Genomic DNA, 56,591 nt, shown 5'->3' on the forward strand with positions numbered 1-56,591 from the left:
GAAACCAGCTAAAAAAACCATCCACACCCACGGGGTGGGCAGGACAGCCAATTCAACCAATCAATAAATAATCGGTATCAATAAACTTGGCACACTATTGAGTTCTCAAACAACAGGCACATCCGGCACCGGGAGAGCTGTGATTCCGTGGAATCTTGTGCTCTCCGTCGCTCCGGAGCAACTTTTCTAGCTTAGTACCTCTCGGCAGTCGGTGTCAAACCGGCCGTTTTCGCGATACTCGCTGCGGATCTTGCGATCCTCCGCGCTTCCCGGTTCCCCGTTCTGCGCGGATATAAACTCTAGCACGGTTTTGGGGAGGCTGCGAACGCCTCCCCAAAGCCGCGGAAGAGGGGTACGTCCGCGCCTACTTCCGCGGCGTCAGGTACAGGATGCCCAGGGGCGGAAGCCGCAGCGCGGCAGATGCCGGCTGGCCTTCGAACCCGCCTTCTTCCGCGACCACCGCGCCCATGTTCCCCACCCCGGAGCCGCCGTACTCGGTGGCGTCGGTGTTCAGCCTCTCGACCCATTCCCCTGCCCAGGGCAGGCCCACCCGTATTCCCTCATGCGGGGCGCCGGAGAAATTGGCGATGCAGACCAGCGGATTGCCCTGGCTGTCCCAGCGGATGAAGGAGAGAACGTTGTGCGCGCCGTCGTTCTCGTTGATCCACTGGAATCCGGACGGATCGTTGTCCCGTGCGTAGAGCGCCGGGGTCTCCCGGTAGATATCGTTCAGCTCACGGACGAGCAGCTGCACACCGCTGTGCTGCGGGGTTTCCGTAAGGTACCAGTCCAGACCGTACTGTTCGGACCATTCGGCTTCCTGGCCGAACTCCGTGCCCATGAAGATCAGCTGCTTGCCCGGGTGCGCCCACTGGAACGCGAGGTACGCGCGGACGTTCGCCAGCTGCTGCCACCTGTCCCCGGGCATCTTGCGCAGGAGCGATCCCTTGCCGTGCACCACTTCGTCATGGGAAATCGGGAGCAGGAAATTCTCGGTGAAGGCGTACACCAGTGAGAACGTGAGCTTGGAGTGGTGGTACATCCGGTTGACCGGGTCTTCGGACATGTACTCGAGAGTGTCGTTCATCCAGCCCATGTTCCATTTCAGGCCGAATCCGAGCCCGCCGGAACTGGTGGGAGAAGTAACCCCCGGGAACGCCGTCGACTCTTCCGCAACCATGACGATTCCCGGGACCCGCCGGTATGCGGTGGCGTTGACTTCCTGCAGGAAGGATATGGCTTCCAGGTTCTCCCGGCCGCCGAACTGGTTTGGCCGCCACTGGCCCTCTGGGCGGGAGTAGTCCAGATAGAGCATGGAAGCGACGGCGTCGACCCGGAGCCCGTCGATGTGGAACTCCTCCAGCCAATAGATGGCGTTGGCCACCAGGAAGTTCCGTACCTCCCGCCTGCCGTAGTCGAAGATCAGGGTTCCCCAGTCGGGCTGTTCACCGCGCATCGGATCAGGGTGCTCATAGAGCGGCTGACCGTCGAAGTTCGCCAGCGCCCAGGAATCCTTCGGGAAGTGGCCCGGAACCCAGTCCAGGATGACGCCGATGCCGGCCTGGTGCAGGGTGTCCACCAGGTACCGGAAGTCATCCGGATGGCCGAACCGTGCGGTGGGAGCGTAGTAGCTGGTGATCTGGTAACCCCAGGAACCACCGAAAGGGTGCTCCGCAACAGGCATGAACTCAACGTGGGTGAAGCCCTGCCACGTCACGTATTCGGCCAGCTGTTTTGCCAGTTCCCGGTAGTCCAGGCCCAGCCGCCATGACCCAAGGTGGACTTCATAGACGCTCATCGGCGAATTGTGCGGGTCCCGTTCCGCACGGGCCGTCATCCAGTCCGCGTCTTCGAACCGGTAGGTGGATTCGACCACCCGGGAACCGGTCAGCGGCGGTGCTTCAGTTCCCTTGGCCAGCGGGTCGGCCTTCTCCCGCCACACCCCGTCCTGCCCAAGGATCTCAAACTTGTAGCGGGAGCCGGGCTCGACGTCGGGGATGAAGATTTCCCAGACCCCGGAGCTTCCCAGGGACCGCATCGCGTGGATGCGTCCGTCCCAGGCGTTGAAATCGCCCTCGACCCGGACGGCCTGCGCATTCGGCGCCCACACCGCGAAGCTGACTCCATCCACTTCGCCGAGAACCGAGTTGTAGTGGTGCGGATTGGCACCGAGCACCGTCCAGAGCTTTTCATGCCGGCCTTCACCGATCAGGTGCAGGTCCATTTCGCCCAGGCTGGGCAGGAACCGATAGGGATCATCAAATGTTGCCGGCGGAACGCCGTCGTACGAAACTTCCAGCCGGTAGTCCGGCACCTGTCCGGCCGTCTGGGCAGGGAGGGTGCCCACCCAGATTCCGTTGTGCTCGTGGTGAAGCGGCACCCGGCCCTCAGTCGTAACCGCAGTAACCTCCCGTGCCAGCGGGCGGAGCGTGCGGATGGTGACCGTCCCGTGGTCGTCCAGGTGCGCGCCCAGGACGGCATGGGGCTGGTAATAGCTGCCGTTTGAGACAGCATCCAGGACGTCCTGCGCCACCGGGAGCGGGTTGCCTCCTGCCGGAGCCGGGGCCGAGGCCGGTGAGGAGTCTGCGCCGGAAGCATCCGGCACAACAGTGGCAGTACCCGACGCCGCGGCGGCCGCATGCCGGGGGTTTGCCGCTGGATCCGTCCTGGCGTCCTTGGGCTGGTTTGATTTGGAATTCGGGGTCTTGTTCACGGGGCTCACTTCCTGGCCATTCGGCGGATCCTGCTGCAGGCTGAGTTCTTCAAGTACCTGCCGGGCGGCTGTTGCGGGCACTTCAATCCAGGCCGGTCGATTACGGATCTCGTAGACAACTTCGTACAGGGCCTTGTCCAGCCACAGGGCGATGTAAAGCGGGTCGGCGCGGTTGATGTGCGTCCCGGTTTCCTTCTCATAGCCGCGCAGGAAGGCATCGGCGGCGCTCTGTGCCCAGGCCATGGCCCGCGCCTTGCGCCCGGCGTTTTCCACCAGGTCTTCGGGGCCGGCACCGGAAGAGCCGATAATCGCCACGGCGGCGGCATAGTCAATGGAGCGCAGCATGCCCACCACGTCCCGCAGCGCGACGTCAGGAACGCTTCGTTCGGCCGCGGGGCGAAGCGGTTCACCTTCAAAGTCCAGCACAGTCCATCCCCGGGACGGCGAGTGCAGCACCTGTCCCAGATGGTAGTCGGCGTGGATGCGCTGCAGGTTCGGCAGGGCCGGGAGCTCCTCGACTGTGGCCAGCAGCTGGTCAACTACCTGGTCGTATGGCCCAACATAGCTTCGGGCTTCCTCCCATTCCCACTTCAGCCGGCGGACCAGAGAGGACAGGAACTCTGCCTGTTCAGCGGGCGTGGGCTGGTGTGCCCCAAAAGCTGCTTCCAGCTGGGAATGGATCCGCCCGGTGACGGCGCCCAGTTCCTCGGCTTCCGCGGTGAAGTCCCGGCCGGAGACAGCAGCAGAGGAGGCGGTGCGCCAGGCGTCCTCGCTGTTGGGGACGAACTCGCGCAGCACGCTGACGTCACCGCTCACCCAGGTGCCGGAACCGGCGTCGTCATAGACGTCCTGCCAGCTGCCGGTGACCCAGCCGAACGTGGCAGGCACGTCCTGGGACCCGCCTTCGGTCAGTTTGGCGCTGACCAGGACGTCCGGGCTTTCCCCGGCCGCCAGCACACGGTAGAACTTCACGATCACCGGCGCCCGCTCGGTGGCGGCAATTACCGAGGTGTTGGACTGTTCGCCCTTCAGGACACGGATCGGAAGGATCTCCTCGAAGGGATCCCAGTCGGCGAATCCGTCCAGGGCATAGCCGTGCGTGCGTCCGTCCAGGGAACTGGCCTGCGCGCGCATGGTCTCAAGCCACGCAGTGACGAACACCGGGTCGGCGGTCGCGTCGTAAAACCACTGCCGGCCCTTTTCTTCGTGCTCCACCACACCCATCAGCGCGCCGTCGAGTTCTTCAACCGGCGCAGGTCGAGCGCTGACCGGAACGCTGATGATGTCCACCCGCCGCCCGGATTCAACCGAGACGAAGTGCACGTTCATCTGCACGGCACCGCGTGGATCAGCGAGCTCTATCCCCCCGACCCGGCGAAGGACCACATCCTTTCCCTTGGCCGGAAACCATCGCTGCCGGGGCAGCCAGGCAGTGAAAATTTCGGGCAGGGTCGGGATGGTGTCTGTCATTTCGACGTGGCCTCCGAGGCGAGTATCAGCGGGATTGCTTCGGTCTGTGGAGAGCTTGGGTTGGATCTCGCCGAGCGCAGCCGCAGCCAGTAGAAGTCGTGGCTGCCCAGGGTCAGGGTGAGCGAACCGTCCTCACTGAACGTGGGGAACGGCGTGCCTCCGAAGGCATCCCTGAGACCGCGGCTGGCGAACTCGGGCAGGTTCACCGTGGCTGCGACCGGGTGCTGGGAGAGGTTGAAAATGCAGAACATGGTCTCCCCGACCTCCCCTTCCGGGTTGTCCTCCGGCAGCTCGCGCAGGAATGCCAGCACCGCTTCGCTGTCCGTGGGGACATTGCGGTAGGAGCCCAGTCCAAACGCCGGATGGGTCCGGCGGACCATGATCATCTGGCGCATCCAGTGCAGGAGCGAGCTTGAGCTCGCCAGCTGCGCTTCAACATTCACGTGGTTGTAGTGGTACACCAGCGACTGGACCACGGGCAGGTAGACCTTGCCCGGATCAGCGGTGGAGAAACCGGCGTTGCGGTCCGGGTTCCACTGCATGGGTGTGCGGGAGGAGTCACGGTCCTCAAGCCAGATGTTGTCGCCCATCCCGATCTCATCCCCGTAATAGAGGAACGGGCTGCCGGGGAGGGAGAGCAGGAGCGCGTGGATCAACTCAATCTCGGACCTGGAGTTGTCCAGCAGCGGCGCCAGCCGGCGCCGGATGCCGATGTTGGCCCGCATCCGGGAATCCGGTGCGTACCAGCCCAGCATCGCCTGGCGCTCTTCGTTGGTGACCATCTCCAGCGTCAGCTCATCGTGGTTGCGCAGGAACGTGCCCCACTGGCTGCCCGCCGGGATATCCGGTGTTTCCTCCATGGTCTGGATGATGGGAGCGGCTTTTTGGTCCCGCAGCGCATAGAAGAGCCGGGGCATGATCGGGAAGTGGAAGCACATATGGCATTCCGGCCCGGTTTCGTCGCCGAAGTACTCAACGACTTCATGCGGCATCTGGTTGGCTTCCGCGACGATCACGCGTCCGGGGTAGTTCTCGTCCACCATGGTCCGCAGGTCCTTCAGGAACCAGTGGGTGGCAGGCAGGTTCTCGCAGTTGGTGCCGTCCTCTTCGAAGAGGTAGGGGATGGCATCCGCACGGAACCCGTCAATCCCCTGGTCCAGCCAGAAGCGGACGACGTCGAACACCGCCTCGACGACCTTGGGATTCTCGAAGTTCAGGTCCGGCTGGTGGCTGAAGAACCGGTGCCAGTAGAACTGGCGCCGCACCGGGTCGAAGGCCCAGTTCGATTCCTCGGTGTCCACGAAGATGATCCGGGCGTCTTCGTACTTCTGGTCAGTGTCGGACCAGACGTAGAAGTCCCCGTATGGACCGTCGGGATCATTGCGGGATTCCTCGAACCAGGGATGCTTATCCGATGTGTGGTTCAGCGGCAGGTCGATGATGACGCGGAGGCCGCGGGCGTGGGCCTCGGCAACCAGCCGCTTGAAGTCGCTGATCGTTCCGAACTCGCTGAGCACGTCGTAGTAATCGGAGATGTCATACCCGCCGTCACGCAGCGGTGACTTGAAGAACGGCGGCAGCCAGAGGCAGTCAACGCCGAGCCACTGCAGGTAATCCAGCTGGGAGATCAGGCCCGTGAAATCGCCGTTGCCGTCGCCGTTGGAGTCACGGAATCCGCGGACCAGCACCTCGTAGAAAACAGCCTTTCGGTACCAGTTCGGGTCGTTCGTCAGTCCCGGTGCGTGCAGCTGAAAAGGATTTACCACTGGGTTCCCCTCCGTACTGCGAGAACATGCGCCGGTTCATAGTGCGCGTCCAGGCGTACGTAGTTGTACTGGCCCCAGCGGTAGCTGGCACCGCTGATCAGGTCGTCAACCCAGAACGTTCCGTCCTCGTTGAAGTCCTGCGGCGCAAGGTGCAGGGCGTCCAGGTCCAGTGTCACGGTGCACTCGCGTGCACTGTGCGGGTCAGTGTTCACCACAATGATGAGCGTGTCCTTACTGCTTGCATCGGTTAGGTCGATTTGCTTGTGCTTGGAATAGACGACCGTTGCCTCATCCGTGCTGGAATGCACGGTGAGGTTCTGCAGGTCCCCCAGTGCCGGGTGGTCGTGGCGGATCTTGTTCAGCCGGGTGATGTACGGAGCCAGGCTGCGGTTTTCCGCTTCAGCTGCGGCAAAGTCGCGCTGCTTGTACTCGAACTTCTCGTTGTCGATGTATTCCTCGGCCCCGGGGCGGGCAACGTGCTCATAGAGTTCGTAGCCGGCGTACATGCCCCACAGCGGGCTGGCGGTTGACGCCAGGACCGCACGGATCTTGAAGGCGGGCGGACCGCCGTACTGCAGGAATTCGGTGAGGATGTCCGGAGTGTTGACGAAGAAATTGGGACGGAAGAACGCGGCGGTTTCCTTCGAGACCTCGGTGAAGTACTCCTCGATTTCCTGCCGCGTGTTCCGCCAGGTGAAGTAGGTGTAGGACTGCTGGAACCCGGCCATGCCCAGGGCATGCATCATCGGGGGACGGGTGAAGGCTTCGGCGAGGAAGACTACGTCCGGGTGCTCCCGGTTCACCGTGGTGATCAGCCATTCCCAGAACCGCAGCGGCTTGGTGTGCGGGTTGTCCACGCGGAAGATCTTCACGCCGTGGCTGATCCACATCAGCACAATCCGCAGGATCTCCTGCGACAGGCCCTCGTAGTCGTTGTCGAAGTTCAGGGGATAGATGTCCTGGTACTTCTTCGGCGGGTTCTCAGCGTAGGCAATAGTGCCGTCTACCCGGGTGGTGAACCACTCGGGATGCTCGGTGACCCAGGGGTGGTCCGGGGATGCCTGCAGGGCAAGGTCGATGGCCACTTCCAGCCCAAACCCCTCCGCTGCCTGGACAAAGAAATCAAAGTCGTCGAAGGTTCCGAGGTCCGGATGGATCGCGTCGTGGCCACCCTCAGCGGAGCCGATCGCCCACGGAGAACCCGGATCCTGCGGACCCGCAACCAGTGTGTTGTTCGGCCCCTTGCGGAACGTGGTGCCAATGGGATGTATCGGCGGAAGGTAAATGACGTCAAAACCCATCGCGGCCACCCGGTCCAGGCTGCGTGCAGCGCTCCGGAACGTTCCGGAAGTCCAGGATGCTGTTGCCGGGTCGAAGGAAGCCCCTTCAGAACGGGGGAAGAACTCGTACCATGCTCCGCGTCCGGCGCGGTCCCTTTCCACCTTCACCGGGAACCGCTGGGACGGGGTCACAAGGTCGCGGATGGGTTCCCGCTCCAGGACTTCGGCAAGTTCGGGGCGGCCGGCCGCAGCGAACCGCATTCCCGGATCAAGTGCTGTGTCCTCCAGGACACGGGCCGTTTCGCGCAGAACGGCGGCGTCCGCTTCGTTCCGCCCGGCTGCAGCAGCACTGAAAAGCGCGGCGCCTTCTGCGAGCATCAGCTCGACGTCGATTCCGGCCGCTATCTTCACGTCGGCATTGTGGTGCCAGGTACCGAAGAGATCGGCCCAGCCTTCAACCGTAAATGTGTAGTCGCCGGTCGTTTCAGGACGCAGCTGGCCCTCCCAGCGGTCCAGGCCCTGGCCAACCGGGTGCATGCGCCGGCGCTGGACTTCCTGGCCCTGGGGGTCATAGAGCACGGCAGAGACCCCCACCAGGTCATGGCCTTCGCGGAAGACCGTCGCCCCGATTACTAGGTCTTCACCGGGGACCGCCTTGGCGGCAAAACGGCCGCACTGGATCACCGGAGACACGTTGAGAACAGGAATCCGGCCGAACCGGAGTTCCGTGGCGGGCTGGACATTAGATGGCAACGCGCTGGATGAGGTCACAGACTAGACGTTAGCGACAATCAGGGCAGATTGCTAAGGGCACGTACTTTTTGCAGTATCGATACTGGTCAGAGCACCCTCCGGAGAAATCACCGCAGGTGGGAGCGGGGTGGAAAGAATCCCGGTTAAATCCCTGTTGCTTTTGCGTGACACACACCACCTCCCGGAGGAACTGCGCTAGCCTAACGGGGGTGAAGGCAATCCGAAGGTTTACCGTCCGCACCGTCCTTCCCGGCAGCATTGCGCCGCTTGCCAGGCTGGCCGGCAACCTGCGCTGGAGCTGGCATCAGCCCACCCGGGACCTCTTCAAGGACCTGGACCCCCGGATCTGGGCCGAGAGCGGCCACGACCCCATCCGGGCCCTGGGCATGGTCAGCCGCCAGACCCTGGAACGAATCTCGGGCGATCCCGCTCTGGTGGAGCAGATCCGCTCCCTGGACGAGAACCTGGAGCACTACCTCACCGCCCCTCGCTGGTATCAGTCGCTCGGCGAAGACGCTCCGCGTTCGATCGCCTATTTCTCCCCCGAGTACGGCATTTCCGCCGTACTCCCGCAATACTCAGGCGGCCTGGGCATCCTGGCCGGCGACCACCTCAAGTCGGCGTCCGACCTGGGCGTGCCGCTGGTCGGCGTTGGTCTGCTCTACCAGGCGGGCTATTTCAAGCAGTCCCTTTCCCGTGACGGGTGGCAGCAGGAGACCTACCCGGTCCTTGACCCCAACGGCCTGCCGCTGACCCTGCTGCGCGAAGAAGACGGAACTCCCGCCCGCATCAGCCTGCCGCTGCCGAACGGGCGGCACCTGATGGCGCAGATCTGGCGCGCCGACGTCGGGCGCGTTCCCCTGCTGCTGCTGGATGCGGATGTACGCGGCAACGACGACGCCGCCCGCGGCATTACGGACCGTCTTTACGGCGGCAGCGGGGACCACCGGCTGCAGCAGGAGCTTCTGCTGGGCATGGGCGGGGTGAAGGCACTGCGTGTCTTCGAACGTCTCACCGGTGCTCCTGCCCCGGAGGTCTTCCATACGAATGAGGGCCATGCGGGCTTCCTTGGCGTGGAGCGCATCCGGGAGCTGATGGACACGGGCATGCACTGGGAAGAGGCACTGACCGCTGCCCGTGCCTCCACGATCTTCACCACGCACACTCCCGTGCCGGCCGGAATCGACCGCTTCGACGTCGGCGAAGTGCGGCACTTCCTTAATGCCGGACTGGCCCAGTCGGTTCCAACCAACAAGGTGCTTGCCCTGGGTGCCGAGGATTACGAGGGCGGGGATCCGAACGTCTTCAACATGGCGGTCATGGGCCTGCGCCTGGCCCAGCGCGCCAACGGTGTCGCAAAGCTGCACGGGCAGGTCTCCCGTGAGATGTTCTCCGGTCTCTGGCCGGGCTTTGACGTCTCAGAAATCCCCATCACCTCCGTCACGAACGGAGTACACGTTCCTACCTGGGTGGATCCGGAACTGACCGCCCTCGCCCAGGACCAGTTCGGAGTGGCCACCGTCCACGACCGCGACTGGACACGGGCGTACGAAGTCGACGACGAGGTCCTGTGGGACCTGCGGCGCAGGCTGCGCATGAAGCTGATCGAGGACGTCCGGCACCGGGTACGGTCAGCCTGGCGCAAGCGCGGCGCCCCGGACGCTTCGCTGGGCTGGACCGACGACGTACTGGACCCCGACATCCTGACCATAGGCTTCGCCCGCCGGGTGCCGACGTACAAGCGGCTGACGCTCATGCTCAGGGACCCGGCCAGGCTCAAGGCCCTGCTGCTCCATCCGGACCATCCGGTGCAGCTCGTGGTGGCAGGCAAGTCCCACCCTGCTGACGAGCAGGGAAAGCGGATGATCCAGGATCTGGTCCAGTTCACCGACGACCCGGAGGTCCGGCACCGGATCGTCTTCCTGCCGAACTACGACATCGCCATGGCGCGCACCCTGTTCCCGGGCTGTGACGTCTGGCTGAACAATCCCATCCGTCCGCTTGAGGCTTCGGGCACGTCGGGCATGAAGTCCGCCATCAACGGCGGGCTAAACCTGTCCGTGCTGGATGGCTGGTGGGACGAAATGTACGACGGCGAGAACGGCTGGGCGATCCCGTCCGCCAACCCGCGCGAAGGAACCCATACCCGGGAGCTCTACACCGCCGACCAGCGGGACGACATTGAAGCTGCCGCGCTGTATGACCTGCTGGAGAACACTGTGGCTCCGATGTTCTACGGCCAGGAACCCTCGGCAGACGCTGGTGCGGCCGGCCCCTCGGAGGCTCCCGCCGATTCCCTGCCCCACGAATGGCTGGAGATGGTCAAGCACACGCTGGCTGAGCTTGGCCCGAAGGTCTCCGCCAACCGAATGCTGCGTGACTACGTCAATAACCTTTACCGGCCCGCCTGCCAGTCCGGCCGGGCGGCTGCAGCCGACCAGTACCAGGCGGCACGGGAACTGGCTGCCTGGATTATGCGGGTCCGCGATGCCTGGGGCGGAGTCAACGTTGAGCACGTGGATTCGATTGGCATCTCGGACGCCCCTCAAATCGGGGACACTCTCACAGTCCAGGCTTACGTGAGCCTGGGTTCGCTGAAACCGGCAGACGTAGTGGTGGAAGCCGCCTACGGGAAGGTCTCCGGCGCTGACAAGCTCAGCGACCACCAGCTTCTTGACCTCTCCGTCGCCGAAGACCTCGGCTCCGGCAGGTTCCTGTACTCGGGAGAAATGCCAATCGAGCTGGCCGGACCGTTCGGATACACCGTGCGGGTGCTCCCGTACCATTCCGGGCTGGCGTCCAAGGCAGAACTGGGGCTGGTCGCGAACGCCTAAGCACCCCCACACAGCAGCACGCCTGCACCCGTGACGGGTGCCGGCGTGCTGCTTTTCCGGTCTGGGTGCGCCGGTGGCGCGGGCGGCTAGATACGGTAGACGCTGATCGAGTTTCCTTCGATGTGGTCTTTTTCCCCGGGCGCAAGGCGTGCGCCGGTGCGGCGTTCTTCCGGATCAGCTGTGGCGAACACGAGTTCGTAAAAATGGCCTTCGTTTGCCGTGACTCCTGCATCGTCCAGGGTGGCACGGCTCGGCAGCACAATCTGTTCTGTTTCCTGTCCGCCGTTGATTACCATAAGCCCGGCACGCTCGCCCTGGCCGGAGCCGATGAGCAGCTGAAGCACACGGCAGCCAGGATCGTGCCACGCAGCGTCAGTCATGGGCTGTCCGGAAGCATCAAACCAGAGCAGGAACGCGTCCCGCGGATCAGCGGGGAAGGCATAGGGCTGGCGTGCAAGGAACTCCCTTCGCAGGCGGACCAGCGCCGCGGTGGCAGCAAACATGCGCCGCGCGTCGTCGTCGTCCTGCCAGGACAGCCAGGCAGTCTTGTTGTCCTGGCAGTAGGCGTTGTTGTTCCCGTGCTGGGTGCGGCCGACTTCATCACCGGACGTGATCATGGGAACGCCCACGGAGAGCAGCAGGGTAGCCATGAGGTTTCGCGCCGTCTGCCGGCGGTGCGGAAGGATCCGCGGGTTGTCAGTCGGGCCTTCAATGCCGTGGTTCCAGCTGCGGTTGTGGCTTGAACCGTCCCGGTTGTCTTCGCCGTTGGCCTGGTTGTGCTTGTGGTTGTAGGTGGTGAGGTCCGCCAGCGTAAAGCCGTCATGCGCTGTCACCAGGTTTACGGAGGAAAGCGGGGTCCGTTCCGAACGGGCAAAGAGTTCTGCCGATCCTGCCAGAGCAGTGCCAAGACGGGCCAGGGACCCTGCCGGCTCTCCAGCTGCCAGGGCAGCCTGGTCAGCCAGCCAAAAGTCCCGGACCGTGTCCCGGAAATGGTCGTTCCAGTCTGCCCAGCCCGGCGGGAAATTGCCGGTCTGCCAGCCGTCCGGGCCCAGGTCCCACGGCTCCGCAATCAGCTTGATCCCGTGCATGACCGGGTCCGTGGCCAGCGCCACCAGCAGCGGATGCCGCCGGTCGAAGCGGTTCTCCGCATCCCTGGCCATGGTCGGTGCCAGGTCGAAGCGGAAGCCGTCCACGTGGTACTCGCGCACCCAGTAGCGCAGCGAATCAAGCGTCATCTGGATGACGCGGGGTTCGCTGAAGTCCAGGCTGTTGCCGCAGCCGGTGGTGTCGATGTACCGGCCGTCTGAGTCATGCCGGTAGTAGGTCTCTTCCCCCAGGCCCCGCCAGGACAGAGCAGGCAGGTCCTTCCCGCCTTCGGCAGTGTGGTTGTACACGACGTCGAGGATCACCTCGATGCCCGCGGCATGGAGGTTCTTCACCATGGTCTTGAACTCATCCTGTACCGCCTGCGGGCCGGCGGCCTGGGCGGTGGGGGTGGCATAGTCCGTGTGCGGGGCAAAGTAGCCCAGGGTGTTGTAGCCCCAGTAGTTGGAGAGCCCGAGTTCCTGGAGGTGCGGCTCGTCGATGTGGAAGTGGACCGGAAGCAGTTCCACGGCCGTGATCCCCAGGTCCTGCAGGTACCCGATGGTGGCCGGGTGGCCCATCCCCGCGTAGGTGCCCCGAAGGTCTTCCGGCAGCGCCGGGTTGAGCTTGGTCATACCCCGGACATGGGCTTCATAGATGACGGAATCGCGCCACCGTGTGTGCGGGGGTTCATCGTTCCCCCAGTCAAAGTCCGGGGTGGTGGCCACTGAGAACCACAACGGTTCCCTGTCCTCACGCTGGACCGTGTCGATTCCCCGCCCGTACGGGTCAAGGAGCAGCTGGAAAGAACCCGGTTCGGCCGGCAGGTGCGCGCCGTGGCCCCAGAATCCGTAGCGGATCCCCGGGCGCAGGCCTTCCACCCGGCCGTGGTGCACGCCTGCCGAACGCCGCTCGAGCAGGGCCGAAGCCCATTGCCCGGGCCGCGGTTCGAACCAGACATCCACAGCTTCGAGACCGGGGGCAAAAACGGACACGTTGACGGCGCCCGGAACATCCGGGACGCCCGCCACGCTGCGGTGGACTCCCAGGGGGAAAGCCCGGGAGATTCGCTGTGTCTGCCTATCTCCAGTTACGACGTGTGCCATGAATGCCTCTCCGGCGCTCCGCGAAGGTCAGGCTGAGCGCTGACGCGAAACTTCGTAAAGGGTGATCCCGACGGCCATGGAGGCGTTGAGGGATTCCATGGCGGAGTCGATCGGGATTGAAACAATCTGGTCGCAGTTTTCCCGGACCAGGCGGGACAGGCCCTTGCCCTCGGAACCCACCACAATGCAGACCGGGTCCTTGGCCAGGGCGAGGTCCGGAAGGGAAACGTCGCCGTCGCCGTCCAGGCCCAGCACGAAGATTCCCATCTTCTTGAAGGTCTTCAGCGTGTTGTTCAGGTTGCCGGCGCGTGCCACCGGAACGCGGACGGCAGCACCCGCGCTGGTCTTCCATGCTGAGGCGGTGACGCCGACCGAGCGGCGTTCGGGGACTACAACACCGTGGGCGCTGAAAGCTGACGCCGAGCGGATAATCGCACCAAGGTTGCGGGGATCGGTGATTCCGTCCAGGGCAACGAAGAGCGGCGCGTTGGCGATGTGGCCCTTCTTCCAGGACGCGATTGTCTCCTCGGCGAGGTCGATCGGGTCTGCGTACTCATAGGGCGGGATCTGCAGCACCAGGCCCTGGTGGACGGCCTCGTTGGTCATCCGGTCCAGCTCGGGCTTGTGCGTTTCCATCACAGGCAGGCCGCGCTCGGCTGCCATCTTCAGGGATTCGCGGACGCGGTCGTCCATGTCGATGCGGACGGCAACGTGCAGCGCCTTCGCCGGAATGCCGGCGCGCAGGGCTTCCACCACCGAGTTCCGGCCGGTAACGACTTCTTCAGCCACTTTGCCGCGGGCAGGGGCGTTGCGGCCGCCGGGGCGCTGGCCGCCGTGCTTGGCGGCAGAGCGCTCGGAGAGCTGCTTGCTCTTATATGCCTTGTGGTAGGGGCGGTCTTCAGCCTTGGGCGTCGGTCCTTTGCCTTCGAGGGCCTTGCGCCCGAGGCCGCCGGTCCCCTGGCTGGGGCCCTTTTTGGCTTTGCGCACTGCGCCGGGTCGTCCGTGATTGGCCATGGGTATATACACCTTAAGTAGAAGAAAGCACTACTCCTAGTTTACGCAGGCTGTCCCAAACCCGTGAGCCGCAGCCAAACCAGTTAGCCCAGAGCTAACGCCTACCCTTGTTCCAGGGACCAAAGTGCCCCGTCGGCAGTGTCTTCCACGACCACCCCGGCGGCTGCGAGCGAGTCCCGGATCGCGTCGGCCCGGGCCCAGTCCTTCGCTGCGCGGGCTTCGCTGCGCTCCCGGAGCCGGTCCTGGATCAGGCTGTCCAGCGCTGTGTGTTCAGGACCTGCCGCAGCACCGGATGACTGGACGGCGTCCAGTCCCAGGACTGTTGTCATGGCCCGGACCTGCGCCAGGGCGGTCCGCACGGTATCCAGGTCCGACGCCGCGAGGGCGGTGTTGCCGGTTCGCACGGTTTCGTGCAGCACGGCAAGGGCCTGCGGGACGTTGAGGTCGTCATCCATGGCGGCGCCGAATGCTTCCGGGACATCCGCCGGGTTTGGCGCCTCGTTCTCTCCCACCTTGGCGGCGGCCTTGGCGATGAAACCGTCGATCCGCTCTACTGCCGCCGCGGCTTCCTGCAGGGAGGTGGGCCGGTAGTCCAGCACGGAGCGGTAGTGTGCCTGGCCGAGGTAGTACCGGACGACGCGCGGGGACGCCTCAGCGAGCATCTGCGAGGGGCTGATGGTGTTGCCGATGGACTTGGACATCTTCTCGCCCTCGAAGGTGACCATGCCGTTGTGCATCCAGAAGTTGGCAAACCCGTCTCCGGCAGCCTGGGACTGTGCCATTTCGTTTTCGTGGTGCGGGAACCGCAGATCCAGTCCCCCGCCGTGGATGTCGAAGCGCGGACCGAGGTACTTGGTGACCATGGCGGAGCATTCCAGGTGCCAGCCGGGCCGGCCGCGGCCCCACGGGCTGTCCCAGGCTGCCGTTTCGGGATCCGTGTCCTTGTGCCCCTTCCACAGCGCGAAGTCCCGCGGATCGCGCTTGCCCCGCGGATCGGCGTCGGGGGCTGCCTGCATGTCATCAATGTTCTGCCGGGTGAGCGAGCCGTAGGCGGGCCAGGACCGGACGTCGAAGTACACGTCTCCCGAGTCGTCCAGGGCGGGATAGGCATGTCCGGCCTCGATCAGGCGCTGGATGAGCGCGTGCATTTCCGGAATGTGGCCGGTTGCGCGGGGTTCGTAGGTGGGCCGCTGCACGCCCAGTGCGTCGTAGGCGCGGGAGAATTCCTGCTCGAAGCGGTAGGCCAGCGCCCACCACTCTTCGTCGGGCACGACGCCGTCCGCCGGCTCTGCGCCAACGGATGCGGCAGCCTTGGCCAGGATCTTGTCATCAATGTCAGTGACGTTGCGGACGGTGGTAACCCTGAAGCCGCGGGCCTGGAGCCAGCGGGTGAGCTGATCGAACGCGATGGCCGAGCGGATGTGCCCCACGTGCGGCAGCCCCTGCACCGTGGCACCGCAGTAGTACAGACTGACCTGCCCGGGGATCAGGGGCTCGAAGTCCCGGATGCTGGCTGTCGCTGTGTCATAGAATCTCAGGCTCACTGCTCTAGGCTACCGCGTGGCACCTGCCCCGCCCGCAGGCAGGTTACGCCTCTACCCGGCGACGACGACGGCGGTGGCCACGGCGGCGATTCCCTCGCCGCGGCCGGTGAAGCCCAGGCCGTCAGTCGTGGTGGCTGAGACACTCACGGGTGCACCCGCTGCCTTGGTGAGGACAGCTTCGGCTTCGGCGCGCCGGGGGCTGAACTTGGGGCGGTTGCCGATCAGCTGCACGGACACGTTCCCGATGCGGAAACCGGCCTCGCGGACCAGCCGTGCCGCTTCCGCCAGGAGAACGGTGCCCGCGGCTCCGGCGTACTCCGGCCGGTCGGTGCCGAAGTGCGATCCAAGATCTCCGATACCGGCAGCAGAGAACAGCGCGTCCGCAGCGGCGTGTGCCACGACGTCGCCGTCGGAATGCCCGGCGAGGCCACGCTCTCCCTCCCAGAGAAGGCCCGCGACCCACAGCGGGCGCGGAACGTCGTCGGGAGCGAAAGCGTGTACGTCCGTACCGATTCCGGTGCGGGGCAGGTTCTCCATGCGGCCTAGTCCTCCTGCATGCTTGAGCCGCCGCCAAGGACTGCTTCGGCCAGAAGCAGGTCAAGCGGCGTGGTGATTTTCAGGGACATGGCGGAGCCTTCAACGACGTGGACCGTCTCCCCCAGGCTTTCGGCCAGCATCGCGTCGTCTGTGATCGCTGCGGCCCGCTGCTCATCGAAGTCCGACGCCGCGGCGTGGGCGCGGCGCAGGAGGCCTGCGTCGAACCCCTGCGGTGTCTGAACCGCCCGGAGGCTTGCCCGGTCCGGTGTCCCGGTGACGCGGGCGGGGGCGGGATCATTCTCCGCGCCTGCTGCCAATTCAACGGCTTTGACGGTGTCCACCACAGGTACTGCCGGAATCACCGCGCCGGCACCTGCAGCCAGGGCCGCCGTGACCCGGTGAAAGACCTGGACCGGCGTCAGCGCGCGTGCCGCGTCGTGGACCAGGACGGCGTCGAGGTCCTCCGGCAGGGCCCTGAGCGCAGCACGGACCGAGTCGGAACGGGTCGCTCCGCCGTCCACTACCTCGATCGGGCAGCTAAGGGGGGTGGCAGCACAGAGTGCGCGGAGTGCCGTGTCCGCGGCCGGGACTGCTACTGCGATGTACGAGGCAACACCCGAGGCCTCAACACCCCTCAGCGCGTGGGACAGGAGCATTTCCCCGGCGAGGGGAACCTGGGCTTTCGGCATTCCGTAGCCAAGGCGCTGGCCGGACCCGCCGGCCACAAGGATGACGCCCACACGGAAGGGGCCGGGAGTGGATTCAGACACAGACCAAGCCTAGTGCCATGACGCCGCGGCGGCCGTCGAGGGGGTAAAACCGGTGCTTAAACCAGTGCTGCCGGCCCGCTAAGCGGACCGGCAGCTGGAATCAGGGCCTAGCTGGAAAGGACTTCGTCCAGTACAGCGGCAGCCTGGTCCTCGTCTGTCTTTTCGGCCAGGGCAAGCTCCGAAATGAGGATCTGGCGTGCCTTTGCGAGCATGCGCTTCTCGCCCGCGGAAAGACCGCGGTCGTGGTCGCGGCGCCACAGGTCGCGGACGACCTCAGCAACCTTGACTACGTCGCCCGAAGCGAGCTTCTCCAGATTTGCCTTGTAACGGCGGGACCAGTTGGTGGGTTCCTCAGTCAGTTCTGCACGGAGGACATCGAAGACGTGCTCGAGGCCTTCCTTGCCAACGACGTCGCGAACCCCAACAAGGTCAACGTTTTCAGCCGGTACTTCAATGGTCAGATCACCCTGTGCCACCTTAAGCTTGAGATACATTTTCTCTTCGCCCTTGATGGTCCGCATCTTGATTTCTTCAATCTTCGCGGCACCGTGGTGAGGGTAAACTACTGTCTCGCCAACCTCAAAAACCATGTGGACTTTCCCCTTTCCCGACCCCTAGTCTAACATGCTGGCGACACGCCGAGAAGAGTTTGCGCAGGTCAGGGGCCTGAGCCCAAAAACTGAGTATGATTCAGCCCTTCGCCCGCAGCCTGCTGAGTAGTTTTAACAGGCTCCCTGACGTAGCGAAATCCATGTTTTCGGGGGTTTGCCGATAGGCTAGGTGCAAACATCCCTCGGTCCTTGGACCGCCACCCTTCAGGAGTTTGTGCTGTGATTTTCACATCCAGGAACCGGGCGCGGAACGCTGCCGCCGCCGGTGTTATTGCGCTGTCGCTGCTGGGCGCCACCGGTTGCAGTGCCGTGAACGATCAGGCAACCACCATGGAGTACTCCCCGTCCGACGGCATCGTCCAGGACCTGGGCGACCTGCAGCTGCGCAACATCCTGGTGGTCAGCGAGGGTGACGGTGAGCCCGGACGCCTGATGGGCACCGTGATCAACGACTCTGCCGACCCGATCAACTTTGAACTCTCCGTTGGCGGTTCCAACCTGTCCTGGAACATCCCCGGCGGCGGCAAGGTTGTCTACGACGACGCCCCGCAGGCTGAGGTCCTTGTAGAGGCCGTCAACGTCCTTCCGGGCACCGGCATCCGTGCCGAAGCCAAGGACGGCTCTGAAACGGCAACCCTGAACCTCCCCGTCGTGGACGGCCAGGTTTCCTACTACGAGGATTACCTGCCCACCCCGGAGCCCACTCCTTCCGAAGAGCCTGCAGCCGAGGCCACGGAGACCCCTGCCCCGTAGCGGCAGCCGCGCCTTCGGCGCCGGAGCTCCACACCTAAAACATAAAGAAGGTCCGCCCGGTTCTACCGGGCGGACCTTCTTTATGTGCGCTCTGCCCGGGCGTCAGGCTTCGAATTTGTAGCCGAGACCGCGCACAGTGACAAGGTGCGCCGGCGCCGAGGGGTCCGGCTCGATCTTGGCGCGAAGCCGCTTCACGTGCACGTCCAGGGTTTTTGTGTCCCCGACATAGTCCGCTCCCCAGACCCGTTCGATCAGCTGGCCCCGGGTCATGACCCGCCCGGCGTTCCGCAGCAGCATTTCCAGCAGCTCGAATTCCTTTAGGGGCATGGGTATGTTTTGCCCGCTGACGCTCACCACATGCCGGTCTACGTCCATGCGCACCGGCCCCGCCTGGACCGTGGCTCCGCCCAGGTCTCCGGAGTCGCTGCGGCGCCGCAGCACAGCCCGAACCCGCGCCAGCAGCTCCCTTGAGGAGTACGGCTTGGTGACGTAGTCATCTGCGCCGAGTTCCAGACCCACCACCTTGTCGATTTCGGCGTCCCGGGCGGTGAGCATAATGACGGGAACGTCCGAGCGCTGACGAAGCTGCCGGCAGACCTCGGTCCCGGATTGCCCGGGGAGCATCACGTCAAGCAGCACCAGGTCCGCCCCGGACCGGTCAAACTCGGCAACGGCGTCCAGACCGTTGTCCACCACTGCGACCTCGAAGCCTTCACGTTCAAGAAGGTAGGACAACGGGTCGCTGAAGGACTCTTCGTCCTCCACAATCAGGATCCTGCTCAACTCACTCCTTGCCGGCCGGCGCAGCAGCGCCGTCTGTCCGCGGCGGGGAATCCGCCATTTCCTCTGAATCCGCGGCATCCATTTCGGGGAGCCGCACGGTGAAAGTGGAACCCTGCCCCGGCTGGGACCAGAGATTCACCTCTCCGCCGTGGTTTGAAACCACATGCTTGACGATGCTCAGGCCCAGGCCGGTGCCGCCGGTATTGCGTGACCGTGCCGAGTCGATCCGGTAGAACCTTTCGAAGACACGTTCCTGGTCGTCCGGGGCGATCCCGGGCCCGCGGTCGGTAACCGTGACCTGTGCCAGGCCGTCGCGTGAGCGGATGCCCACACCCACCTGGCTGCCTTCGGGCGAATAGCGGATGGCATTGTCGATCAGGTTGCGGAAGGCCGTGGTGAGCATCGGTCCGTCGGCATACACCGGGTTATCAGCACTGCCGCCCATCACCACCGTGATATTCCGCTTTTCCGCCGGAAGCCGGTTGGCCTCGACGGCGTCGGCCACCAGCTCGTTGATGTCCACAGGCTCCGCGTGGTCCACCATGTCGGTGCCCTGGAGGCGGGAAAGCTCAATGATGTCCTGTACCAGCGCGGAAAGACGCACTGTTTCCTTGTGCATCCGCTTCGCGAACCGGCGCACCGCTTCTTCGTCAGCCGCGGCGTCGTCGATGGCTTCCGCAAGGAGCGAGATTGCCCCCACCGGGGTCTTCAGTTCGTGGGAGACGTTGGCAACGAAGTCGTTGCGCATTTCCTCGGTCCTGGTTGCCTCAGTACGGTCATCGGCCAGGATGAGGATGTACTCCTCGGCAATCGGGGCGACGCGCAGCTGCAGGATCAGGCTGGCTTCCCCCAGCAGGCCGCGGTTCAGTTCCACGTTCCGTTCCTCGATCACGCCGTCCCTGCGGACCCTCGCAGTCAGCGCCAGGACTTCTTCCTGCATCAGCGTGTGCCCGCGCACCAGCCCAAAGGCGTACGCACCGGGACTGGCCCGGACAACGCCGTCGATCCCGTCAACAACGATGTAGGCGCGGCCAAGGACGCCAAGGATCTCCGCGGCACCCTCGGAGAGCGCCGGTTCATCCACTTCCGCCAGATTGCGGCGGTGCCGCTGGCTGGAGACATAGGCGACGACGCCGAAGACACCAACGGCCAGGCCGAGGATGCCTGAGAGCAGGCCCAGCAGTACAGGATTCACAGTCCTAGCTTAGGCTGAGCGACTCATACCGGTTGGCTCTCCAGTGGCATTCGACCAACCGTTAAACTAACGTTCACTTCAAGAGGGTCGAGAGTTAACCGGATGCTGGCAGCATGATTGGAGCCGCAGGGCCGGTTGCCGGCCCTGTAAGAGTTGATCGAAAGGACGCATTAAGTGCGCAAGGTTTTCCAGGCCGAGCTTCACCAGATCGGTGAGGAGCTGACCCAGATTTCCCAGCTCGTCACCGAAGCGATGAAGAAGGCGACGCAGGCGTTCGAGACGGCCGACACCGAACTGGCACAGGACGTCATCGCCGCGGACGCCCGCATCGACTTCCTGCAGAACGACCTCGACGAGCGTGCCATCGACATCCTGGCCCTCCAGGGCCCGGTAGCCAGTGACCTCCGCATGATCGTCGGCTCGCTGCGAATGAGCGCCTCGCTTGAGCGGATGGGCGATCTGGCACGGCACATCGCCCAGCTGGCCCGCCTGCGCTACCCGGCCAACGTTGTGCCGGAGAACATGGTGGAGACGTTCAAGGAAATGGCACGCCTGGACATCGCCATTTCCGAGCTCCTCACCGAGCTGCTTGAGACCCGCAACCTGGATCTCAGCAAGGAGATTTACGCGCACAACACGCGGATCAACGAACTGCATGCCGGTGTGTTCAAGGCCGTTGCTTCCACCGACTGGAACAACTCCCCCGTGACCACCGTGGACCTGACCCTGGCAAGCCGGTACTTCGAACGGTTCGCCGACCACGGAGTTTCCGTCACCCGGAAGGTCAACTACCTCGTGACCGGTGAGTGGCAGCCCATCTCCGAGAGCGCCGTCTAGGACGCCCGGACCACACCAGACAAAGAAGGTGCCCTTCCCTGCGGGGAAGGGCACCTTCTTTGCAGCCCGGGACTACTTCTTCTGCTTGCCCTGGTTGGCAACGGCCTGGATGGATGCCGCGGCGGCTTCCGGATCCAGGTAGGTGCCGCCGGCCTTGACCGGCTTGAGGTCTTCGTCGAGTTCGTACACCAGCGGGATACCCGTGGGAATGTTGACGGCCGCGATGTCGGCGTCGGAAATCCCGTCAAGGTGCTTGACCAGGGCGCGCAGCGAGTTGCCGTGCGCAGCGATCATCACCGTCTTGCCGGAGCGGATGTCCTGGGAGATGTCGCTTTCCCAGTACGGGAGGAAGCGCTCCAGCACGTCCTTCAGGCACTCGGTGCGCGGCTTTTCCTCGTCGCTGAGGTCGGCGTAGCGTGCGTCGTGCGCCTGGGAGAAGTCGCTGTCGTCCGGCAGGGGCGGCGGCGGGGTGTCGTAGGAACGGCGCCAGAGCATGAACTGCTCCTCGCCGTATTCGGCCAGCGTCTGGGCCTTGTCCTTGCCCTGAAGCGCCCCGTAGTGGCGTTCGTTCAACCGCCAGCTGCGCTTGACATCGATCCAGATGCGGTCGGCTTCGCCAAGCGCGATGTTGGCCGTGTTGATGGCCCGCTGCAGCCGCGACGTGTAGAGGATATCCGGGAGGATGTTGTTCTCCACCAGCAGTTCACCGGCTCGGAGAGCCTCGGCCCGGCCCAGGTCCGTGAGATCCACATCCACCCAGCCGGTGAAGAGGTTCTTTTCATTCCATTCACTCTGCCCGTGGCGCAGAAGGATCACTTTGTAGGTCATAAAAGCATCGTAGCGGCACAGTGACGGCGCTGGCAGGGCGGTCCGTAACCAACGTGCCTTGTTGGAGTGCATTGGGGTACGGGGTTCCGCGGCGGCGCCGTCCGGTCATGAGCATCCACCGCCGGCCGGTAACATTGTTTGGTGAAAATCCCTTCAAAACCCGTGGGAAATGTGACCCGGGGCACTACAAACCCGAATCGACTGCGAAGGGTGGACCGCTGGCTCTCCGGTCCTGAAGGGTGGCGGCTGCGCCGTGCGGCGGACCCCCTGGTCATCGATCTGGGCTACGGCGCCGCACCGGTAACAGCCGTGGAACTGCATTCGCGGATCAGCGGAGTGCGGGCAGACGTCAGCGTGGTCGGGATTGAGATCGATCCGGAGCGCGTCCGTGCCGCCAAACCGCTTGAGCGGGACGGACTTCGGTTCGTCCAGGGCGGGTTCGAGCTGCCGCTGAACGGACGCCGGCCGGTAATGGTCCGGGCATTCAACGTGCTGCGGCAGTACAGCGAGGATGAGTATTCCGCACACTGGGATATGGTGTGCAGCCGGCTGGCTGACGGCGGCATCTTCATTGACGGAACCTGCGACGAGATTGGGCGCCGTTCAACCTGGGTTGTCCTGGAGCAGGCAGGCCCGGTGTCGCTGAGCATCTCGCTGCGGTTCGGAGCCTTCAGCCTGCCCTCCGATGTAGCGGAACGGCTGCCCAAAGCCCTGATCCACCGGAACGTACCGGGCGAGAAGGTGCATGCCTTCCTGCAGGCCATGGACAAGGCCTGGACTGAGGCTGCCCCCATGGCGTCCTACGGGAACCGGCAGCGCTGGATTGCCATGTGCCGTTCGCTGCGGGCGGCAGGCTGGCCGCTGCTTACCGGGCCGAGCCGGTGGAGGCTGGGGGAAATAACCGTGGCGTGGGACGCCGTAGCGCCCGCTGCGGACCAGGTCTGAGGACCGCTACCAGGAGCCGTAGGCTCCGCCGCGGCCCTTGGACTCGTTGAGGGCCGGCCGGACATCCGCGAGGTAGACGGATGCGGCCACCACGGCGGCCAGCTCAAAGAGCAGCAGCGCCAGCGGACCGAACAGCAGAACGGACAGCAGTCCGACTGCGGCGGCACCGCCGGTCAGGCCCATCCAGAAGCCCTTGGTGCGCTTGTAGGCGCGCTCAAAATCGGCAGGCTTGCGCCGGGCGCAGTCGGCGAACGCCCACAGCTCGATGACGAGCGCAACGATGCCCAGGACCAGGTAGATGAGGTTCTGCAGTATAAGAACGAGTGCCACGGGTCCACCCTACCGTGGAAGAGCCTGATCGAGGTCGTTCCAGAGGTCCTCAACGTTTTCGATTCCTACGGACAGCCTGAGCAGGTTCTCCGGAACGGAGACGGGTTCCTCGGGTTGCCGGCGGCGGCGTTCAATCAGCGACTCGACGCCTCCGAGCGACGTGGCCGGAAGCCAGAGTTCCACCTTCTCCGTTACGGCGTCAGCGGCTTCGGCACCGCCGGCAACCTCGATGCAGAGAATCGAGCCGAATCCGTCCATCTGGGCGGCTGCCCGGCTATGGCCGGGGTCCTGGGGCAGCCCGGGATAGCGCACGGCTTCCACACCGGGATGAGTTGCCAGCCTGCCGGCCAGTTCCATGGCCGTTTCCATCGAGCGCTGCACCCGAAGGGCGAGGGTACGCAGGCCCCGCAGCGCCAGCCACACCTCGAACGGGCCGCCCACGGCTCCGTGCAGCGACCGGTAGGTGAGCAGCCGCGAGCGCAGCTCGGGATCGGAGGTTACGGTGGCGCCCAGCACGACGTCGGAATGCCCGGATAGGTACTTCGTCACCGAGTGCACAACGACGTCGGCCCCGAGGTCCAGCGGCCTGGTCACCAGGGGTGTGGAGAACGTGTTGTCCACAACCACCAGGGCACCGGCGGCGTGGGCCGCGTCGGCCAGCACAGCCAGGTCGGCGACCTCAAGCATCGGGTTCGTGGGGCTCTCAAGCCAAAGCATGGCCGCGCCATCGAGGGCGGCGATGACTTCCTCAGTGTTCGCAATGTCCACGGTGCGCACGGTGATACGGCCGTCGCGGGCGTCCCCCGCGGCCAGCAGCAATGATCCCTGGTAACTGTGGCGGGGCATCACCAGCGTGCCGCCCGCGGGGATCAGGGACATTGCCGCAATGACTGCAGCGAGCCCGGAAGAGTAGACCAGGGCGGGAAGTTCGGCGTTTTCAAGGGTTCCGAGGGCTTCTTCGAACGGGTCCCACGTGGGGTTTGAATACCGGCCGTAAATCCGGTCCCCCTCCCGGGTGGCCCGCGTGCCGTGGAACGTGGAGCTGAGGACGATCGGAGGGTTCACGGCGGAATCCGCGGTCCGCTCCGGACGGCCGGCTGCGACGACTGTGGTTTCCGGTGAAAGCTGTGCGGCGGTGTGCCCGTGCCCGGTTGCTGTGCTCATGGGATTTAGCGTAGACCGCACGTCTGCGCCGGTGCTTCAAGGGCACCGGCGCAGACGTCATGTTCCGACACGCGGCTACGCGGCTAGACGAACTGTCCTCCGGGAGTGGGATCCGGATCTGACGGCTGCCGCAGCGCGGTGATGGCCATCGCCAGGCTGAGGACGGCCGCATCAGCTCTCGACGCCTGTTGAACCACACGGCACAGCTCGGCGAGATCCTGCGGCTGCTCGCCGGACAGCGGGGGCACGCCGCCGACAGCTCATTCCCAGCCTGACTGGGTAGGCTAGGCGGGTGAGTATTTCTGAATCCCGTGCCGGTCTTTTCATCGCCTTCGAAGGCGGGGACGGCGCGGGCAAGTCGACACAGGCGTCGCTGCTCACCCAGGCACTGCAGGACGCCGGACGGAGCGTGGTCCGCACCCGCGAACCCGGGGGCACGCCGGTGGGCGAGAAACTGCGCTCGCTGGTCCTGGAACACGGCCACGGCCAGATCGATGCCCGCACTGAAGCCCTCATTTTCGCCGCCTCGCGCGCTGCCCATGTGGACCAGGTGATCCGGCCCGCCCTGGACCGCGGCGACGTCGTAGTCTGTGACCGCTACATCGATTCCTCCGTGGCCTACCAGGGCGCCGGGCGGAATCTGGGTACGGACGCCGTCCGCTCCATCAACGAATGGGCCACCGAAGGCCTGGTTCCGGACCTCACTGTCCTGCTTGACGTGGATCCCGAATCCGGCCGCAGCCGCCGCACGGCCTCCGATGCAGCCGAAGACCGGCTGGAATCGGAACCGGACAGTTTCCACGGCAGTATCCGCCAGGCGTTCCTTGCCCTGGCTGAAGCATCCCCCGGCAGGTACCTGGTCCTGGATGCATCGGCACCCGTGGCGGATCTGGCACAGAAAATCCTGGCGCGGATCGGAGGCCTGCTGCCGTGAGCGTCTGGGATGACCTGCAGGGCCAGGCACCGGTAGTGGAGCAGCTGCGCCGCGCGGCTGCCGAAGAACGCCCGACCCACGCCTGGCTGTTCACCGGTCCGCCCGGTTCCGGCCGTTCCAACGCTGCCCGTGCCTTCGCCGCTGCCCTGTTGTGCGAGGAGCCTGACCCTGCCCTCCGCGGGTGCGGGACGTGCCACTCCTGCCGGACAGCGATGGCCGGTTCCCACGCGGACGTTTCATCCGTGACCACGGAAAAGGTCACCATCAGCATCGAAGAGGCCCGGGAACTGGTGAAGAAGGCCCAGGACAAGCCTTCCACCGGACGCTGGCGTGTGCTGATTGTCGAAGACGCCGACCGTATGCAGGAACGCAGCACAAACGTATTGCTCAAGGCCATCGAAGAACCGCCGCCGCGCACCATCTGGCTGCTGTGTGCCCCCAGCCCCGGGGATGTGCTGGTCACTATCCGGTCCCGCTGCCGCCCGGTGGGGCTGCGCCTTCCGCCGGTTGCCGACGTCGCCGAGCTTCTGGTGCGCCGGGACGGGATTGATCCCCAGGTGGCACAGGACGCTGCCCGTTCGGCGCAGAGCCATGTAGGAGTTGCCAAACGCCTCGCCACCGACGAAGGGGCACGGCAGCGCCGGGAGAAGATCGTCCGGCTCCCGCTTTCCCTGCGCAGTGTTTCGGGCGCCATGAAGGCCGCGGCGGATTTGGTGGCGCTGGCCGAGGCGGAAGCCGCCAGCTCCTTCGAAGCGCGCGACGCCGAGGAGAAGGCCGCGCTGCTGGCCTCCCTGGGCGCCCCTGAATCAGGAACGCTGCCTCCCTCCATGCGCAGCCAGGTCAAACGCCTGGAAGAGGACCAGGTGCGGCGGGCCAAGCGGTCCAAGAATGACTACTTCGACCGCGCCCTCACTGACCTTCTCTCCTTCTACCGCGACGCCCTGGTGCTCGCGATGGACTCCGGCACCGACCTGGTCAATGAATCCCTTCGGCCGGAGCTCGAAGCCTTCGCCGGGCAGACCACTCCCGAAGCGATCCTGGGCCGGATGGAAGAGATCAACGCGGTGCGACGCCGGCTGGTCACCACCAACGTCGCCCCGCTGCTGGCCATCGAGGCCATGGCCGTCAGCCTTTTGTGAAGCACCGCACCACCAAGACCACCACCCCGGATCCAGGAGCCGCCGCAATGACCCATGAACGACGCCCTCCCCGGGGCCTGTCCCGCACGCTGCGCCGTGCAGCGGCGGCCGGCACAGCCGCCGTCGTACTGGCTGGCCTGGTGGCCTGCACCCCCGGCGAGTCGGAGGCACCCCGGGAGGGCACACAGTCCGCTGCCCCCGAAATAGTCGGTGAGGTGCCCGAAGACCTCCAGGACTTTTACTCCCAGGAAGTGGTGTGGGAGTCCTGCGAGGACGATTCATTCCTGTGCGCCACGGTGGAAGTACCGCTTGATTACGAAGATCCCGGCAGGCAAAGCATTGAACTCAGCGTGATTCTGGCCGAAGCCGGGGGCACCCCCGAGGGAACAGTACTGGTAAACCCGGGCGGCCCCGGCGGATCCGGCTACGCCACGGTCCGCGATTCGCTGGAAGGAATCACCACCGCCCGGCTGCGCGGCGAGTTCAACATCATGGGCTTCGATCCCCGCGGGGTCGGCAGGTCCACTCCCGTGGACTGCCTCAGCGACAAGGAGGTGGATGAGGCACGCGCCGAAATGACAGACCCGTCCACTCCCGCCGGACTTGAAGAAGCCCGGGCCAGCGCCGCTGAATACGCCGGTGCCTGCGCCGAAACGTCCGGGGAACTCCTCGGCTTCGTGGACACCGAGAGTGCTGCCAGGGACATGGATATCCTGCGCGCCGTGGCCGGGGACCCCAAGCTGAACTACCTCGGTTTCTCCTACGGCACGTACCTCGGAGCCACCTACGCTGAGCTGTTCCCGGAGAAGGTGGGGCGGCTGGTGCTCGACGGCGCCGTTGACCCCGCTGCGAGCAACGAAGAGATCACCCTTGGACAGGCGCGTGCGTTTGAACAGGCAATCCGGGCCTACGTGGAAGACTGCCAGACTTCCTCCAACTGCCCGCTGGACGGCACCGTGGACGACGGCGTGCAAACCATCCGTGACCTCATCGCCTCAGTGGAGGCCAGCCCCCTCAGTGCTGCCGACGGCCGCCTGGTCACCGCTGCCACCTTCGTCAGCGGATTCATCCTGCCGCTGTATAACGATGCCAACTGGCCCGCCCTGACGCAGGCGCTCGGATCCGCTCTGCGCGGGGACCCGACTACCATGCTGATGCTGGCGGATCTGGGCGCCGAACGGAACCCCGACGGCACCTACGAGTCCAACTCCTATGAGGTTTTCAGCGCAGTGAACTGCCTGGATTACCCGATGGAAAGCGACCCGGAGCAGATGGCTGCTGACGCCGCCGAACTCGAGGCCGCTTCCCCCACCCTGGGACGGTTCCTCGCCTACGGCGGGCTGACCTGCGAAGCGTGGGCCTACGAGCCGGTGAATGAGCCCCGCCCGCTGACAGCTGAGGGCGCGGCGCCGATCCTCGTGATCGGCACCACCGGAGACCCTGCCACACCGTACGAATGGTCGCAGGCGCTGGCCGGCCAGCTGGACTCCGCTGTCCTGGTCACCTGGGAAGCCGAGGGGCACACCGCCTACGGCCGCGGCAACCAGTGCATTGCCGACGCCGTCGAGGACTACTTCATAGACGGCACCGTCCCCGAGGACGGGCTGATTTGTTCCTAGGAAGTACAGCCGCGGTGCGGCACCCGGTGCATGCCCGGGTGCCGCAGCTTTGCCTCGCTTTTGACCCGGCTGCCTGCGCCGTATAAAGTTATTCCTTGTGGATTCTGGCCGTTACCGGTTAGAGGAAGCCCGCCTCCTTAGCTCAGTTGGTAGAGCGTCTCACTCGTAATGAGAAGGTCGCCAGTTCGATTCTGGCAGGAGGCTCCACCGCAAAGCCCCCGGCACCACCACTGGTCCCGGGGGCTTTGCTGCAGCAGAACCAAGAACTTCCGGGAGCCAAAATCACTACCTTTCGCAAAGCGCTCCGGAAGCACTCCCCCGCCATGCAGACGGCCGGCTACGCCCTCCACGTATTCTTCGGCGTCTGCATTTTCGCCTTCGTTGACGATCCCGTGGCACGCATCATTGCCATCATGCCCATCGTCTTCGGGCTAATGGGACTCATTCGTGCACTGCGCTGGTTCCTGCTGCGGCGTCGCCCCCGCTGAATGTTCCTCGGGAATTGGGTCCTGCCCCTTCCGGGAACGGCATAAAAGACGAAAAGAGCGGCAGTTGCCCGAGGGCGGCTGCCGCTCTTTCCATTACCAAAGACAGGCCCGCGAAGCTCAAGATTGGCTCAACTAATTCTTCAGGAAACATTGCGCGTCATGCGGGCCGAACTTGAGCGTTTGTTTTGGAGAGCAGCTATATCGTCATACCCATCAGCAAAACAGCAAGCCGCGCGGGACATCAGGACCGCAAACTTTTGGGGGTAGAACGTGAACGCATGGAACGCCGGTACCGATGTGTTGGTCAAGCGCTACACGGATGCCCAGCGGGACAGCCACGTTGCAGCCCTCTGCGCTGAATGCGGCCGCCGTCTGGTTCCGGACTGGGCCGATGACAAGCGTCCCTCGGACAAGACCGGTTACTGGGTAATCCGCGGCTACCGCTACCCCGGAGTGCGCTGCTCCACTCACGAGCGCCGGGTCCTTCAGGACTACTACGGCACCCGCTCCGACAAAGGCCAGGTCGTCCGCCAGGTCGCCGGCTCCCGCACGCGGATGTCCGCACCCGCCCGCCGCACCATTCGTCTCTTCGGCACCAAGGTACGGTCCGGAAGCTAGAACTTTCCCCAAGAAAGAAACCGCAGTATCCCCAAGTAATTACTGCACCCAATCGAGCCGCACAGTTGCATGTGTCCGCTCTGACCGCCCGTCCGCGGAAAGAGCCTGGCTCGCCGCCCCGGCTGCCACCCCAATGGTTGCCGGGCTCGGCTTTTAACGGACGGCAGCCACCGGCTGGAGTTACGGATGGGCGGGACACGTTGTCCCGGAGGAAGAAGGCTTGCTAGTCGGCCTGCGGCCGGCGCAGTTCCAGGAGCGCTTTGATTCGCTCTTCGCCGTCGGGGGAAGGCGTGGCTGCCGCAACGTTGGCTTCTTCGACAGCGCGGACAACTTCATTGCGCTGGATTTTCATTCCGCGGGGTGCATCAATGCCAATTCGGACACCGTCGCCCCGCGAATCGAGCACGGTAATGACAATGTCATCACCGATCAGGATCTGCTCTCCTGATTTCCGCGTTAGCACGAGCATTTAGTCACTCTATCGCAAGCATGCACGGCATTATCGATGCGGCACAGATACTGCACCCGGGATGTCACAGGATTGGCGCGGGCGCAGCGGCGCCGTCGAGCCAGCCAACAGGCAGGCCCAGCGTATTTACCGTCTGCGGCGTCGAAGTACCTTCCAGCCCTTCGACAGCGACTGCGTGGACGAGAGCCGCCGCCCGGACCGCACCTACCCAGGCCGCGGTGTCCTCAGTCTTGCGCCCGGCGTCAACTGCGACCCACAGCTGGTCTGGAGACAACGCCGAGATCAGGGTGGTGTGGCGTGCGATTTCGCTGACGCCGCGGCCGATGCCGTACGCAAGGAAAATGGGGTGGCCGGCCAGCACCCCGGCCGCGCGGGCAGTGGCCACGGAGCGGCGGTCACCGGCCCGCCCCACACCGCCGCCGCCCACTGCACCGGCCGCGCGAAGCGCCTGGGCACTGAATCCGGCAGCCGCGGCCATGGACTCGCAGACCAGCATGGGGTCCTGCCCCAGCCCTACTACGATCACCAGGTCGCCCGCACCCGCCAGGGGCGAAGGGACCTCCTGCCGCTGGACGGCGTCCCCGGGACCGGGGGAGGAAATTTGCGGGAACTCCACCGGTTCAAGAATCCGGGCCGGTTCAGGTGCGCGGGCAGGTTCAGGTGCGCGGGCAGGCGCGCCGGTGTTCTGTGACAGGTCGGCGATGAGGTCCGCGAAGGCGCTGGTGGCGGTGGAAACGTCCGGCAACGGCGGCGTCCTGGGACTGAGTTTGCTTTCGGCCTCTTCCGCGCTGGCCAGCAGCGCCCCGATGCCGGCCCGGCTGGGCAGGTCCGCCTCCACAGGTGCAGCGCGGCGGCCGCGGGGCGGCAGCTCTACCGTCACCTCGTAGTGGTGGCGGGCGAGGAACCCTCCGATACCTCCGACGGTGACCTTCTCTGCCCCGATGATCCGCGCCCGGGGTCCGTGTTCTGCGAGGACCTTGGCTTTCAGGGCGTCAATGGACGGACCCTCAAGCTGAAATCGTCTCGGTTCCACGGAGCACTCCTACTGTCTCAATGTTCACGTTTGCAGCGGTGGCCTCCTGGTAGGAGAGCACGGGCAGCCCGTTGGTCTGCGCTGCCACGAGGCGCCGGATGGCCGGCCGGAGCGCGGGTGCGCAGACGAGCACCGCCGTGTGGCCCGCGTTCTCCACTGTGGCCACAGTGGACTTAAGTGATCCTATGATGCTTTCGATCCGGGTCGGGTCAAGCAGGATCTGGGTGCCTTGGTCTGAGGGACGCAGGTTCTCGAGCATGGACTGCTCCAGCGAGGGATCGATCATGATCACCCTCAGCACTCCGGAGTTGACGTACTGGGCGGCCAGCGCCGGCCCAAGGGCCTGCCTGGCGGCTTCAACGAGCCCTTCCGGGTCCGGCGAGGCCTTCGCCTTGAGCAGCAGGGATTCGTAGATCCGGGGAAGGTCATTAATTGGAATCTGCTCCGCCAGCAGGCCCTGGAGAACCCGCTGGACCTCAGCCAGCGAGAGCACACCGGGGATGAGTTCATCCACGGCGGAGGGGCTGACCTGTTTGACGCCTTCGGTCAGCACCCGCACGTCCTCACGGGTGAGCAGCCGTGCGGCGTTGGCCGTGATGATTGCCGAAAGGTGGGTGACGAGCACCGAGACGCGGTCGATCACGGTGGCGCCGGCCATTTCCGCGGCATGCCGCATTTCGGTGGGCACCCACTTGCCGGCGAGTCCGAAGACCGGTTCGACGGTCGCGGTGCCGGGCAGGCCGTCCAGGAAGTCGCCCAGTGCCAGGACTTTCCCCGCGGGGGCTTCGCCGCGGCCGGCTTCCACCCCGGCAATACGGATCACGTAGGTGGAGGCCGGAAGGTCAACACTGTCCCGGGTCCGCACCGGGGGTACGACGATGCCCAGTTCCAGTGCGATCTTCCGCCGCAGGGCCCGGACCCGGGCCAGGAGATCGTCCGACCCGCCGGTGACAATGTCCACGAGGTCCGGGGAGAGCATCACCTCCAGTGCGTGCACGCGCATCTGTTCGATCAGGTCTTCCGTGGTGTCTGCCGCCGGGGCCGCGGTGAGCAGGGCAACGGGGTCCGCAGCAGCGGCCTCCTCGGCGGCCTGGCGTGCCTTGACGCGCTGGCTGGCGAAGATCAGCAGTGCGCCGATCACGATGAACGGGATCTTCGGCATACCCGGGATCAGTGCCATGACAATCGCTGCTGCGCCGGCGATCATCAGCGCGTTGCGGGACTGGCTCAGCTCGGCGGAAGCAGTGGATGCCATGTCCGATTCGGCATTGGACCGGGTAACGATCATGCCCGTGGAGACTGCCATCAGCAGAGCAGGAATCTGCGTGACCAGACCGTCGCCGATGGTCAGCAGGGTGTAGGTGTTGATCGCTTCCCCGGCGGACATCCCGCGCTGCAGCATGCCGATCGCGATGCCGCCGATGACGTTGATGATGATGATGATCAGGCCGGCGATCGCGTCGCCCTTGACGAACTTTGAGGCGCCGTCCATGGCCCCGTAGAAGTCTGCTTCAGCGGAGACCTCGGCGCGGCGTTCACGGGCCTGGATGTCCGTGATCAGTCCGGCGTTCAGATCCGCGTCAATGGCCATCTGCTTACCCGGCATGGCATCCAGGGTGAACCGTGCCCCGACTTCGGCGACGCGTTCTGCACCCTTGGTGACAACCACGAACTGGATGACAACCAGGATCAGGAAGATTACGGCACCGATGATCAGGGAGCCGCCCACTGCAACGTGTCCAAAGGCCTCGATGACCTGGCCTGCATACCCTTCGCCGAGCACCAGGCGGGTGGACGCGACGTTCAGGCCAAGCCGGAACAGGGTCGCTACCAGCAGCATGGACGGGAAGACGGAGAAGTCCAGGGGCTTCTTCACGAACATGGTGGTCAGCAGGATCACCAGCGCGAGCAGGATGTTGATGATGATCAGCACGTCCAGCATGCCCGCGGGGATGGGGACCACCAGCAGCAGGATAATGCCGATCACGCCCACGGGAATGGTGAGCTTCAGGAGGTTGCGGTTCACAGCGGGGCCTTACGGTGTTGTGGGGCGGGGACAGTGGAAGCGGGGTCGGGTGCCATGGTGTGCACCCCGGCGGCGGCGCCGCGGTTCTTCAGGGCCATGACGAAGGCCAGGACCCGGGCGACTGCGTTGTACAGCTCGACCGGTATTTCCTGGCCCAGCTCGCAGGCCGAATGCAGGGCCCGCGCCAGGGGGATGTCGCGGACCATGGGCACGCCCTTGGTCTCGGCTTCTTCACGGATGCGCGCGGCGATCGTGCCGGCACCTTTCGCCGTGACACGCGGTGCGGACTTTCCGGGTTCGTACTTCAGCGCCACGGCCACGTGGGTCGGGTTGAGGAGCACGACGTCGGCGTCCGCTACCGCAGCCATCATGCGGTTTCGGCTCATCGCCAGCTGGCGGGAACGGCGCTGTGACTTGATCAGCGGATCGCCGTCGGTGTTCTTGTTCTCATCCTTGACCTCATTTTTGGTCATCCGGGTCCTTTTACGGTTCCGGCGCATCACCATCAGGATGTCCGCGCCGGCCAGGGCCAGTCCCGCAGCGACGGCGAACTGAAGCAGCGTGGCTACTCCCCCGCCCGCCTCGGCGATCAGCGCGCTGATGGACATGCCGCCGGCCGTCATCAGCACCGGCATCAGGTTCTGGATGACTGCGTACAGAACGAGCCCGACGACGGCAGTCTTCAGCAGGGCCTTCACGCCGTTCCAGATGGCCTGCCCGCCGAAGACCCGTTTCATGCCCTTGACCACGTCAAACTGTTCGTACTTGCCCTTGAACTTCTTGAAGTGGATGCCGCCCTGCAGTGCTGCAGTGGCCAGCACGGCAACCACCACCACCGAGAGCATGGGCCCAAGGACGTAGGTCAGGCCGCCCAGTCCGTCCTGGAACATCCGCAGTGCGGCCTGCGGGCTGGGGTCAGCCATCAGCGAGTCGACCCGCATGAGGCTTTCAGCGCCTTTGTCTGCACCGCGGCCAATGGTCGTCGGCATCATGGCTGCCGCCGCACCCACGCCTACCCAGGCGGTGAGGTCATCGGAGCGGGAAAGCTGGCCCTTTTCCCGGACTTCCTTCATCCGTTTTGGGGTGGCGGCTTCTGACCGCTCTCCGGAGTCCTGTTCCGGCATTTATCCCACCCCCGCCAGCGTGCGCACAATCTGGTCCACAAGCACCGAAACCACGCGGGGCAGGGCAACGAACACCACGGATACCAGGGTCAGGGTCAGCAAGATCTTCAGCGGGAAGCCCAGGGCAAAGGCGTTCAACGCCGGCGCAACACGGGTCAGCAGGCCAAGCCCTGCATCCGCCAGGAAGAGCACCACCAGCAGCGGTCCGGCGATCTGCACTGCGGCGATGAACATCTGGGTCACTGCGGTGATCATCGCCTGCGCCGGGTCGGAGAGGTCTATTCCGCCGGCCAGCGGCAGGGCTGAGAAGCTGCGGGCCAGTCCGGAGATGATCATCTGGTAGCCGTCAGAGGCGAAGAGCAGGGCCAGCGCCGTGATCTGGAACAGGCGGGTGAACTGGGCACCGTTGACCATTGACTGCGGGTCGAATCCCTGGGCCAGGGAAAAGCCGCCAAAGAGGTCGATCAGCTGACCGGCCGACTGCACTGCCGAAAACACGATGAGGACCAGGAAGCCCAGCACTGCACCAACAACGAATTCAAGGACAAGCCCGGTGATAAAAGCCGCCGTCCCGAGGTTCGAGTAGCCCTCGGAGACCTGCGGGGCCACGGCCAGCGCCAGCCCGATGGCGAGCATCGCCTTTACCCTGCCCGGAAAAGCGTTGTAGGAGAACGGCGGGGCGATGACCAGGAACGCAACCATCCGCACACCGGCCAGCATTACCGCTTCCAGCCAGGCCTGGTCGATGGTGATGGACATGTCATCCTCCGCCGAGCAGCGACGGGATCTTCTCGAACAGCTGCTGCGTGAAGGTGATCATTTCCGTGATCATCCAGTGGCCGCAGACCAGCAGTGCGATGCACACCGCGATCGCCTTCGGCACGAAGGAGAGCGTGATTTCCTGGATCTGCGTGATGGACTGCAGCAGGGAGATCGAGAAACCGACCACCAGGGCGGTCAGCAGCACCGGTGCGGCCAGCTTCGCCGCTACCCAGAGTCCCTGGAGGCCAATGTCCAGGACAGCACTGGTATCCATCAGCCACCGCCCTGGTAGCTGTTCACCAGCGACGTGATGATCAGGCCCCAGCCGTCAACGAGCACAAAAAGCAGGATCTTGAACGGCAGGGAGATCATGACCGGCGGGAGCATCATCATGCCCATGGACATCAGCGCTGCGGAAACCACCAGGTCGATGACCAGGAACGGGATGAAGATAACGAAACCGATAATGAACGCTGCCCGCAGCTCCGAGATCATGAATGCCGGAATCAGTGTCAGCAGCGGCACGGTCTCCGGGCTCTCCGGGTTTGGCTGGCCCGCAGCACGGGTCATCAGCGCAATGTCCTCTTCCCGTGTGTGGGCCAGCATGAACTGCTGCAGCGGCCCGGAACCGGCCCCGAGCGCGTCATTGAAGGTGAACTCGCCGTTGAGGTAGGGCTGGACTGCCAGGTTGTTAATCTCCGTGAGCACCGGCGACATGATGAACAGGGAAAGGAACAGTGCCAGCCCGGCCAGCACCTGGTTCGGCGGAATGGAGGGCAGGGACAGCGCATTGCGGGTCATGGCCAGTACCACGAAGATCTTCGTGAAGGAGGTCATCATCAGCAGCAGGGCCGGAGCGACCGAAAGCAGTGTGATGCCGATGAGGGTGACAACGGCAGTGGACGGGGTCCCGTCAACGCCGTTGATGTCTACCGAGAATCCACCGGTCTCCTCCGGATCCCCGGGCTGTGTCGGAGCAGCGGGATCAGCCGGCGCTACCGGATCGAAAGTCGTGGCGTGTCCGGCGGCAGCGCCGGCGAGAAGCAGCACCAGCGTGGCTGCAAGCACGAACAGTGCCGTGAGCAGGTAACGGCGGGGACCGCCGGACGCCTTAGTGGCTGCAGAGCCGCAAAAGAGCTCGGTGATAGAGGGAACTGTCGCGGGCATTACTCGGTCCGTCCGCGGCGGAGGAAGGCTGCGCCCTGCCGCCAGGTATCAGGAGAGAGAATCGAACCGTTCAGCATGGAGGCTGCGCCCTCCGGGGCGGCGCGCCGCGTATCGCGGCGGCGCGGCAGCCCGCCGTCGTCCGTTCCCGGAACAGGCACGCCGGAGGCGTCCTGGAGCGAGGCGGCAAACCCGGCGTCGGGCGCAGGCGGAGCCTCGGAGGTGTGGAGAACGTTCACGTTGGCCTCGGTGACACCGAGGAGGAAGCGCTGGCCGCCGGTTTCCAGAACCACGACTGAAGCCTTGGGACTGATGGCCTGCCGGCTCAGCACCCGGACGGGCGCTTCGACACCGGAGGAGGCACGTCCCCGGACCAGCCGGCGCTGGAGCCACCACAGGAGCCCCAGGACCACACCGAGCGATACCAGGACCCGCAGCGCCATGACTGCGGAATCATCCATTTAGCCCAGGCCCTCAGCTACATCCAGGATCTTGGTGATGCGGACGGCGTAGTCCTGGTCGACGACGACGATCTCGCCGTTGGCGATCAGCCGGCCGTTGAGCAGGATGTCTGCCGGAGCGCCGGCGGAACGGTCAAGTTCCACTACGCGGCCCGGTTCGAGGTTCAGGACGTCACGCACCGCCATGCGGGTGCGGCCGATTTCGACGGTCAGCGCCATTTCGACGTTGTTGATACGGCCAAGCTTGCCGACCACGGACTGGGCGGCCGTGCTGCCGTTTTCACCGGAGCGCACGCGCACCGCGAACCAGCCGGCGGTGCCTTCGGGCCCGCGCAGCTCAAATACGGAGGCGTCCATGTGGCTGAACAGGGCAGAGGCGTCCTCCGTCCGGGCGTCACCGAGCACACCGGCGCCCAAAGTGGCGCTGGCTGCTTCCAGTGCAGGGCGCAGCACGTCGGCTGCGGAAACCACGGGGGAATCGGTTCCGGCGACGTCAGAGACGCTGCCCGCTGCGGACAGCAGTACAACGGCCAGGTCAGCGGAGACAGATCCGACGAAGGAGGCAGTGACGGCCTGCGTCATCGCTTCCAGCGGAAGACCCAGCGAAGAGTGCGGGGCGGGCTGGAGCGGAGCCGGGGTGGGCAGCAGGCCAACCAGGGCTGCTGCGGCTTCGGCGTGCTGGGCCAGGGTGGTGCTCATTAGATGTTCTCCTCGGTGCTTACGATCACTCCGGCCAGACGGGAGCCGCTGGCCCCCACCGCGGCTTGGGCCAGCGTCTGGCCGTCGACTGTGACATTCAGGGGTCGGTGCTGCGGATGTTCAAGGCTTAGGACGTCCCCCACGGAGAGCTCCAGCACCTTGCTGGGCTTCACCATTACGGGGTTCAGCTGCAGGGAGACGTCCACCGGCAGGTTGGCCAGCTGCTCGGTAATGAGTTCGGCCGGGGTCGCGTCCGAAAGGTTCGGACGGACAGGACCCAGCTGGGGCAGGATCGCTTCGGCGGGCAGGGCGACGGTGGCGGGAGCGACGGCGTCGCCCACCACCATCTCGAAACGGGCCACGATCATCGGCACTGTGGAGCCTGCTGCCTGGGCAAACTGCGAGTTGTACTGGATCGAAGACGGGGAGAGCGGAGCGGCCAGGAGGCTGCCGAGCGCGTAGTGGAGGTCTTCCAGTGCCTCGTCCATGATCCGGCCCAGGAGCGCCTGCTCAATGTGGGTCAGCTTCCGCTCCGGGGCGGGCTGGTTGCCGCTGCCGCCGAGCATGTGCCGGACCCAGGACAGCGCTGCAGCCATCGGGAACTGGATGACGGCCTTCGCGGAGATGTTCGGCATTGAAAAAAGAACCATGCCGGTGTTCTCGGGAAGTGTCGCAACGTACTCGTCGTACGTCATGGTCTGTACCTGCTCGGAGGTGACCTGGGACAGGACCCTCACCTTGGCTGTCAGCTGGGTGCCCCACTGGCGTCCGAAGGTATCGAAAGCCAGCTCCAGGACCCGGGCATGCTCGCGGGCAAGCGTCGTGGGCCGGCGGAAGTCATAGACTTCCACCTGCCGGGGGGATTTGGGGGGCATGCCAAGGGGTACATCTTGCTGGACCGTCACGCAGGGAACTATCGGTTACGGCCACCGCTTGGTTAGTGGTTGGACGCGGGCAAGATTTCCTGCCCGGCATCCTCTCCGGCACCGGGCGCAGAGGGCTCAGCAGGGAACACAATCTCCCCGTTGACGACCCCGGGCATCAGCTGCCGCACTGCCTCGGACTGTCCCGAGAGCACCACGATGTCCACCCGGCGGTTCTGCGCCAGTTCCGCCGCGGTGCCGCCGGCAGTGAGTGGCCGCGATTCTCCGTAGCCAACAGCCTTGATCCGGCTGTAGTCGATTCCGCCGGACTCCATCAGGTACCGGAGCACGTTGACGGAACGTGAAGATGAAAGCTCCCAGTCCAGTGCGGAGTCCGTGAACTGCCGCACCTGGGCGGTGTGGCCTTCCACCGAGAGGTCATAGCTGGTGGGCTGCAGGATGGGGCCAATAACGTTCAGGACGTCCAGCGCCTGCGGCGTGAGGTCGGACAGATCCGGCTCGAAGAACATCTCAGAGCTGACCAGGCGGATGGTCAGGCCGCGTTCATCGATTTCAAAACGGACATCGTCCTGGAGCCCCTTGTCTTCCAGACCGTGCTGCAGTCGGTCCCGCAGCTCGGTCAGGTCCTGGACTTCCATGGCCGCGAGCATGGCCTGGTCTGCGTCCGGGTCCAGGATCTCTTCGTCCTCCACCATGGCAGGGGGAACCACCACGCCCTTGGCGGTATCAACGGTGTTGCTTTCCACCTGGCCGAATCCTGTGGCGAGGGAGGCCTTCAGCTGCTCGAACTTTGCCTGGTCCACCGTGGACATTGCGAAGAGCACAATGAACATACACATCAGTACTGTGACCATGTCCATGTAGGAAGCCATCCAGCGTTCGTCCGGGTGGCTTTCTTCCTCGTCCCGGCTGCGGCGGCGGCGGTTGGGCGTGCTCATGCCGCTTCGCTGGTCTCGCGGGCCGGAGCGTTCAGTTCGTGGGCGGGGACCATGGCACGAAGGCGCTCACCGAGCAGCCGCGGCTGGCTGCCGGCCTGCAGGGCCAGCACGCCTTCCATGAGGAGCGTCATCTGTTCGACTTCAAGGTCGCTGAGCCGCTTGAGGCGGGCGCTGATCGGCAGCCAGATGAAGTTGGCTGACAACAGGCCCCACAGGGTCGCCACGAAGGCGGTGGCAATCATTGGGCCCAGCGTCGCGGGAGTTGAAAGGTTCTCCAGGACGTGGGTAAGGGAGACCACCGTGCCAATGATGCCGATGGTCGGAGCGTAACCGCCCAGGCTGTTGAAGAACTTGACGGCCACCTTGTCGCTGGAAGCCTTGGTGTTGATCTCGTCTTCGAGCAGGATCCGCAGTTCTTCACCGTCTGTTCCGTCGGCGATGTTCTGCAGTGCCACGCGCAGGAACGGGTCGTCCACCTCAGCGGCATCTCGTTCAAGGGACAGCAGGCCCTCGGAGCGGGCCTTTTCAGCCAGCGCCACCACGTTGTCGATGGTTTCCTGGGGCTTGGGCTTTTTGCCCATAAAGGCGCGGGGAAGTGACTTGAAGGAGAAGATGAAGTCCTTCAGCGTGCCGCCGGCCAGTCCCACCGCGAGCGTGGCACCAAAGACCAGGATCATCGGCGCCGGGAGCAGGATGGAGGTAAGGTGCGCGCCTTCGAGGGTGATCATCGCGAAGAGCGCACCGAACGCGAGGACTAAGCCGATGATTGTTGCCGGATCCATTATTTGTTCCTCGGACGAAGGGGCACGGTCTTGGTAATGCTGTCGCTCGCTGCCGGCGTCCCCCCGGCGCCTGCATCCGGCACCAGTCCAAGTCCTGTTCCCGGCCGCAGCGGGACCTGCGGAAGATCGCGGGCCATGGAAATTACCCTGGCCCGGAACTGGGCGATCAGGGCAATCACTTCGTCCAGGGACTCAGTGACGATGTACTTGGCTCCGTCCACCATCACCAAGGTGGTGTCCGGATTGGAGTGGATGCGTTCAATCAGGTCAGGGTTGATGGCAAACTGAGCGTCGTTCAGTCGCGTAAGAACAATCATGTGCCCGTCCCGGTTGCAGCGTCCGGCTTGGCTAAGCCGTCACCCATACTTTCGGCAGACGGCCGGTATCGGTAAGCAAACCGGGGCTCCGGCCCGGGTCCCGTTCCTAGTAGGAGGGCTGCTGGGCAAACGCAGCAGACCCCGCACGCCGGTGCGGGGGTCTGCTGTTGCTGCTGGTGCGGGCTAGCGCTTGAGGTTGGTCAGTTCCTGCAGCACTTCATCCGAGGTGGTGATGATTCGGGCATTGGCCTGGAATCCGCGCTGGGCGACGATCAGGTTGGTGAATTCCTGGGAGAGGTCCACGTTGGACATTTCCAGCGAACCGGCGATGGCGTTGCCCATGCCGGGGTCGCCCGGGCCGCCCAGGACCGGGTTGCCGGAGTTCACGGTGGCGGTGTAGCCGGAGTTGCCGGCCTTTTCCAGGCCTGCCGGGTTGGTGAAGGTGGCGACGGCGATGCGGGCCAGGGACTGCTTGGCACCATTAGTGAAGGAACCAATGATGGTGCCGTCCTTGGAGATGGAGAAGGACTCCAGGGTGCCGGCAGCGCGGCCGTTCTGACCGGTCACCGAAGCGGTGCTGACGCCCGCGTAGCTGGTGAGGCCGGTGAGGTCCACGGCTACGCCGTTCACGTTAAGAGTGGTGGGGTTGCCTGCAGTCTGGATGCCATTGGCGAAAGCGAGGTCGACCGACTGTCCGCCGGCGGAAGCGGTCCAGCCGCCTGCGGTGCGGGTGAAGGTTAGCGGAACAACCGTTGCGACGCCGTTAGCGTCGTAGACGTCCATGTCGCGGACGAATGAACCGGCTGCCCTGGGCGGCACGGCAGCCGGGTCCGCAGGCAGCGTTTCGGAAGGCAGGTTGCCGCCAACCGTGGCCTGCGAGGTGGCGACGGCCGGGGCGATAGCGCCGTCGGGCAGCTGCACGTTGCCCACGGCACCGCCGGTGTTGATCACGCCGTTCACACCGGTCCAGCCCTGGACAATCTTGCCGTCCGTGGTGACCAGGCGGCCGTCAGCGTCGAGGTCGAAGGCACCTGCACGGGTGTACGTGGTCTGGTTGCCCGCCTTGGTCACGAAATAGCCGTCACCGGAGATCATCATGTCCGTGGCGCGGCCGGTCGACTGGGCCGAACCCTGCGTGAAGTTGGTGGTGATGCCGGAGACCAGCACTCCCAGGCCCACCTGCGCCGGATTTCCGCCGCCGTTGTTGGCGCCGGGCGCGGTGGCGCCCTGTGTCAGCTGGGACAGGGTGTCCTGGAACTGGACTGCGGTGGCCTTGTAGCCGGTGGTGTTCACGTTGGCGATGTTGTTGCCGGTGACATCCAGCATGGTCTGGTGCGAACGGAGTCCGGAAATTCCGGAGTACAGGGAGCGGAGCATGGGAAACGCCTTTCAGCTGATGGGTCTGGAAGCTTGTAAAACCTGAGATACCGGGAGTGCAGGGACCGGCGGCAGCCGGGTTACGCCGTCGTGCCCGGGTTGCCGGAGCCGTCGCCGGATCCGGTGTCCGCACCGTCACCCGGTGCCGGTGCCGGGACGCCTGGAGCCACTACTCCGGAGATGGCGTCAAGGAGGACATCCACACCACTAACGCTCACTGTCGGCACTCCGTAGAGATACGAAACCGAATTCGCGGTACCGGTTACTGATTCCCCGGCTTCGTTGGTGTAGGTGACGGTCTGGCCGATCAGGCCCGCTGCGGCCATGCGCATTTGCAGGGAGAAGTTCTCCTCGCTCATGGTGGCCATGTTGGTGAGCTGTTCCATGGTGGCCAGCTGCGTGGTCTGGCCGATCATTTCGTTGGTGTCCATGGGCGAGCTGGGATCCTGGTTGCGCAGCTGGGTGACCAGCAGGGTCAGGAACAGCTCGCTGTCCATGACCTGCTTGGGTGCGCGGACGGCCTGCGCGTCGGCGGCCCCGCTGGTTGGTGCTATTGCTTCTACCGGCATGGGTGGTTCTCCTTCTCAGGCCAGAATGTCGAGGGTGGTTTGCGGCCCGTGTGCCACGGGACGGAAGATCTGCTGCACGGGAACTGGTCCGGCGTCGGGCTCTGCGCCGGTACGGGCCGTGCCGCGCTCCGGTGCTTCCCCGCGTCCTTCAGCCTCGGTCCCCGGCTGGTCCTGCGCGGAAAGGGAGAGCGACGCGTTCATGCCCGAACCGGAGAGGTCCCGGCGCAAATCCGTAAGGATGGTCCGCAGTGCTTCGCGGCCGGCATCATTCGGGGCGAAGAGCTCTACCCGGATACCGTCCGCGCTGACATGGGCGCGGACGGTGACGGGTCCCAGGTTCTCGGGGGTGACGCTCAGGGTCATGACGTGTTCTCCGGCTGCTGCCGAGCTCAGGCTAAACAGCGGCTGCGCCACCTGGGTCAGGAGCGGAGCCGGCTGGGCCGGCACCGTGGCCTGGACGGGCACCGGCGCGGCTACCTGGACTGCCGGCACGGATACGACGGGCGCGGCGGCTGCGGCCGCGGCAGGCTGGGCAGCCGAGGGGAGAACCTTGACCGTTTCCGCCGCGGCTTCGGCAGCCGGTTCAGCTCCAGCAGGGACCGGTCCGGCGGTTCCGCCCTGAAGCACACCGGATTGGAACGTGCCTGACGCGGCCGAAGCAGCAGGAAGCGTACCCGCTGGAGCGGCACCGCGGTCCGGACGGCTGGAAGGGCCGGTTCCAGTCCCCATGCCGGACCCGCCTGCGAACTGGGCTGCCGCCTGCGGAGCCTTCGCCGCCTCGCCCTGCGCTGCAGCGACCGGACGGAGGGTGTCGGTGTCCCCGTTGTCAGCGGAGGCCTGGTCGGCATCGGCTGGAACGGTTGCCGCAGCGATGCCTGCTGCAGTTGCCATGGCCGCTGCTGCCGGCGTTTCAGCCGTTCCGGGACCTGTGGCTGCCGGGAGCAAAGTGCCGTCGCCGGTGTCGTTGGTTAGGAGTGCTGACTCGGGATCGGTGCCCTCCGGGCTGCCCTCTGCGGTAGTCACCGCTTGCCGCGGCTGAAGTACCGCAACCGGGGCAACCAGCCCGTTCAGCAAAGACGTGTCAGCGTAGCTGAGGCCGGCTGCGCTGGCGGGCGTTTCCATGCCGGCAGGCATGGCTGCAGTCTCCGGCTCGGCAGGCTCTGCTGGGCTGGCGGGTGCTTCCGGCAGCGTCTCCGCAGCTGCGCCGGCTGCCGTTTCCAGGGCTGTTCCGAATCCGGTTCCGCCGTCGCTGCTGGACCGGGGACCGTTTCCGGCCGGGGAAAGCCGGGGAGTCAGGAATGTGACGGGGACGCTCATGCTCCGGCCCCCATGAGGGAAGCCTGCATGGCGCGGGCGGAAGCCACCATGTCAGTGATCGCCGCGGTGGCAGCGGGAGAGGCTGCGCCCGTAACGGAGGCTGCCTCGGCCGGGAGGATGCGCCGGATGGTCGTGATGTTGGCATCGGTCTCCCAGGCGTCACGGATCTGGATGGTCTTGCCCGGCTGCGGTGCGTCCACCACCTTGCCGTTGCCCAGGTAAATGGAGACGTGCCCGCCGTCGTGCGTGAACAGCAGGTCACCGGCCTGGGCCTGGGCGAGGGAGTCCACCTTGGTACCGGAGTTCATCTGGTCCCAGGTCACGCGCGGCAGGCTGTAGCCAAGATCCTTGAAGACGTTCTGCACAAAGGAGGAACAGTCCAGGCCCACCGCCGGATCGTTGCCTCCCCAGACATACGGAAGCCCAACGTACTTCTCTACCGAGCCCATAAGGGCCTCGTTGGAAGCCCCGCCGGGCAGTCCGGAGCTGGCTCCGGTCAGCGCGGAAAGGGTGGCAGCGAAGTCCCCGGCGCCGTTTCCGGCAGCCGTGGCCGCCGCCGGGCCTGCGGAGGTGCCCGCCGCGGCAGCGGCCGGGGTTCCGGACAGGGCGTCGATCGTGGAACGGATTTCCTGGATCCGGCCGATCGCGTCGGTCATGCTCATCTAGAGGGCTTCTTTCTGCCGGCGGTGCCAGGCGGTTCCGGCAAGTTCGTCCAGGATGTTCTGTTCAGTGCGCAGGTCTTCCACCGCAACGGCGTCTGAGTGCTTGGTTTCAAGCTTTTCCAGTCCTACGGAACGGGCGCGGGCAGCCTGGAACTCGGCCTGGGCCGAGTTCACTGCCGCGCCTTCGAGGGCTTCGGCAGCAAGCAGGTCTGCCAGCATGCTGCGCGATGAGGCACGGGCAGCTGCGATGGCGGTCAGGGTTGCTGCGTCGGCTGCTTCAAGGGGTGTCGCCGCCAGCGAATCGTAGGCCTCGCTGCGCGCTTCGGAACTCCGGCGCAGGGCCGCGTTGGCAGCTGCCAGGTTACCGGCAGCGCTGTCCTGCTGGAGCCGGCGCAGGCGCAGCAGGCCGGCAAGCGGAAAGTCTCGTCCCATTCTCAAACCCCCAAATTCAGTGTGAGCCGGTGCAGTTGCTCCCACGCGGCGTCGGCCGGTGTCTGTTCATCCATCCGCTGCTGCAGGAACGTGTTGATCATGTCTTCGTTGGCAACGGCCGCGTCTACCAGGGGATTGGTGCCGCGCTGGTAGGCGCCAACGTCAATCAGGTCCTGCGCTGACCGGCGTGCGGCAAGCACCCGGCGCAGGCCTGACGCAGCCTGGCTGCGGTCCTTTGGATTGACCCTGGAGGCCACGCGGGAAATCGACCCAAGGGCGTCCACGGACGGAAAATGACCTGCGACAGCCAGTTTGCGGTCCAGGACCACGTGGCCGTCCAGGATGGAACGGGCAGAGTCAGCGATCGGTTCGTTGTGGTCGTCTCCGTCCACCAGGACGGTGTACATGCCGGTAACGGAACCGGATTTGTCCGTGCCGGCGCGTTCCAGCAGCTGGGCCAGCAATGAAAAGGTCGACGGCGGGTAGCCGCGGGTTGCCGGCGGTTCGCCAACTGAGAGCCCTATTTCGCGCTGGGCCATGGCCACACGGGTCAGGGAGTCCATCATCAGCATGACGTCCGCGCCGCGGTCGCGGAAGGACTCAGCGATGCGGGTCGCTACGAAGGCTGCCCGAAGGCGCATCAATGCCGGTTCGTCAGAGGTGGACACAACAACGATTGAACGTGCCAGGCCCTCTTCACCCAGATCGTCCTCGAGGAATTCGCGGACTTCACGGCCGCGCTCCCCCACCAGGGCGATGACAGAGACCTCGGCGTCGGTGCCCCGGGCGATCATCGACAGCAGGGAGGACTTGCCCACGCCGGACCCGGCGAATAGGCCCATGCGCTGGCCCTTGCCAACGGTGGTCAGGGTATCCAGCACACGGACGCCAAGCTGCAGCGGTTCAGTGATTCGGGAACGCTGCATGGCTGAAGGGGTGTCGTGGTCCAGCGGGACGTACTGCTCCACGTGCAGCGGACCCTTGCCGTCAATGGGCCGGCCCAGTCCGTCCAGGACGCGGCCAAAGAGTCCGTTGCCGGTCGGCACACGCAGCGGCATGCCCTTGGACCGGGCAGGGCTGCCGGCGGTGAGGCCGGCAAGCCGTCCGAACGGCATGCAGCGCACACCGTCCCGTGTGGCGGCAACAACTTCGGCGTCGACGTCCGATCCCGGGGCGCCCAGACTGACCAGGTCGCCCACAGCACAGTCCAGTCCGGTGACTTCCACGCTCAGCCCGACGACGGTGGAGACCCGCCCTACCCGCTGCGGCCGGGCAGCGGCCAGTGCATGGTTGAATGCCTCCGCGCGGGGACGCCAGGTGGCTGGTTTGGATGCCGCGGCACGGCGCCGCTCGCGCCGGCTCGGCGGCACGGCGGCGTTGGGCGCGGCGGGGTCCTGGGCTTGCAGGGAACGTGGATCTGCCGTCAAGGTCATGGTGTGTCGTCCCCCAGCAGGGCTGCCTTGGCACGGGCGAGGGCCGTTCCCAGCGTCGCGTCAAGGAACCCGTCCGGGAACTCCGTGACCGCGTCGCCGCGTTTCAGGGACGCATCCGGGGTGAACACAACGCCGGCTTGGTTAAGTACATCGTCCCCCAGGACGGCAAGGTCTGCGGGATGCATCCGGACCTGATGGACCAGCCGGGTATCGACTCCGGAAAGCGCCCGGTCAAGGGCAGCCCGCGCAGAGGTCTCTCCATTGGCCAGTTCCCTGCCCAGCAGCGCTTCGGCCAGGTCCAGGGCAGCCGCGGCCAGTGAATCCTGGACCTCAGCCACCACTGGAACGGTCAGCTTGGCCAGGCTCTGCTCGGCGTTGTTCAGCAGCTGCAGGGCGTGGTCCGCGCGGGCGCGCAGGGCCGCCGTTTCGGCGTCGAACCGGATCCGAAGTTCTTCACGCAGACGCGCGGTCTCGGCCGCAGCGGCGTGCATGCCTGCTGCGTATCCAGCCGCGTGTCCCTGCGTCCGTCCCCGTTCCACGGCACGCTCCACGTCGTGGCCACCCAGCGCGGGGTAGGCCATGCGCGCGAAAGTGCGTTCCGGGGACTCAGTAGACATACTCTTCCTCGTCCGCGTGGTGGATGGTGATCGCACCCTGGGCTTCCAGGTCGCGGATCGCCCGCACGATCGTGGCGCGGGCCTCCTCCACCTGGGACAGGCGGGCGGGACCCGATGCTGCGATCTCGTCGTCCAGGATCTCGCGGTTGCGTTCGGAGACGTTGCTCCGCACGGTCTCCAGCACCGTCTCGCTGGCGCCCTTCATGGCCAGGGCCAGGACGCCGACGTCGATTCCGCGCAGCACCAGCTGCACATCGCGGCGTTCGAGCTTGGTGAGGTCCGCGAAGGTGAGCATCCGGGAGCGTACTTCTTCTGCCAGTTCCGGATCCCGGGCGTCCAGGGCTTCGAGGATGGCACGTTCGGTTGCGGCATCGGCCCGGTTGATGATGTCCACCAGCGGCTGGATGCCGCCGATCTGGTCCGCGGCTTCACGTGCGGCGCCGACGGCGGTGGCGCGCGCCTTGAGGGTCTCGGCAACAATCCGGATGGCCTCCGGTGTGGCCCGGGACATGTTGGCGATGCACTGCGCAATGTCGGTGCGCAGCTGGTCCGGGAACCCGCCGATTACGGCAGAGGCCCGCTGCGGACGCATGTGCGCCAGGACCAGGGCGATGGTCTGCGGCAGTTCGTGCTCAAGCAGGCTCACAATCTGGGAAGGTTCGGCCCGTTCCAGGAACTCGAAGGACTTGCCCGCCATCGAGGAGGCCAGCCGGTCCATCACGCCGGAGGCGCGTTCGGTGCCGAAGGAAGCCTCGAGCAGGCCCATGGCGACGTCGCGGCCGCCGTGGGCACGGCGCCGGCCGTCCACTGTCATGTCGTAGAACTCGTTGATGACCGATTCAACAACAGCCACGTCGACGCGGCGCAGGTTCACGATTTCTGCCGCGAGTTCCTGCGCCTCGGCTTCGGTGAACTGCTGGAGAACGGTGGCGGCGCGGGAGGTCTCAAGCTGCATGAGGATCACTGCAGCCTTCTGCATCCCGGTCAGCCTGGGCAGTACCGGGGTGGCCACGGGGGCGCGTACCGCTGGAACCGCTGCTGTGGGCGCTTCAGCCGGCCGTTCGGTGTCAGGATCCGGCAGAGTGGCTACTGCCGTTCCGGAATTCTGCTCGCTCATACCCGCTGCCCCTCATCCATGAAGTTGCGCAGATAGTCCGCGGTACGGACCGGGTCCTGCAGTGCCAGGTGGTCAAGTTCTTCGAGTTTGCGCTCGGAGTCCGCCGCGTTCGCCACGATCCGCAGTGAGGCCGTGTCAACCGGCGGCTCCAGGGCGGTCCGTCCCTGGTCCTGGCCAATCATGGCCAGGCCGGCCGGCGGGGCAAGGGGATCGAGTTCCGGCAGGATGCCAATGTCCACGGCCTGGCGGTTCTGCCGGCGTGAGCGCATGGCGTAGGCCACGAGGGCCAGGATGACGATGGCGACAATGCCGGCTGCCAGGATTCCCATCCGCACCAGCTCGGCCCGGCGTTCGGCTTCGGCTGCGGCGTCTGCCGCGGCCAGCGCTTCCTGGGCTGCTTCGGCGCCGCTGGCGTTGAAGGCCACCATTTCCACGGTGAGTTCATCGCCCCGTGCCACGTTGATGCCGGCGGCATTGGTAACCAGGGCGCGGATGTCCGCGACGTTCATGCCCGCTGCGGTTGCTGAGTTCAGTGCCACGGAGACGGTCTGCCGGTTGAGGGCACCGGCCGGGATTTCCCGGGTCTCGGTCACCTTGTTCACGGCGTTGTTCTTCGTGGTGGATTCAGAGGTGTACGCGCCGTCGTCGCCGTCTCCGTCCGGAACGGCGATGTTGTCCGGGCCCAGGATGCCCGCGGCCGTGTTGCCTGCTCCGCCGCCGGTGTATTCTTCGGTGGTGGTGGCTTCGTTCAGTGCGGGGTTCCCGGCCGGGTTGGTGAAGGTTTCCTCCACTCGGTTGGCGGATTCGTAGCTCATGTCCGCCGCAACAGCCACAGTGGCGTTGCCCGGTCCCACAACCTGGTCCAGCATGCCCTGGATGGAAGCTGCAATTCGCTGTTCGTAGTCGGTGGCCTGTTTGTCAGCCGACCCGGTGGCTCCCACGCCGACGGCGGAGAGCACGGTTCCGGCTGAGTCGATGACTGCCACGTTGGTGGCTTTCATGCCGTCGATGGCGGCAGAGGTGAGGTGGACGATCGCCTGAACCTGGTCACCGCTGAGCGTCACACCGTTCTCTGTGTCGATGAAGACCGAGGCGGTTGGGTCAACTTTTTCCGAGACGAAGACGGTGTCTTCCGGAATTGCCAGCTGCACGGAAGCTGTCTTCACACCGTTGAGCGCACCAATCGTCTTGGCGAGTTCGCCTTCCAGCGCCCGCTTGTAGGTCACGGACTGCTGGAACTCGGAGGAAGTCACGCCCATGTCATCGAGCAGGGAGTAGCCCCCGGTGGAGGACGCGGGCAGCCCGGCACCGGCGGCCTTGAGCCGCTGGTCGTATACGTTCTGCTCGGGCACCATGATGGTGCTGCCGCCGCCGGCGATCTCGTAGGGAACGCCGTCGGCCTGCAGCTGCTCAACAATGCTGTTGGCGTCTCCGGGCTGCAGCCCGGAGAACAGCGGAGTGAAGGAGGGCTTGGTGGCCCAGCTGGCCAGCGCGAAGATCCCGAGTGCCAGGACAGCGATCCCAATCAGCGCAAGAGTCTTCTGCGCCAAGGTGAACTGGCTGATGGTTTTTCCCAAACGGCCAAATGCCGCGTTCACCTGTGTCATTAGGCCTGCATCCGCATGATCTCGTTGAACGCGTCAACGCTCTTGTTGCGCACGGCGGCGACCAGTTCCAGCGTGACCGAGGCACGCGTGGAGGCGATCGTGGCTGCGTGGATGTCATCCAGGTCCCCGGTGACGGCCTTGACGGCCAGTTCCTTTGAGGCGGAGGAGAGCTGCTGCGCGTTGTCAACGGCACCGGCGAGCTGCGTCGCGAAACCTGAACCGTCCGTAGCCGGGACGGCCGGTGCGGTGTTCTCGATGTATGCGGTGGGCAGGGTTCCGGCAACGGCGCCGACTGCGGGAACGGGCATTAGGAGCGTCCAATCTGGAGAGCAGCTTCGTAGGTGGCCTTGGCACGGTCAACGACGGCGGCATTCGCCTCGTAGCCGCGCTGCGCCATGATCAGGGCGCTCATCTGTTCGGCCATATCGATGTCCGGGTAGCGGACGTATCCGTTTTCATCGGCGAGGGCATGGTTGGGTTCGTGGACCATCCGGCCCTCGGCGTCACCGTATTCAACACCGGAGACGTACACGCCGGTGTTGGCGGCGCCTTCCCTGGCGACCACGTACCGGGCCTGGAAGGCAGCGCCGTCGGTGGAGGAGGCGTTGTTCATGTTGGCGAGGTTGTCCGAGACAGCGTCCAGCCACTTGCGGTGGACGGTCAGGGATGTGCCGGCAATGCCGATGGCGTCAAATGTCATTACTGGGTCCTCATGGCGGTGCGGAGCGAGTTGGCTTCTCCGCCAACGGCCTGGGAAGCGAACTGGAACCGCAGGACGGTGTCGATGTTGGACAGCGTTTCGGTGTCCAGATTGACGTTGGAACCATCCAGGCGGGTCGGTTCGAGCGACCGGGCGGTGGCAGACTCCGTGAAGGACTTGCTTCCGGCCTTGACCGACTTGGCCAGGGCGTCTTCGAAGCTCACCCGCTGGGCGTGATAGCCGGGGGTGTTCACGTTGGCGATGTTGTTGGCGATGGCGCGCTGCCGCAGGGACAGGCCATTCAAAGCGCTTTGCAGCGCCACCGAGGACACGGAGTCGAACACAGGGAAAACCCGCTTCTTATGGGGGAACAGAGTGGCCTATCCGTGGCCTGTTAATTGAGCTATCCATGCTCACTGTTGGTTATCGGCGGCTTGACGGCGAGTGTAAGTACTTTCGGTTGGGACATAGGTATTTCCGGTTCCTGAAGTAAGTAGAAAACGGATCAGGTTTGGAGAAGCGCAGTTTCCCGGGCCCCGGTAACGTGGCACTTCAAACCACAGCTCGCCCCGAGGAGAAACCATGAGCACGGCAACGGACCCGGCAACACAGCACGATGCCGTTCATCCGGCGGACAGCCACGGACTGATCCAGGTTCTTGGGGCGCGGGAGAACAATCTCAAGAACATCAGCGTCGACATTCCCAAGCGCCGCCTGACGGTGTTCACCGGAGTTTCCGGCTCCGGGAAAAGCTCACTCGTCTTTGCCACGATTGCCGCCGACTCCCAGCGGATGATCAATGAGACCTACAGTGCCTTTGTCCAGGGATTCATGCCGAACCTGGCCCGGCCCGACGTCGACCGCCTGGAAGGGCTCACGACGGCGATCATTGTGGACCAGGAGCGGATGGGTGCCAATCCGCGGTCCACCGTAGGCACCGCCACCGATGCCAACGCCATGCTGCGGATCCTCTTCAGCCGGCTGGGCGATCCGCACATCGGCTCCCCCAACGCCTATTCCTTCAACGTTCCCTCAGTGAAGGCGTCCGGCGCCATCACCGTGGAACGCGGCGGCAAGACCAAAGCGGAGAAGGCCACGTTCAACCGGCTGGGCGGCATGTGCCCGCGCTGCGAGGGCATGGGGAACGTCAGCGACTTCGACCTCACCGTGCTCTTTGACGACTCCAAGTCCATCCAGGAAGGTGCACTGACCATCCCCGGCTACAGCATGGACGGCTGGTACGGGCGGATCTTCAGCAACACCGGACTCTTCCCAGCGGACAAGCCGATTGCGCAGTTCACCAAGAAGGAGCTGCAGGCTCTGCTCTATGCGGAGCCGACCAAGCTGAAGGTGGACGGCATCAACGTCACCTTCGAAGGGCTGATCCCGAAGATCCAGAAGTCCATGCTGTCCAAGGACCGGGAAGCGATGCAGCCGCACATCCGGGCCTTCGTGGACCGCGCCATCACGTTCAGCACGTGCCCGGAGTGCGGCGGAACCCGGCTGGCACAGGAGGCGCTGTCCTCGAAGATCAAGGGGAAGAACATCGCCGACCTGTGTTCAATGCAGATCAGCGACCTGGCGGCATGGGTGCGGAAACTCGACGAGCCTTCGGTGGCTCCGCTGCTGGCCGGGCTGCAGCACCTGCTGGATTCCTTTACGGAGATCGGACTCGGCTACCTCTCGCTGGACCGACCCGCGGGGACGCTGTCCGGCGGCGAATCCCAGCGGACCAAGATGATCCGGCACCTCGGCTCCTCGCTGACCGACGTCACCTACGTCTTCGACGAGCCGAGCATTGGACTGCATCCGCACGACATCGAGCGGATGAACCAGCTGCTGCTCGCGCTGCGGGACAAGGGCAACACCGTGCTGGTGGTGGAGCACAAGCCGGAAATGATTGCGATTGCCGACCACGTAATCGACCTCGGGCCCGGAGCTGGTTCCGGCGGCGGGGAAATCTGCTTTGAGGGCACGCTCGACGGTCTTCGCACTTCCGGGACCGTCACCGGCCAACACCTGGATGACCGGGCGCGGCTGAAGGACTCCGTGCGGACCGCTTCCGGGAAGCTTGAAGTCCGCGGTGCGTCGTTGAACAACCTGCAGGACGTCGACGTCGACATTCCGCTCGGCGTCCTCTGCGTCTTCACCGGGGTGGCCGGATCCGGCAAGAGTTCCCTGATCCGCGGGTCCGTGGCGAAGCGGGACGGCGTCGTCGTTATTGACCAGAGCGGGATCAAGGGGTCCCGGCGGTCCAACCCGGCCACCTACACTGGTCTGCTGGAACCGATCCGCAAGGCGTTCGCCAAGGCCAACGGGGTGAAGCCCGCGCTCTTCAGCTCTAATTCGGAGGGCGCGTGCCCGGTCTGCAACGGTGCCGGGGTCATCTACACCGATCTGGGGGTCATGGCCACGGTGGAGTCCACGTGCGAGGAGTGCGAGGGCAAGCGGTTCCAGGCCGCCGTGCTGGACTACACGCTGGGCGGGCGGAACATCGCCGAGGTGCTGGCCATGTCGGTCAGCGAAGCCGAGGCGTTTTTTGCCGACGGCGACGCGAAGACCCCGGCAGCCCATAAGGTCCTGGACCGGCTCGCTGACGTGGGGCTGGGCTACCTGAGCCTGGGCCAGCCGCTGACGACGCTGTCCGGCGGCGAACGCCAGCGCCTGAAGCTCGCAGCGCAGATGGCGGAGAAGGGCGACGTTTACGTCCTCGACGAACCCACCACCGGACTGCACCTGGCGGATGTCCAGCAGCTGCTGGGGCTGCTGGACCGGCTGGTGGATTCGGGAAAGTCGGTGATCGTGATCGAACACCATCAGGCGGTGATGGCCCACGCGGACTGGATCATCGACATGGGTCCGGGTGCAGGGCACGACGGCGGCAAGGTGGTCTTTGAGGGGACGCCGGCGGACCTGGTGGGCGGGCAGTCAACGCTGACCGGTGAGCATCTGGCGGCGTATGTCGGCGGCTGACTCCGGGGTTTAGAGGAGCGGCCGTAGCCTGGCTCGGTCCCTAGCCTGCGACGTCGAGGTAAACGGCTCCGCCGGAGGAAGCCGTGGGAACGCTGCGGATCAGTTCTGCCTGCTGCCGGATCATCCTGGATTCGCTGCGCAGCTGCGCGTACGCACGCTGCTGGGCCATGGACAGCAGCCGGGCCCGGGTAGCGTATTCGGCGGGCAGCGGTCCCAGCGCGTGCGGGGGATGCCAGGCGCTGGCGACGGTGCGGGCCTGGTCCAGGACGGTTGTGCCGTCCAAGAAAGCTTCAAGATTGTCCTCGAGCTGGGTCAGGACTTCATCCCAGCGTTCAAGGTTCTCCTGGTGCGGAGTCAGGTACTCTTCCACTGGTTCAGCCGACACCGAGGGTACCTCCGGTTGTTGCCGGTGCCGCGGCGGGTGCCTGGGCGGGCAGCTGGGCTGCGGCTTCATGCCAGGCGGCGCGGAGCGGTTCCAGCAGGTTGATGCACTCGCGGGTCATGGCTGCACTGTGCTGCAGATTGGCTTCCACCATGGCCTTCATGACGTAGCCGTAGATGGCCTGGAGGTTCTCGCCGCCTTCCCATTCGTCCACCTTGAGCGTGCCGCTGAGTTCAGCCACGATGCTCTGGGCATGGATCAGCTGCTCCGAGGCAACCTTCCAATTGCCTGCCTGCTGGGCTGCTTCAGCGCGGTTGAGGTCCAGCAGCATCCGGTCGTACAGCATGGTCAGCAGCCGCACCGGCGACGCCGACATCACGGCGTCACGAATGTATTCGGCCCGCTTGGCCTGCAGCCCGTAGCTCACGGTCACTTCTTTCCTGAGTTGGAGGAGCTCAGCGAGGCGAGCTGGCCGGTGAGCCAGTCCTGCTGGCTCTGCAGTTGGCTCAGCTTGACTTCCAGGTTTCCCCAGACCATTTTCAGCGTCGACTCACGGCTGGCCAGGCGCCGGTCCCAGTCTTCGATCTGGGTGTTCAGCGACCGGATCGTTGATTCCTGGCCGGTGATCCGCTGGGTGATCAGACCGTCGTACTTGTCGGATGCAACCTTGCCGGCCGTTTCCACCCGGCCCGCGATGACCTGCAGGGTTTCCTGGGTCTTGGTGGGGTCAGCAGCCATCGCCGCCGCGAATTTCTCGGCATTGAACTCTACGGTGCCGTCTTTGGTGATCACCACGCCGATCTCCGACGGGGAGCGTCCGTCAATCGGCGACGTCGCCGCCTCCATGATCTGCCGCTTGACGTCGCGGATCCCGGCGTCGCCGGTAAAGACTCCACCCGTGGCGCTGGTGTTGCCGGAGGACGTGGAAACGGTGACCGCACTGTTGCGGTTGATGTACGCGAACACATCCGACAGACCTGCCACCAGGTCTGAAGCGACCTTGGAGATCGCCTCGTCGTCGCGCGCAACGTTGATAGTCAGGGCAGTGTTGGCCGGAGTGTCGGCGGCAAGGGTGATGTCCACACCGGGCATCAGGGCTTTGAAAGTGTTGGTGGAGGAGGTGATCTCCTGAGCGGCCGGTGTGCCCGCCCACAGGGTGAGCTTCGCGTCCTGGGCCGTTTTGAGGACGTCCATGTCCGTGCCACCGAGACTGGCCGTGAACGCGCCTTCGGAGCCGGTTTTGGCAGCAGTGAACTGGACCCGGTATTGCTGGACCCCGTCCACGCTTCCGGTGGCAATCTTCACGCCGGTGACGCCGAGGTTGGCCTTGTTGACTTCGCTGATGACCTGGTCCAGGGACTTGTCCGTGGTGTCAAAGGACGTCACTGTCCCATTGGCCGAGATGGCCAGGACACTGTTCGAGGGCCACGCCGCCATGGCTGCAGACAGCGAAACCTGTGCTGTAGCGGTCTGGGAAACGGAAATATCCAGGGAGCCAGCCGCAGCGCCCGCCGTGGTGGTGGCAGTGACCTTATCCGAAGTAGTGCTGGCCTTAAAGAGATCAGTGCCGGCCGGATTCGAAACTTTGGCGGCGTTTTCAGCCAGCGAGGCAATCTTGGTGTTGAGGTTCTGCAGGGCCGTAATGAAGGTCTGGGTGGTACTGACCTTATTCTTCAGCAAGACCTGCGGACGTGCCTCAATGTCCATGAGCTGCTTGATCATTGCGGAGGTTTCAATTCCGCTGATCAGTCCGTCGATGCCTAGCGCCATGCGATTGCTCCTTGTACGTTTCCCTCAGGTTCTGGCCCGCCGCTGCGGAGGGAAGATGCCGGTGTGGTTCTGCTGAAATGGGACCGCTGGCCGAAGCCGGATAAAACGCCGCAGGCAGGGAATGGGCTGGCGGGAAAAGTGTGAGGTCCAAGTCATTCTTTTCCCGCCAGCGGCCATTCACCTGCCGGTCAAGCGGTTAGTGCTGCTTGCGGTGCAGCCGAGGCGTTCCCGCGGATGATTCCGCTATTACTGCAGGAGCTGCATAACGCCGGAGTTCATCTGGTTGGCCTGTGCCAGCATGGCCGTGGCAGCGTTGGACAGGATCTGGGACTTGGTGAAGTTACCCATTTCCGTAGCCATGTCCGTGTCCCGGATACGGGAGTTGGCAGCCGAGAGGTTCTCGACCGAGACCGCGATGGTGCGTGCGGTGGACTCGAGGCGGTTCTGCTGTGCACCCAGACCCGCGCGCTGCTCGGAGGTGGAGGCGATGGCTGCGTCAAGGGCCGTAATGGTCGTTGCTGCTGTTGCCTGGTCGGTAACTGCGAGGGTGGCCGAGGCCGTACCCAGCGTGGTGATCGTCTGTGCCACGTTTGCCTGGGTGATGTCGATGGTCTCGTTAGCATCAGCGCCAACCTGGATCTTCAGCGTTGCTGCCAGCGGATTCGCAGTTGCATCCTTGCCCGGGCCGAGCAGCTGGATGCCGTTGAAGTTCGTGGTCTCCGTGATGCGGGTCAGCTCGGAGTTCAGGGCGGTGAGCTCTGAACCAATAGCCTTACGCGAGTCAGTGTTGTTGGTGTCGTTAGACGCCTGAACTGCCAGGTCACGCATACGGTTCAGGATGTTGTGGACCTCGGTCAGGGCGCCTTCAGCGGTCTGGACCAGGCTGATGCCGTCCTGTGCGTTACGGCCAGCCTGGGTCAGGCCGGAGATCTGGTTCTTCAGACCTTCGGAGATGGACAGGCCGGCAGCGTCGTCAGCTGCACGGTTGATGCGCAGGCCGCTGGAGAGACGCTCCACCGACTTGGCCTGAGCCGTCTGGTTCAGGGTCAGGTTACGCATCGCGTTGAGCGAAGAGACGTTAGTTGCAATTGTGAAACCCATGATGAATTCCTCCGTGATTGGGCGATAACTACCAGGCCCGTCCGTGGGCCTGTACCCCTAGCTATCGGCCCTGATCACGGGAGTGTTAGGAATTCGGAAAAGAATTTTTGCACTCTTTTGAGAGCTAGGACACTGCGGCGTTCAGCGGCCCGTGTCCACCCGGCGCACGGAAGGCGGCAGGGTTGAAATGCGGGTCCTGGCGGGTCAGTCCGCCGGCGGTCCATTCCGCCACCGAGGCGAGGTAAGCATTGCGACGGGCCGGAGAAATCCGAGACTCGATGGGAGCCGGCTCCTCAGCGTCCGAGTAGTGGGTTCCCATCCCGTCGCGCAGCAGGCGCACGGCTTCGGCACGCTGCTGGGAAACAGCGGAGTGCGTGGCGCCCAGTTCAGCAGCAAGTTCCTTGACCGAGCGGTCGTGGAAGTAGACCTGCTCGACGATGTAGCGCATCTTCTCAGGCAGCGCCTCGACCGCAGCGCGCAGGTACTTCATCCGTTCCGCTGAAAGGGCGGACCCTTCGGGCGAGGGCAGCGCGCTGACCAGCGAGTCGGAAGCAGCGTCGTCCAGGTGGGAGACAGTGCGTGAAGCATCTGCCAGCGCGTCTTCGGCGGCGGTGCGGTCAACACCCATGGCGGAAGCGATCTCGTCCACCTTCGGTGACCGGCCCAGGGCAGCAGTGAGCGCTTCCTTGACGGCAAGGGTTTCCTTGATGCGCTTGCGCGCGGTCCGGGTTGCCCAGTCATTCGAGCGCATCTCGTCGGCG

55 protein-coding genes and 1 tRNA gene (1 of these 56 running past the window's edge) are annotated in these 56,591 nt (G+C 65.0%); 11 read left to right on the plus strand and 45 right to left on the minus strand.

Annotated elements, in window-relative coordinates; all coding sequences use genetic code 11:
• Positions 1-364: 364 nt before the first annotated feature.
• The 3 genes from glgB to FYJ28_RS14180 are packed head-to-tail and all read right to left on the minus strand — an operon-like array spanning position 365 to position 8,000.
• A complete protein-coding gene (gene glgB, locus FYJ28_RS14170; RefSeq protein ID WP_154579759.1) occupies positions 365-4,183 on the minus strand; it encodes a 1,4-alpha-glucan branching protein GlgB in 3,819 nt (1,272 codons plus the stop codon).
• Entirely contained in the window at positions 4,180-5,949 is a 1,770-nt protein-coding gene (treS, locus tag FYJ28_RS14175) for a maltose alpha-D-glucosyltransferase (RefSeq protein ID WP_326831738.1), read from the minus strand. Before treS ends, glgB begins: the two co-directional genes overlap by 4 nt.
• Positions 5,943-8,000, minus strand: a complete 2,058-nt coding sequence (locus tag FYJ28_RS14180; RefSeq protein WP_326831739.1) for an alpha-1,4-glucan--maltose-1-phosphate maltosyltransferase — start codon at positions 7,998-8,000, stop codon at positions 5,943-5,945. The genes treS and FYJ28_RS14180 overlap by 7 nt, the downstream gene beginning before the upstream one ends.
• A 191-nt stretch (positions 8,001-8,191) precedes the next feature.
• On the opposite strand from FYJ28_RS14180, the gene glgP reads away from it, so the two are divergent.
• Positions 8,192-10,816 (plus strand): alpha-glucan family phosphorylase, encoded by a 2,625-nt coding sequence (gene glgP, locus FYJ28_RS14185; RefSeq protein WP_326831740.1) that lies wholly within the window; start codon positions 8,192-8,194, stop codon positions 10,814-10,816.
• 86 nt (positions 10,817-10,902) lie between these two features.
• Here the strand turns inward: glgP and glgX are convergent, their stop codons facing one another.
• The 6 genes from glgX to FYJ28_RS14215 form a co-directional block, all read right to left on the minus strand.
• Complete coding sequence (glgX, locus tag FYJ28_RS14190; protein WP_154579761.1) at positions 10,903-13,005, minus strand: glycogen debranching protein GlgX; 2,103 nt, start codon at positions 13,003-13,005, stop codon at positions 10,903-10,905.
• A gap of 27 nt (positions 13,006-13,032) precedes the next feature.
• On the minus strand, positions 13,033-14,019 hold the full coding sequence (rlmB, locus tag FYJ28_RS14195) for a 23S rRNA (guanosine(2251)-2'-O)-methyltransferase RlmB (protein WP_055240758.1): 987 nt from the start codon (positions 14,017-14,019) through the stop codon (positions 13,033-13,035).
• A 101-nt stretch (positions 14,020-14,120) separates the two neighbouring features.
• Positions 14,121-15,563 (minus strand): cysteine--tRNA ligase, encoded by a 1,443-nt coding sequence (gene cysS, locus FYJ28_RS14200; RefSeq protein ID WP_055240757.1) that lies wholly within the window; start codon positions 15,561-15,563, stop codon positions 14,121-14,123.
• A gap of 51 nt (positions 15,564-15,614) precedes the next feature.
• Entirely contained in the window at positions 15,615-16,100 is a 486-nt protein-coding gene (ispF, locus tag FYJ28_RS14205; RefSeq protein WP_055240756.1) for a 2-C-methyl-D-erythritol 2,4-cyclodiphosphate synthase, read from the minus strand.
• A gap of 5 nt (positions 16,101-16,105) precedes the next feature.
• A complete protein-coding gene (gene ispD, locus FYJ28_RS14210) occupies positions 16,106-16,870 on the minus strand; it encodes a 2-C-methyl-D-erythritol 4-phosphate cytidylyltransferase (RefSeq protein ID WP_055240755.1) in 765 nt (254 codons plus the stop codon).
• A gap of 107 nt (positions 16,871-16,977) precedes the next feature.
• A complete protein-coding gene (locus FYJ28_RS14215; protein WP_055240754.1) occupies positions 16,978-17,460 on the minus strand; it encodes a CarD family transcriptional regulator in 483 nt (160 codons plus the stop codon).
• A 240-nt stretch (positions 17,461-17,700) separates the two neighbouring features.
• Between FYJ28_RS14215 and FYJ28_RS14220 the strand changes: the two genes are divergently transcribed.
• A complete protein-coding gene (locus FYJ28_RS14220; RefSeq protein ID WP_055240753.1) occupies positions 17,701-18,234 on the plus strand; it encodes a hypothetical protein in 534 nt (177 codons plus the stop codon).
• A gap of 102 nt (positions 18,235-18,336) precedes the next feature.
• Here FYJ28_RS14220 and FYJ28_RS14225 read toward each other — a convergent pair whose 3' ends face one another.
• Together FYJ28_RS14225 and FYJ28_RS14230 are read right to left on the minus strand one after the other, a co-directional pair.
• Positions 18,337-19,017, minus strand: a complete 681-nt coding sequence (locus FYJ28_RS14225; RefSeq protein WP_154579762.1) for a response regulator transcription factor — start codon at positions 19,015-19,017, stop codon at positions 18,337-18,339.
• Between the two features lies 1 nt (position 19,018).
• On the minus strand, positions 19,019-20,212 hold the full coding sequence (locus tag FYJ28_RS14230) for a sensor histidine kinase (protein WP_326831741.1): 1,194 nt from the start codon (positions 20,210-20,212) through the stop codon (positions 19,019-19,021).
• Between the two features lie 174 nt (positions 20,213-20,386).
• Between FYJ28_RS14230 and phoU the strand changes: the two genes are divergently transcribed.
• Entirely contained in the window at positions 20,387-21,049 is a 663-nt protein-coding gene (gene phoU, locus FYJ28_RS14235; RefSeq protein WP_055240750.1) for a phosphate signaling complex protein PhoU, read from the plus strand.
• Positions 21,050-21,121: 72 nt separating this feature from the next.
• Here phoU and FYJ28_RS14240 read toward each other — a convergent pair whose 3' ends face one another.
• Positions 21,122-21,877, minus strand: coding sequence for a phosphoglyceromutase (locus FYJ28_RS14240; RefSeq protein WP_055242110.1), 756 nt, complete (start codon positions 21,875-21,877; stop codon positions 21,122-21,124).
• Positions 21,878-22,018: 141 nt separating this feature from the next.
• Here FYJ28_RS14240 and FYJ28_RS14245 point away from each other — a divergent pair, with 141 nt between their 5' ends.
• Positions 22,019-22,822 carry a class I SAM-dependent methyltransferase gene (locus FYJ28_RS14245; RefSeq protein WP_326831742.1) on the plus strand — a complete coding sequence of 268 codons (804 nt, stop codon included), beginning with the start codon at positions 22,019-22,021 and terminating at the stop codon, positions 22,820-22,822.
• 6 nt (positions 22,823-22,828) lie between these two features.
• Here FYJ28_RS14245 and FYJ28_RS14250 read toward each other — a convergent pair whose 3' ends face one another.
• From FYJ28_RS14250 to FYJ28_RS14260, 3 genes are all read right to left on the minus strand, one after another.
• The gene (locus FYJ28_RS14250; protein ID WP_055240748.1) at positions 22,829-23,152 is read right to left on the minus strand and encodes a DUF2516 family protein; all 324 of its coding nucleotides are present in this window, start codon (positions 23,150-23,152) and stop codon (positions 22,829-22,831) included.
• 9 nt (positions 23,153-23,161) lie between these two features.
• The gene (locus FYJ28_RS14255; protein WP_154579764.1) at positions 23,162-24,316 is read right to left on the minus strand and encodes a trans-sulfuration enzyme family protein; all 1,155 of its coding nucleotides are present in this window, start codon (positions 24,314-24,316) and stop codon (positions 23,162-23,164) included.
• A gap of 83 nt (positions 24,317-24,399) precedes the next feature.
• Positions 24,400-24,564, minus strand: a complete 165-nt coding sequence (locus tag FYJ28_RS14260) for a hypothetical protein (protein ID WP_154579765.1) — start codon at positions 24,562-24,564, stop codon at positions 24,400-24,402.
• A 50-nt stretch (positions 24,565-24,614) separates the two neighbouring features.
• Between FYJ28_RS14260 and tmk the strand changes: the two genes are divergently transcribed.
• The 6 genes from tmk (at position 24,615) to FYJ28_RS14290 (ending at position 29,114) form a co-directional block, all read left to right on the plus strand.
• Positions 24,615-25,250, plus strand: coding sequence for a dTMP kinase (gene tmk, locus FYJ28_RS14265; protein ID WP_055242108.1), 636 nt, complete (start codon positions 24,615-24,617; stop codon positions 25,248-25,250).
• The gene (locus FYJ28_RS14270) at positions 25,247-26,389 is read left to right on the plus strand and encodes a DNA polymerase III subunit delta' (protein WP_055240746.1); all 1,143 of its coding nucleotides are present in this window, start codon (positions 25,247-25,249) and stop codon (positions 26,387-26,389) included. The genes tmk and FYJ28_RS14270 overlap by 4 nt, the downstream gene beginning before the upstream one ends.
• Before the next feature lie 47 nt (positions 26,390-26,436).
• Positions 26,437-28,008 (plus strand): alpha/beta hydrolase, encoded by a 1,572-nt coding sequence (locus FYJ28_RS14275; RefSeq protein WP_154579840.1) that lies wholly within the window; start codon positions 26,437-26,439, stop codon positions 28,006-28,008.
• Between the two features lie 131 nt (positions 28,009-28,139).
• A tRNA-Thr gene (locus FYJ28_RS14280) sits at positions 28,140-28,215 on the plus strand.
• A gap of 116 nt (positions 28,216-28,331) precedes the next feature.
• Positions 28,332-28,496 carry a hypothetical protein gene (locus FYJ28_RS14285; RefSeq protein ID WP_154579766.1) on the plus strand — a complete coding sequence of 55 codons (165 nt, stop codon included), beginning with the start codon at positions 28,332-28,334 and terminating at the stop codon, positions 28,494-28,496.
• A gap of 270 nt (positions 28,497-28,766) precedes the next feature.
• A complete protein-coding gene (locus FYJ28_RS14290; protein ID WP_055240743.1) occupies positions 28,767-29,114 on the plus strand; it encodes a hypothetical protein in 348 nt (115 codons plus the stop codon).
• Between the two features lie 223 nt (positions 29,115-29,337).
• Here FYJ28_RS14290 and FYJ28_RS14295 read toward each other — a convergent pair whose 3' ends face one another.
• From FYJ28_RS14295 to flgB, 25 genes are all read right to left on the minus strand, one after another.
• Entirely contained in the window at positions 29,338-29,583 is a 246-nt protein-coding gene (locus tag FYJ28_RS14295) for a carbon storage regulator (protein WP_055240742.1), read from the minus strand.
• Positions 29,584-29,647: 64 nt separating this feature from the next.
• Positions 29,648-30,616, minus strand: a complete 969-nt coding sequence (locus FYJ28_RS14300) for a hypothetical protein (RefSeq protein ID WP_154579767.1) — start codon at positions 30,614-30,616, stop codon at positions 29,648-29,650.
• A complete protein-coding gene (locus FYJ28_RS14305; protein ID WP_326831743.1) occupies positions 30,591-32,642 on the minus strand; it encodes a flagellar biosynthesis protein FlhA in 2,052 nt (683 codons plus the stop codon). Before FYJ28_RS14305 ends, FYJ28_RS14300 begins: the two co-directional genes overlap by 26 nt.
• Positions 32,639-33,766 carry an EscU/YscU/HrcU family type III secretion system export apparatus switch protein gene (locus tag FYJ28_RS14310; protein WP_154579768.1) on the minus strand — a complete coding sequence of 376 codons (1,128 nt, stop codon included), beginning with the start codon at positions 33,764-33,766 and terminating at the stop codon, positions 32,639-32,641. Before FYJ28_RS14310 ends, FYJ28_RS14305 begins: the two co-directional genes overlap by 4 nt.
• Complete coding sequence (locus FYJ28_RS14315; protein ID WP_055240738.1) at positions 33,767-34,525, minus strand: flagellar biosynthetic protein FliR; 759 nt, start codon at positions 34,523-34,525, stop codon at positions 33,767-33,769.
• A 1-nt stretch (position 34,526) separates the two neighbouring features.
• Positions 34,527-34,802 carry a flagellar biosynthesis protein FliQ gene (gene fliQ / locus FYJ28_RS14320; protein WP_055240737.1) on the minus strand — a complete coding sequence of 92 codons (276 nt, stop codon included), beginning with the start codon at positions 34,800-34,802 and terminating at the stop codon, positions 34,527-34,529.
• Positions 34,802-35,695: a flagellar type III secretion system pore protein FliP gene (fliP, locus tag FYJ28_RS14325; RefSeq protein ID WP_154579769.1), complete on the minus strand. Its 894-nt coding sequence runs from the start codon at positions 35,693-35,695 to the stop codon at positions 34,802-34,804. Before fliP ends, fliQ begins: the two co-directional genes overlap by 1 nt.
• Complete coding sequence (locus FYJ28_RS14330) at positions 35,695-36,153, minus strand: FliO/MopB family protein (protein WP_055240736.1); 459 nt, start codon at positions 36,151-36,153, stop codon at positions 35,695-35,697. Before FYJ28_RS14330 ends, fliP begins: the two co-directional genes overlap by 1 nt.
• A complete protein-coding gene (fliN, locus tag FYJ28_RS14335) occupies positions 36,154-36,852 on the minus strand; it encodes a flagellar motor switch protein FliN (RefSeq protein ID WP_055240735.1) in 699 nt (232 codons plus the stop codon).
• Positions 36,852-37,727 (minus strand): flagellar motor switch protein FliM, encoded by an 876-nt coding sequence (locus tag FYJ28_RS14340; RefSeq protein WP_055240734.1) that lies wholly within the window; start codon positions 37,725-37,727, stop codon positions 36,852-36,854. The genes fliN and FYJ28_RS14340 overlap by 1 nt, the downstream gene beginning before the upstream one ends.
• 62 nt (positions 37,728-37,789) lie before the next feature.
• Entirely contained in the window at positions 37,790-38,674 is an 885-nt protein-coding gene (locus FYJ28_RS14345; protein WP_154579770.1) for an OmpA/MotB family protein, read from the minus strand.
• Positions 38,671-39,456, minus strand: a complete 786-nt coding sequence (locus tag FYJ28_RS14350; protein WP_055240733.1) for a motility protein A — start codon at positions 39,454-39,456, stop codon at positions 38,671-38,673. The genes FYJ28_RS14345 and FYJ28_RS14350 overlap by 4 nt, the downstream gene beginning before the upstream one ends.
• The gene (locus FYJ28_RS14355) at positions 39,456-39,773 is read right to left on the minus strand and encodes a flagellar FlbD family protein (protein WP_055240732.1); all 318 of its coding nucleotides are present in this window, start codon (positions 39,771-39,773) and stop codon (positions 39,456-39,458) included. The genes FYJ28_RS14350 and FYJ28_RS14355 overlap by 1 nt, the downstream gene beginning before the upstream one ends.
• 183 nt (positions 39,774-39,956) lie before the next feature.
• Positions 39,957-41,150: a flagellar hook protein FlgE gene (locus tag FYJ28_RS14360; RefSeq protein WP_154579771.1), complete on the minus strand. Its 1,194-nt coding sequence runs from the start codon at positions 41,148-41,150 to the stop codon at positions 39,957-39,959.
• Between the two features lie 80 nt (positions 41,151-41,230).
• The gene (locus FYJ28_RS14365) at positions 41,231-41,719 is read right to left on the minus strand and encodes a flagellar hook assembly protein FlgD (RefSeq protein ID WP_082413479.1); all 489 of its coding nucleotides are present in this window, start codon (positions 41,717-41,719) and stop codon (positions 41,231-41,233) included.
• A gap of 15 nt (positions 41,720-41,734) precedes the next feature.
• A complete protein-coding gene (locus tag FYJ28_RS14370; protein ID WP_154579772.1) occupies positions 41,735-43,036 on the minus strand; it encodes a flagellar hook-length control protein FliK in 1,302 nt (433 codons plus the stop codon).
• Positions 43,033-43,698 carry a C40 family peptidase gene (locus FYJ28_RS14375; protein ID WP_154579773.1) on the minus strand — a complete coding sequence of 222 codons (666 nt, stop codon included), beginning with the start codon at positions 43,696-43,698 and terminating at the stop codon, positions 43,033-43,035. Before FYJ28_RS14375 ends, FYJ28_RS14370 begins: the two co-directional genes overlap by 4 nt.
• Positions 43,699-44,130 carry a flagellar FliJ family protein gene (locus tag FYJ28_RS14380; protein WP_154579774.1) on the minus strand — a complete coding sequence of 144 codons (432 nt, stop codon included), beginning with the start codon at positions 44,128-44,130 and terminating at the stop codon, positions 43,699-43,701. It abuts the gene before it with no gap.
• A gap of 2 nt (positions 44,131-44,132) precedes the next feature.
• Entirely contained in the window at positions 44,133-45,563 is a 1,431-nt protein-coding gene (locus FYJ28_RS14385) for a FliI/YscN family ATPase (protein WP_082413477.1), read from the minus strand.
• Positions 45,560-46,180, minus strand: coding sequence for a FliH/SctL family protein (locus FYJ28_RS14390; protein ID WP_055240728.1), 621 nt, complete (start codon positions 46,178-46,180; stop codon positions 45,560-45,562). The genes FYJ28_RS14385 and FYJ28_RS14390 overlap by 4 nt, the downstream gene beginning before the upstream one ends.
• Complete coding sequence (gene fliG, locus FYJ28_RS14395) at positions 46,170-47,297, minus strand: flagellar motor switch protein FliG (protein ID WP_195840688.1); 1,128 nt, start codon at positions 47,295-47,297, stop codon at positions 46,170-46,172. Before fliG ends, FYJ28_RS14390 begins: the two co-directional genes overlap by 11 nt.
• Positions 47,294-48,904 carry a flagellar basal-body MS-ring/collar protein FliF gene (gene fliF, locus FYJ28_RS14400; RefSeq protein WP_055240727.1) on the minus strand — a complete coding sequence of 537 codons (1,611 nt, stop codon included), beginning with the start codon at positions 48,902-48,904 and terminating at the stop codon, positions 47,294-47,296. The genes fliG and fliF overlap by 4 nt, the downstream gene beginning before the upstream one ends.
• Positions 48,904-49,212, minus strand: coding sequence for a flagellar hook-basal body complex protein FliE (gene fliE, locus FYJ28_RS14405; protein WP_055240726.1), 309 nt, complete (start codon positions 49,210-49,212; stop codon positions 48,904-48,906). Before fliE ends, fliF begins: the two co-directional genes overlap by 1 nt.
• Entirely contained in the window at positions 49,212-49,604 is a 393-nt protein-coding gene (locus tag FYJ28_RS14410) for a flagellar basal body rod protein FlgC (RefSeq protein ID WP_055240725.1), read from the minus strand. The genes fliE and FYJ28_RS14410 overlap by 1 nt, the downstream gene beginning before the upstream one ends.
• Positions 49,604-49,948 (minus strand): flagellar basal body rod protein FlgB, encoded by a 345-nt coding sequence (gene flgB / locus FYJ28_RS14415; RefSeq protein ID WP_055240724.1) that lies wholly within the window; start codon positions 49,946-49,948, stop codon positions 49,604-49,606. Before flgB ends, FYJ28_RS14410 begins: the two co-directional genes overlap by 1 nt.
• 238 nt (positions 49,949-50,186) lie before the next feature.
• Here flgB and FYJ28_RS14420 point away from each other — a divergent pair, with 238 nt between their 5' ends.
• Positions 50,187-52,577 (plus strand): ATP-binding cassette domain-containing protein, encoded by a 2,391-nt coding sequence (locus tag FYJ28_RS14420; RefSeq protein ID WP_154579776.1) that lies wholly within the window; start codon positions 50,187-50,189, stop codon positions 52,575-52,577.
• A 40-nt stretch (positions 52,578-52,617) separates the two neighbouring features.
• On the opposite strand, the gene FYJ28_RS14425 is transcribed toward FYJ28_RS14420, so the two are convergent.
• The 5 genes from FYJ28_RS14425 to FYJ28_RS14445 form a co-directional block, all read right to left on the minus strand.
• Positions 52,618-52,962, minus strand: a complete 345-nt coding sequence (locus tag FYJ28_RS14425) for a hypothetical protein (RefSeq protein WP_154579777.1) — start codon at positions 52,960-52,962, stop codon at positions 52,618-52,620.
• Positions 52,952-53,392: a flagellar export chaperone FliS gene (gene fliS / locus FYJ28_RS14430; RefSeq protein ID WP_326831744.1), complete on the minus strand. Its 441-nt coding sequence runs from the start codon at positions 53,390-53,392 to the stop codon at positions 52,952-52,954. Before fliS ends, FYJ28_RS14425 begins: the two co-directional genes overlap by 11 nt.
• Positions 53,389-54,729 carry a flagellar filament capping protein FliD gene (gene fliD, locus FYJ28_RS14435; protein ID WP_154579778.1) on the minus strand — a complete coding sequence of 447 codons (1,341 nt, stop codon included), beginning with the start codon at positions 54,727-54,729 and terminating at the stop codon, positions 53,389-53,391. Before fliD ends, fliS begins: the two co-directional genes overlap by 4 nt.
• A gap of 246 nt (positions 54,730-54,975) precedes the next feature.
• Positions 54,976-55,830 (minus strand): flagellin N-terminal helical domain-containing protein, encoded by an 855-nt coding sequence (locus FYJ28_RS14440; protein WP_154579779.1) that lies wholly within the window; start codon positions 55,828-55,830, stop codon positions 54,976-54,978.
• 124 nt (positions 55,831-55,954) lie between these two features.
• Positions 55,955-56,591 carry the 3' portion of a sigma-70 family RNA polymerase sigma factor gene (locus FYJ28_RS14445; RefSeq protein WP_154579843.1) on the minus strand. It continues 212 nt past the right edge of the window, so the window shows 637 of its 849 coding nt (coding positions 213-849); the start codon falls outside the window, past its right edge — the gene reads right to left on this strand; its stop codon occupies positions 55,955-55,957.

The organism is Arthrobacter sp. BL-252-APC-1A (assembly GCF_009696625.1).
GTDB lineage: Bacteria > Actinomycetota > Actinomycetes > Actinomycetales > Micrococcaceae > Arthrobacter_B.

Coding starts and splice junctions, on each gene's coding strand:
- glgB (WP_154579759.1), bottom strand. CDS start 4,183: ATGACAGACACCATCCCGACCCTGCCCGAAATTTTCACTGCCTGGCTG.
- glgX (WP_154579761.1), bottom strand. CDS start 13,005: ATGGCACACGTCGTAACTGGAGATAGGCAGACACAGCGAATCTCCCGG.
- rlmB (WP_055240758.1), bottom strand. CDS start 14,019: ATGGCCAATCACGGACGACCCGGCGCAGTGCGCAAAGCCAAAAAGGGC.
- ispF (WP_055240756.1), bottom strand. CDS start 16,100: ATGGAGAACCTGCCCCGCACCGGAATCGGTACGGACGTACACGCTTTC.
- FYJ28_RS14215 (WP_055240754.1), bottom strand. CDS start 17,460: ATGGTTTTTGAGGTTGGCGAGACAGTAGTTTACCCTCACCACGGTGCC.
- FYJ28_RS14240 (WP_055242110.1), bottom strand. CDS start 21,877: ATGACCTACAAAGTGATCCTTCTGCGCCACGGGCAGAGTGAATGGAAT.
- FYJ28_RS14255 (WP_154579764.1), bottom strand. CDS start 24,316: ATGAGCACAGCAACCGGGCACGGGCACACCGCCGCACAGCTTTCACCG.
- FYJ28_RS14275 (WP_154579840.1), top strand. CDS start 26,437: ATGACCCATGAACGACGCCCTCCCCGGGGCCTGTCCCGCACGCTGCGC.
- FYJ28_RS14285 (WP_154579766.1), top strand. CDS start 28,332: ATGCAGACGGCCGGCTACGCCCTCCACGTATTCTTCGGCGTCTGCATT.
- FYJ28_RS14295 (WP_055240742.1), bottom strand. CDS start 29,583: ATGCTCGTGCTAACGCGGAAATCAGGAGAGCAGATCCTGATCGGTGAT.
- FYJ28_RS14310 (WP_154579768.1), bottom strand. CDS start 33,766: ATGCCGGAACAGGACTCCGGAGAGCGGTCAGAAGCCGCCACCCCAAAA.
- FYJ28_RS14315 (WP_055240738.1), bottom strand. CDS start 34,525: ATGTCCATCACCATCGACCAGGCCTGGCTGGAAGCGGTAATGCTGGCC.
- fliQ (WP_055240737.1), bottom strand. CDS start 34,802: ATGGATACCAGTGCTGTCCTGGACATTGGCCTCCAGGGACTCTGGGTA.
- fliP (WP_154579769.1), bottom strand. CDS start 35,695: ATGCCCGCGACAGTTCCCTCTATCACCGAGCTCTTTTGCGGCTCTGCA.
- FYJ28_RS14330 (WP_055240736.1), bottom strand. CDS start 36,153: ATGGATGATTCCGCAGTCATGGCGCTGCGGGTCCTGGTATCGCTCGGT.
- fliN (WP_055240735.1), bottom strand. CDS start 36,852: ATGAGCACCACCCTGGCCCAGCACGCCGAAGCCGCAGCAGCCCTGGTT.
- FYJ28_RS14340 (WP_055240734.1), bottom strand. CDS start 37,727: ATGCCCCCCAAATCCCCCCGGCAGGTGGAAGTCTATGACTTCCGCCGG.
- FYJ28_RS14345 (WP_154579770.1), bottom strand. CDS start 38,674: ATGAGCACGCCCAACCGCCGCCGCCGCAGCCGGGACGAGGAAGAAAGC.
- FYJ28_RS14350 (WP_055240733.1), bottom strand. CDS start 39,456: ATGGATCCGGCAACAATCATCGGCTTAGTCCTCGCGTTCGGTGCGCTC.
- FYJ28_RS14355 (WP_055240732.1), bottom strand. CDS start 39,773: ATGATTGTTCTTACGCGACTGAACGACGCTCAGTTTGCCATCAACCCT.
- FYJ28_RS14360 (WP_154579771.1), bottom strand. CDS start 41,150: ATGCTCCGCTCCCTGTACTCCGGAATTTCCGGACTCCGTTCGCACCAG.
- FYJ28_RS14365 (WP_082413479.1), bottom strand. CDS start 41,719: ATGCCGGTAGAAGCAATAGCACCAACCAGCGGGGCCGCCGACGCGCAG.
- FYJ28_RS14370 (WP_154579772.1), bottom strand. CDS start 43,036: ATGAGCGTCCCCGTCACATTCCTGACTCCCCGGCTTTCCCCGGCCGGA.
- FYJ28_RS14375 (WP_154579773.1), bottom strand. CDS start 43,698: ATGAGCATGACCGACGCGATCGGCCGGATCCAGGAAATCCGTTCCACG.
- FYJ28_RS14380 (WP_154579774.1), bottom strand. CDS start 44,130: ATGGGACGAGACTTTCCGCTTGCCGGCCTGCTGCGCCTGCGCCGGCTC.
- FYJ28_RS14385 (WP_082413477.1), bottom strand. CDS start 45,563: ATGACCTTGACGGCAGATCCACGTTCCCTGCAAGCCCAGGACCCCGCC.
- FYJ28_RS14390 (WP_055240728.1), bottom strand. CDS start 46,180: ATGTCTACTGAGTCCCCGGAACGCACTTTCGCGCGCATGGCCTACCCC.
- fliG (WP_195840688.1), bottom strand. CDS start 47,297: ATGAGCGAGCAGAATTCCGGAACGGCAGTAGCCACTCTGCCGGATCCT.
- fliF (WP_055240727.1), bottom strand. CDS start 48,904: ATGACACAGGTGAACGCGGCATTTGGCCGTTTGGGAAAAACCATCAGC.
- fliE (WP_055240726.1), bottom strand. CDS start 49,212: ATGCCCGTTCCCGCAGTCGGCGCCGTTGCCGGAACCCTGCCCACCGCA.
- FYJ28_RS14410 (WP_055240725.1), bottom strand. CDS start 49,604: ATGACATTTGACGCCATCGGCATTGCCGGCACATCCCTGACCGTCCAC.
- FYJ28_RS14420 (WP_154579776.1), top strand. CDS start 50,187: ATGAGCACGGCAACGGACCCGGCAACACAGCACGATGCCGTTCATCCG.
- fliD (WP_154579778.1), bottom strand. CDS start 54,729: ATGGCGCTAGGCATCGACGGACTGATCAGCGGAATTGAAACCTCCGCA.
- FYJ28_RS14440 (WP_154579779.1), bottom strand. CDS start 55,830: ATGGGTTTCACAATTGCAACTAACGTCTCTTCGCTCAACGCGATGCGT.